Here is a 53,643-nt window from a genome sequence, read left to right as displayed (position 1 = left end):
TGACGGTGGTGGACAGCGGCACGCCCAGCAGCTCGGCCACGTCGGCGCAGGTGGCCTTGCCGGGCGTCGGCGTCTTGGTCAGCGGCTTCGAGGCGGCCGGACGCGGCCCGGCGGGCGCCAGTGCCTCGGCCTTCTCCATGTTGGCGGCGTAGTCGCTGTCGGGGCAGTAGACGATCGCGTCCTCGCCGGTGGCGGCGATCACCTGGAACTCCTCGGACAGATCGCCGCCGATGGCGCCGCTGTCGGCCGCCACCGCACGGTAGCGCAGGCCGAAGCGGTCGAAGGCGCGCCGGTACGCCTGGGCCATGACGTGGTAGCTGGCCTTGGCGGATTCGGCGTCGCGGTCGAAGCTGTAGGCGTCCTTCATGATGAACTCGCGCCCGCGCATCAGGCCGAAGCGCGGCCGCCGCTCGTCCCGGAACTTGGTCTGAATCTGGTAGAAGTTCCGCGGCAGCTGCTTGTAGCTGCGGATCTCCTGGCGCGCGATGTCGGTCACCACCTCCTCGCTGGTGGGCTGCACGACGAAATCACGCTCGTGCCGGTCCCGGATGCGCAGCAGCTCGGGGCCCATCTTCTCGAAGCGGCCGGTCTCCTGCCACAGCTCTGCCGGCTGCACCACCGGCATGGTCAGCTCGATCGCGCCGGCGCGGTTCATCTCCTCGCGCACGATGGCCTCGACCTTCCGGATCACCCGAAGGCCCATGGGCATGTAGGAGTAGATGCCGGCGCCCAGCTTCTTGATCATCCCGGCACGGGTCATGAGGCGGTGGCTGGCCACCTCGGCATCGGCCGGTGCTTCCTTGAGGGTGGAGACGAGGAATCGGGACGCTTTCATCGGTCGCGGTCGCAAATGCTGCAGTGGAAAAAGCAAGGGCCGCTGGCGCGGCCCCCTGAAGGCTCTGGAAGGGTCCGAACTGGTGCAGCCAGCATGCATCTATGCATAATCGAACCAGTTCAAGAATTGGGGTTTGATTATGCTTGACCGGGACGGCTTCAGGCCGAACGTCGGCATCATCCTGCTCAACCAGAAAAGCCAGGTCTTTTGGGGCAAGCGCATCCGCACCCATTCCTGGCAGTTTCCGCAAGGCGGGATCGATCGGGGCGAGACACCCGAACAGGCGATGTTCCGGGAGCTCCACGAGGAAGTGGGGCTGCTGCCCGAACACGTGCGCATCGTCGCGCGCACCCGCGACTGGCTGCGCTACACGGTGCCCGAGCGCTACATCCGCCGCGACGCCCGCGGCTTCTACAAGGGCAAGAAGCAGATCTGGTACCTGCTGCAGTTCGTCGGCCACGACTGGGACCTGAACCTGCGCGCGACCAGCCACCCCGAGTTCGATGCCTGGCGCTGGCACGACTACTGGGTGCCGCTGGACGTGGTGGTCGAGTTCAAGCGCGGCGTCTACGAGATGGCGCTGACCGAACTGGCCCGCTTCCTGCCGCGGCAGGACACACGCAACCGCTTCCTGCGCGGCGGCATGCGCGGCCGCCCGGCCGACCGTGCGCCGCGCACGCCGCCGGCCGCCGAACCCGGCTATGAACTTCCCCCGGGGGCGACCTTCGACCCCGATCCCAACTCCTCCGTCATCGAGCATGCCTCTCCGTCACCCGCGGCTGCGCCCGCAACGCCGTCCCCTCCCCTGGTCGTTCCTCCTGCGCGCTAGCGCCGCCCTGGCGCTGGCCGCGCTGGTGCCGGCCGGCGGCGCGTGGGCGGATGATGCGCGCGCGCGCATCGAGCGCGGCGAGAACCCGCACATGTCCAACTACGAAGCGCCGGAATGGAAGGAGGCGGAGGTCCCCCCGCCGCCGCAGTTCGAGGTCGGCCGGCTGATGGCCCTCGAGATGCCGCCCTACATGTCGCTGAAGTTCGGCGTCGACCCCAAGACCATCACGATCGCGCCCGACGGCGTGGTGCGCTATGTGGTGGTGGCCTACCGCGACGGCAGCGACACGGTCAACGCCTTCTACGAGGGGGTGCGCTGCTCCAGCGAGGAGTACAAGACCTACGCGCGCTACACCGGCAGCGGCTGGAGCACCGTGCCGGCGTCCGAGTGGAAGCGCATCGACGACCGCAACTCGATCTACACCGCCGAACTGGCGCGGCAGTCACTGTGCCAGGGCCATGCACCCCGTGGCTCGGTGAACGACATGCTGCGCGAGCTTCGGCGGCCGGAAACCCAAGGCTACTGACGCCACCGCAGGAAAGTCAGGCGCCGCGCACCATCAGCACGAGGTTGTCGCGGTGCACCATCTCCGGCTCGCCGGCGTAGCCGAGCAGCCGCTCGAACTCGCCGGAAGGCTTGCGGCACAGCAGGCGCGCCTCGGCGCTCGAATAGTTGGCCAGCCCACGCGCCAGCTCCACCCCCTGCGGGTCGCGCACCGCGATGACGTCGCCGCGCGAGAAGTCGCCTTCGACGCCCACCATCCCGATCGGCAGCAGGCTCTTGCCCTCGGAGCGCACCTTGGCCGCTGCGCCGGCGTCGACCGTGACCGCGCCGCGCAACTGCAGGTGGTCGGCCATCCAGCGCTTGCGCGCCTGGTGCTTGGCGGTCTGCGCGACCAGCAGGGTGCCGATCGCCTCGCCGCGCGCCAGGCGCAGCAGCGCATCGGGCTCGCGGCCCCAGGCGATCACGGTGGACGCGCCCGACCCCGCCGCCCGCTTGGCTGCCAGGATCTTGGTCAGCATGCCGCCGCGGCCGATGCTGGAGCCGGCGCCGCCGGCCATCGCCTCCAGCGCCGGATCGCCAGCCTGCCCGACGTGCACGAAGCTGGCGTCGGGATGGCTGCGCGGGTCGGCGGTGAACAGGCCCTTCTGGTCGGTGAGGATGACCAGCGCGTCGGCCTCCACCAGGTTGGCCACCAGCGCGCCCAGCGTGTCGTTGTCGCCGAACTTGATCTCGTCGTTGACCACCGTGTCGTTCTCGTTGATGACCGGCACGACGTTCAGGTCGAGCAGCGTGAGCAGCGTGGAGCGTGCATTGAGGTAGCGCTCGCGGTCGGCCAGGTCGCCATGCGTGAGCAGCACCTGCGCGCTGCCCAGGCCGTTCTCGCGCAGCTTGGTCTCGTACATCTGCGCCAGGCCCATCTGCCCGACGGCGGCGGCGGCCTGCAGTTCGTTGATCTCCTTGGGCCGGGCGGTCCAACCCAGGCGCTTCATGCCCTCGGCGACGGCACCGCTGGACACCATGACCACCTCGCGCCCCGCCTTGACCAGCCCCGCCAACTGGCGGCACCACTCCCCGATGGCGCGCTCGTCCAGGCCGCGGCCCTCGTTGGTCACCAGGCTGGAGCCCACCTTGACCACGATACGGCGGGCATCGCGCAGCACGGCGGAGGAGGAATCGTTGGACGTCATCTTCTCGGAAGGCGGAGTCAATCGGCCGGGCGGCTGAAGCGCGGATCGAGATCGGCCGGCGCGGTCGGCTGCTCGGCCTTCTGCTGCGTGCGCACCTGCTGGTAGGCCGCCTGCATCAGCGGCTCGCAGCCCTCGCGCGTCAGGGCCGAGATCTCGAACACCGGCCCCTTGAAACGCAGCCGCCTGACGAAGTCCTTGACCTTCGCCGCGCGCTCCTCCTCGGGGATCATGTCCAGTTTGTTGAGCACCAGCCAGCGCGGCTTGCGGTACAGCGCCTCGTCGTACTTCTTCAGCTCCGCGACGATCGCCTTCGCCTGCGCCACCGGATCCACGCCCTCGTCGAAGGGCGCCAGGTCCACCACGTGCAGCAGCAGCCGGGTGCGCTGCAGGTGGCGCAGGAAGAGGTGACCCAGGCCGGCCCCCTCGGAGGCGCCTTCGATCAGCCCCGGCAGGTCCGCCACCACGAAGCTCTGCTCCGGCCCGATGCGCACCACCCCGAGGTTCGGGTGCAGGGTGGTGAAGGGGTAGTCGGCAATGCGCGGCCGCGCATTGGAGACGGCGCTGATCAGCGTGGACTTGCCGGCATTGGGCATGCCCAGCAGGCCGACGTCGGCCAGCACTTTCAACTCCAGCTTCAGGCTCCTGCGCTCGCCGGGCCAGCCGGGCGTCTTCTGCCGCGGCGCCCGGTTGATGGAGGACTTGAAGCGCAGGTTGCCGAAACCGCCGTCGCCGCCCTTGGCCAGCGTCACGGTCTCGCCGGGCGCCAGCAGTTCGTGCAGCACCTCGCCCGTCTCGGCGTCGGTGACGATGGTGCCCACCGGCATGCGCAGCGTGACGTCGTCGCCCGCCGCGCCGAACATGTCGGAACCCATGCCGTGCTGCCCGCGCCTGGCCTCGTGGCGGCGCGCATAGCGAAAGTCGACGAGCGTGTTGAGGTTCGGGTCGGCCACCGCGAGCACGTGCCCGCCCCGGCCACCGTCGCCGCCGTCGGGCCCGCCGAACTCCTTGAACTTCTCATGCCGGAACGACACGCAGCCATTGCCCCCGTCGCCGGCGGCGACGTCGATGAAGGCTTCGTCGACGAACTTCATGATCGGTCCAGTTTAAGAATCAAACCCCAGAAACGGGAAAGCCCCGGCGAGCGGGGCTTTCGAAAGGGCTGTGAAAGTCCTTCCGTGATGCGTCAGACCGGGGTCACGCTCACGGTGTGCTTGTTCAGCGCGCCCTTGGTCGAGAACGAGATGCGGCCGTCGACCAGCGCGAACAGCGTATGGTCCTTGCCGACGCCGACGTTCGTGCCGGCATGCAGGCGGGTGCCGCGCTGGCGCACGATGATCGAACCGGCGCTCACGACCTGGCCGCCGTAGGCCTTCACGCCGAGCATCTTGGGCTTCGAGTCGCGCCCGTTGCGGGTGGAACCGCCACCTTTTTTCTGTGCCATGGTGTCTTGCTCCTTTTGGGATCAGCCGGCGATGGCGCCGATCTGCAGTTCGGTGAACTGCTGGCGATGGCCCTGGTGCTTCTGATAGTGCTTGCGACGGCGCAGCTTGAAGATGCGCACCTTGTCATGCTTGCCGTGCGACAGCACGGTGGCCGTCACGGTGGCGCCGGACACCAGGGGTGTGCCGACCCGGATGCCGCTGCCGTCGCCGACGGCCAGCACCTGATCGATCACGATTTCCTGGCCAACGTCCGCAGCAATCTGTTCTACCTTGATCTTTTCGCCGGTGGCAACGCGATACTGCTTGCCGCCGGTTTTTATGACCGCGTACATGGGAAATCCTCTCGGGGAAATGAAAACGCTCCGCGGCTCATTCCGCGAAGCCCTCCATGATAGCACGACCAGCCCCAAGGGGCCAGGCACGCCGGGCCAGGCCGGCATGCCTCCCTATAATTTCCCTTCGTCCGTCCCCATCCCCTACCGCCGGCACCGGCGCATACCTTTGTCCGACTCCCCCGCCCCGCCTGCAGACCGCTCCGTCCTGGACCTGATCGCCGACGACATGGCGGAAGTGGACAAGGTCATCGCAACGCGCCTGCAGACCGCCGTGCCGCTGGTCAGCCAGGTGTCGCGCTACATCATCGCCGCCGGAGGCAAGCGCCTGCGCCCGGCGCTCCTGCTGCTCATGAGCGGCGCGCTGGGCTACCGCGGGGCACAGCGATTCAATCTGGCCGCGGTGGTGGAGTTCATCCACACCGCCACCCTGCTGCACGACGACGTGGTGGACGAATCCACCCTGCGCCGCGGCCGGCCGACCGCCAACGAGTCCTTCGGCAACGCAGCCAGCGTGCTGGTGGGCGACTTCCTGTATTCCCGCGCCTTCCAGATGATGCTGGATGCCCGCGACATGCGGGTGATGGAGATCCTGGCCGACGCCACCAACGTGATCGCCGAGGGCGAGGTGCTGCAGCTCATGAACATGGGCGACGCCTCCCTGGACGAGCAGGCCTACCTGCACGTGATCCGCTCCAAGACCGCCAAGCTGTTCGAGGCGAGCACCCGGCTGGCCGCCGTGCTGGCCGGCGTGCCGCGAGAGGTCGAGGATGCCTGCGCGCTCTACGGCCAGGCGCTGGGCACGGCCTTCCAGGTCGTGGACGACGTCCTGGACTACGCCGGCGACGCCACGGAAACGGGCAAGAACCTGGGCGACGACCTGCGCGAAGGCAAGACCACCCTGCCCCTCATCTTCGCGATGCAGCGCGGCCGCCCCGAGCAAAGCGCGCTGGTGCGCAGCGCCATCGAGACGGGCGATGTAGACAAGTTGCCGCAACTGGTGGCCATCGTGCGCGAAACAGGCGCGCTGGAGGCCACGCGCCAGTCCGCCGCTACGGAAGCGCAGCGCGCGGTCGATGCGATTTCGGGGCTGCCCGCGAATTCGCACACAAAAGCTTTGCTACAATTAGCGGCTCAGTTGCTCGAGCGTCGCGCCTAAGTTACCCAACGAAAGCACGAGTCCGTCACATCTGGCAACCATCGGGGTGTAGCTTAGCCTGGTAGAGCGCTACGTTCGGGACGTAGAGGCCGGAGGTTCGAATCCTCTCACCCCGACCAATCGAGGCCATGTAATGCCAAATGCTGCGCACAACTGTTGCGGGCTGACAATTTACAGGGCCGGGTCGATCAGCGATGATCGTGATTCAATTTTCACGATTTCTTACATCTGCTGAATGGCCGCCGCCGATCCCATCGCCAAGGAAAGTGCTTCCGTTGCCCTGCCCGGGCTGGCGCGTGCGCTGATCTCGGCCGGCAAGCTCCAGGCCAAGGCGGCCGAGGAGATCTACCAGAAGTCGCGCACCACCCGCACCAGCTTCATCGCTGAACTCACGGGCACCGGTGCCGTGTCCGCCGCGGACCTGGCGCACACGCTGTCCAACGCCTTCGGCGCCCCGTTGCTGGACCTGGACGCCATCGACCCGCAGCGTCTGCCCAAGGACCTGCTGGACGCCAAGCTGTGCCAGTCCTACCGCGTCGTCGTGCTAGGCAAGCGCAACAACCGTCTGATCGTCGCCACGGCCGACCCCTCCGATCAGCAGGCAGTCGAAAAGATCAAGTTCGCGTCGCAGATGGGCGTGGACTGGGTCATCGCCGAATACGACAAGCTCTCGCGCATGGTCGAGGCAGCCGCAGCCAGCGCGGCCGAGGCCATCGACAGCATCGTGGGTGCGGAGTTCGAGTTCGACGACGTCTCCACCGAGAGCGCAGACACCTCCGACCAGTCCATCGCCGAAGTGGAAGACGCGCCGGTGGTGCGCTTCCTGCACAAGATGCTGCTCGACGCGATCAGCATGCGCGCCTCGGACATCCACTTCGAGCCCTACGAGCACAACTACCGCGTGCGTTTCCGGGTCGACGGCGAGTTGCGCGAGGTGGCCAGCCCGCCGGTGGTCATCAAGGACAAGCTCTCCTCGCGCATCAAGGTGATCTCCAAGCTGGACATCTCCGAGAAGCGCGTGCCCCAGGACGGGCGCATGAAGCTCAAGGTCGGCCCCGAGCGGGTGATCGACTTCCGCGTGAGCACCCTTCCCACGCTGTTCGGCGAAAAGATCGTGATCCGTATCCTCGATCCGAGCAGCGCCAAGCTCGGCATCGACGCGCTGGGCTACGACGCCGACGAGAAACAGCGCCTGATGGACGCGATCCAGCGCCCCTACGGCATGATCCTGGTGACAGGCCCCACCGGCTCGGGCAAGACGGTGTCGCTCTACACCTGCCTGAACCTGCTGAACAAGCCGGGCGTGAACATCGCCACGGCGGAAGACCCGTCGGAAATCAACCTGCCGGGCGTCAACCAGGTCAACGTCAACGAGAAGGCCGGCCTCACCTTCGCGGCGGCGCTGCGCGCCTTCCTGCGGCAGGATCCGGACATCATCATGGTGGGCGAAATCCGCGACCTGGAAACCGCCGACATCGCCATCAAGGCGGCCCAGACGGGTCACCTGGTGCTCTCGACCCTGCACACCAACGATGCGCCGACCACGCTCACGCGGATGCGCAACATGGGCATCGCGCCCTTCAACATCGCATCGAGCGTGATCCTGATCACCGCCCAGCGCCTGGCACGCCGCCTGTGCACGAATTGCAAGGCGCCGGCGCTGGACATTCCCAGGCAGGCGCTGCTGGATGCCGGCTTCCAGGAGTCCCAGCTCGACGGCACCTGGAAGCCCTACAAGCCCGTGGGCTGTTCGGCCTGCAGCGGCGGCTACAAGGGGCGCGTCGGCATCTACCAGGTCATGCCCATCAGCGAGGAGATCCAGAAGATCATCCTGCGCGACGGCAGCGCGATGGACATCGCTGCACAGGCGGAACGCGAGGGCGTACGGTCGCTGCGCCAGTCGGGCCTGCAGAAGGTGATGCAGGGCCTGACTTCCCTGGAAGAAGTGGTTGGCGTGACCAACGAATAAGACCCACAACGCCGCACCGGAGATTCGCATGGCCACGGCCGCCCAGACCAGGAACAACACGCGGGAAACCATCTATGAGTGGGAGGGCCGCGACCGCAACGGCAAGATCGTCCGCGGCGAAATGCGCGCCGCCGGCGAGAACCAGGTGCAGGCCTCGCTGCGGCGCCAGGGCATCCTGACCACCAAGGTCAAGAAGCGGCGCACGCGCTCGGGCAAGGCCATCAAGCCCAAGGACATCGCCATCTTCACCCGGCAGCTGGCCACGATGATGAAGGCCGGCGTGCCGCTGCTGCAGGCCTTCGACATCGTGGGCCGGGGCAACGCGAACCCCAACGTGACGCGGCTGCTCAACGACATCCGCACCGATGTGGAGACGGGCTCGTCGCTGTCGGCCGCGTTCCGCAAGTTCCCCAAGTACTTCGACAGCCTCTACTGCAACCTGGTGGAAGCAGGCGAGGCGGCCGGTATCCTGGAAGATTTGCTCGATCGCCTGGCCACCTACATGGAGAAGACGGAGGCGATCAAGTCCAAGATCAAGTCCGCGCTGATGTATCCGACGGCGGTGGTCGTGGTGGCCTTCGTGGTGGTGGCAATCATCATGATCTTCGTCATCCCGGCCTTCAAGCAGGTGTTCACCTCCTTCGGCGCCGATCTGCCCGCGCCCACGCTGTTCGTCATGGGCATGAGCGAGATCTTCGTGGCGTACTGGTGGCTGATCTTCGGCGTGCTGATCGGCGGCGGCTACTTCTTCATGCAAGCCTGGAAGCGCAACGAGAAGGTGCAGCGCTTCATGGACCGCCTGCTGCTGAGGCTGCCCATCTTCGGCGCGCTCATCGACAAGTCCTGCGTGGCGCGCTGGACGCGCACGCTCTCCACGATGTTCGCCGCCGGCGTGCCGCTGGTCGAGGCGCTGGACTCGGTGGGCGGCGCCTCCGGCAATACCGTCTACTCGGACGCCACGGAGAAGATCCAGCAGGAGGTGTCCACCGGCACCAGCCTGACGACGGCGATGACCAACGCGAACCTGTTCCCCTCGATGGTGCTGCAGATGACGGCCATCGGCGAGGAATCCGGCTCCATCGACCACATGCTGGGCAAGGCGGCCGACTTCTACGAGCAGGAGGTCGACGACATGGTCGCGGGCCTGTCCAGCCTGATGGAGCCCATCATCATCGTCATCCTGGGGGTTGTCATCGGCGGCATCGTGGTGTCGATGTACCTGCCGATCTTCAAGCTCGGCCAAGTGGTCTGATGCAGGAACTGCGTTGGATCGATGCCGCCGCCGGCGGCGTCCTGGGCCTGCTCATCGGGAGTTTCCTGAACGTGGTGATCCATCGCGTTCCGCTGATGATGTACCGGGGCTGGCTGACCGATGCCCTGGCCAACCTCTCCTCGTCGCAGGACACGCCCACGCTGTGGCAACTGGTGTTCGGCACCGGGTCCGCGCAGCCGAAGCCGCTGGTGCAGGCGGCCGACGACGGGCTGGCGCAGGTGGACAACCTGCCGCCGCTCGGACTGGCGCGCCCGGCCTCCCGTTGCGGGCACTGCGGCCATCGGATCCGCTGGTACGAGAACATCCCGCTGCTGAGCTACCTGGCGCTGCGCGGCCGCTGCAGTGGCTGCCGGACAGGCATCGGCTGGCGCTACCCCCTGGTCGAACTGGCGACCGGCCTGCTCTTCGCCCTGTGCGCCTGGCGCTTCGGACTGACGATCACGGGCGCACTGTGGGCCGCCTTCGCCGCCCTGCTGGTGTGCCAGTTCGCCATCGACCTGGACACCCAGCTGCTGCCGGATTCGCTCAACTACCCGTTGCTGTGGCTGGGCCTCATCGGCGCTGCCGCGGGATGGACGGGCGTACCGCTCTCATCCGCCCTGTGGGGCGCGGTGTTCGGCTACCTCGCCCTGTGGCTGGTGTTCCACGGCTATCGCCTCGTCACCGGCAAGGAAGGCATGGGCTACGGCGACTTCAAGCTGCTGGCCGCGCTCGGCGCCTGGCTAGGGGCGGACTTCCTCATCGCCATCGTGCTCGTCTCCTCGCTGGTCGGCGCCCTTCTGGGCGGCCTCCTGCTGCTGGCGGGCAGGCTGGCCCACAAGGACATCCCCATCTCCTTCGGCCCCTTCCTGGCCGGCGCCGGGCTGGTGTGCCTGATGATCGGCCCGGCCACGGTGCGCGAGTGGATGCCCTTCGCCTTTCCGCTCGGCGGGCTGCTGCGCTGAGCGGCACGGTATCGCCATGCGGCGCATCGGTCTGACCGGCGGCATCGGGAGCGGCAAGAGCACCGTCTCGATGCTTTGGCGCGAACTGGGCGTGACCGTGGTCGACACCGACGCGATCGCCCGCGCGCTCACCGCGGCGGGCGGCACCGCCCTGCCGGCCATCGCCCAGGCGTTCGGGCCCACGACGCTCGATGCGCAGGGCGCGCTGGACCGGGCGCGGATGCGCGAGATCGTCTTCGCCGACCCGGCCGCCAAGGGCCGCCTCGAAGCCATCCTCCATCCGCTGATCGGCCAGGAGTGCGAACGCCAGGCCGCCGCGGCGGCCGGCCCCGGCGTGGTGTTCGACGTGCCGCTGCTGGTGGAGTCGGGCCGCTGGCGGCGGCTGGTCGACCGGGTGGTGGTGGTCGATGCCAGCGAGGCCACCCAGCTGGAGCGTGTCATCGCCCGCTCGGGCTGGCAGCCCGAGATCGTGCAGGCGGTGATCGCGCAGCAGGCCGACCGCCGCGCGCGCCGCGCAGCCGCCGATGCCGTGCTCTTCAACGACGGCATCCCGCTGGAGGAACTCCGCGCCGACGTGCGGACTCTGCACCAGCGGTGGCTCGGCGAAGGCTTGCGATAATCGCCGGCTGCCCGCCCCTCCCCGCAGGGAGGCAGGCGCCACAAGAACGAAGACAGGCCGCGCCGGCTGCTGCGCGGCGCCTTTCGCTCCGTCGCACACGATGCTGTTCAATTCCTACGCGTTCATCTTCGCCTTCTTCCCGATCGTCCTTTTCGGGTTCTTCCTCGTGGGATGGCGCAGCACCCGCGCGGCCGCGGGCTTCCTGGCCCTGGCGTCGCTGTTCTTCTACGGCTGGTGGAGCATCGAGGCGATGCCGCTGCTGCTGGCATCGATCTGCATCAACTACTGGTTCGGCCTGCAGCTCACGCCGCAGCCGGGCCGCAGCGACGCGGGTCGCAAGCGCATGCTGGTGCTGGCGCTCACCGTGAACCTGGTGGTGCTGGGCATCTTCAAGTACGCCGACTTCTTCGTCGGCAACGTCAACGAGGGCCTGGCCGCCGCCGGCATCGCCCCGCTGCCGATGCCGCACCTGCTGCTGCCGATCGGCATCTCCTTCTACACCTTCACGCAGATCGCCTTCCTGGTCGACTGCTGGCAGGGCAAGGTGCGCGAGCGCAGCTTCGTGCACTACGTGCTCTTCGTCACCTACTTTCCCCACCTGATCGCGGGGCCGGTGCTGCACCACGCGCAGATGATGCCGCAGTTCGCCAACCAGGCGACTTACCGCATGAACGCGGACCACATCGCGCAGGGCCTGGCGATCTTCAGCTTCGGGCTGGCCAAGAAGCTGCTCGTCGCCGATCCTGTCGGCCAGTATGCGGACCTGGTCTTCCACGGCGCCCACCAGGGCGTCGCGCCGGGCCTGTTCACCGCCTGGTTCGGCGTGCTGGCCTACACGCTGCAGATCTACTTCGACTTCTCCGGCTATTCCGACATGGCCATCGGCCTGTCGCTGTGCTTCGGCATCCGGCTGCCGCTGAACTTCGACTCGCCCTACAAGTCCACCAGCATCATCGAGTTCTGGCGCCGCTGGCATATTTCTCTGTCGACCTTCCTGCGCGACTACCTCTACATCCCGCTGGGCGGCAACCGCAAGGGCCCGGCGCGGCGCCACATCAACCTGTTCCTGACCATGCTGCTGGGCGGCCTGTGGCACGGGGCGGCGTGGACCTTCGTCATCTGGGGCGCCCTGCACGGCGCCTTCCTGATCGTCAACCACTTCTGGAACGCCCTGCTCCGCCGCGACGCGAAGGCGCCGCGCAGCCGCATCGGCCGGGTGTTCGGCTGGCTGCTGACCTTCGTGTGCGTGATGGTCGCCTGGGTGGTCTTCCGCGCCGAGAGCACCGGCGCGGCGATGCGCATCTACGAAGGCATGCTGGGCCTCAACGGCGCGCCGCTCACGGCCTTCAAGGAGGCCTACGAGACGATGCCGATGCTGCGCAAGAACGAGTTCTACCAGACGATGATCGCGGGCCTGTTCATCTGCCTGGCACTCCCGCCCGCGATCTCGCTGGTGCGCTGGGTGCCCGAGGCGCAGGCGCTGCAGGGCCGGCCCGTGCTGTCGCGCCTGTTCACCATCGGCATGGCGATCCTGACGGTGACGCTCTTCGGCTTCAGCGTCTCCAAGCTGGGCAACTTCAGCCCCTTCCTCTACTTCCAGTTCTGAGCCGCCATGCCGTCCCGCAAGCGTCCTGCCGCCCTGTGGCTCACCACTTTCCTGCTCGGTTTCGCCGTCGTCTGCGGCCTGCTGCTCATCACCCTGTTCACGCCCCCGCCCTACGGTGACCTCACGCGCCTGGGCCGCGTCTCGGACACGCAGTTCGGCTGGCTCAGGCCGCCGCCGCAAGTGCCCGCCGAGCTGCTGCTGGGCAGCCCGATCGACCAGGCCGACGTCCTGGTCATCGGCGACAGCTTCTCGATGACGCATCGCTGGCAGTCGGTCCTGGCCAAGGGCGGCTACCGCGTCGCCACCACCTTCTGGGGACAGTACGGCGACGAACTGTGCGCCGACTTCGCGGACTGGCTGCAGCGCGGCGGCTTCCGCGGCAAGCTGGTGATCCTCGAGAGTGTCGAGCGGCTGACGGCCGACCGGGTCAAGAAGTCCGCCGAGTGCAAAACCACGCCCAACACGCTGGAAGCCAAGCGCGAGGTGTTCCTGGCGCCGCTGGAGCATCTGCCGACCTTCCAGTTCAACACCGGCGCGCCTCTGACGGCCGGCTGGGCGACCTACCGCAACACGCGCAAGGTGATGGAAACGCCGGGTGACGTACCCACCGACTACCGCACCATGGCGCGCGAAGTGAAGGACGGCTGCTCCTACTTCAGCAACCGCTCGTGCGGCAAGGTGCTGTTCTTCACCGAGGACGACGAGAACGGCCCCCTCACGCCGGCGCACGCGCAGCTGATGGAGGACTTCAACCGCGCCCATCCGAGCGTCCCGATCATGTGGATGATCATTCCCAACAAGACGACCGTCTACATCGACCCGGCCAATTCGGCGGACTTCGTGCAGGCCTTCGGCCAGAAGCGCCTGGGGCCGGACCTGTTCGCCTTCGCCCAGCGCGAGCGGGGCCGCATCATGGACTTCTACTTCCCCAACGACACGCACCTGTCGATGCACGGCCAACTGGCACTGGGCGAGTACATGCTGGGAGAAGTGCAAAAGCGTGTGCCAGCCCCTGGCACCAGGACCCCGTGAGGCTATGATGAACCGACAGGCCTCCTCCCGACCCGCGTGATCCTCTACGAGTACCCCTTCAACGAGCGCATCCGGACCTACCTGCGGCTCGAGCACCTGTTCCGCCGCCTGGGCGAACTGGTGGCGGGCGAGTCGGCCCTGTCGCACCACTATGCGCTGATGACGGTGTTCGAGGTGATGGACGTCGCCGCGCGCGCGGACCTGAAGGCCGACGTGCTGCGCGACCTGGACAAGCACAAGAACCTGCTGGCCAGCTACCGCGGCAATCCAGCCATCCAGCAGTCGGTGCTGGACGAGGTGATCGGCCAGCTGGAGCGCAATTTCGGCACCCTCAACACCGTGCCCGGCAAGGCCGGCCAGGCACTGACCGAGAACGAATGGCTGATGAGCGTGCGCAGCCGGGCCAGCATTCCGGCCGGCACCTGCGAGTTCGACCTGCCCGCCTACTACGCCTGGCAGCACCGCAGCGCCGCCGTCCGGCGCGCCGACCTGCACCGCTGGGCCGCCACGCTGGCGCCGCTGGCCGAGTCCGTCCACCTGCTGCTCAAGCTGCTGCGCGACACCGACACACCCACCCGTGTGGTCGCCGCCGGCGGCCAGTTCCAGCAGACGCTGCCGCAGGGCCGCAGCTTCCAGTTGCTGCGCCTGCGCATCGATCCGGCCCTGGGCCTGATCCCGGAGATCAGCGGCAACCGCCTCATGGTGTCGGTGCGGCTGATGCGCCAGGACGCCGACGACCGCCTGCACGCCAGCACCGACGACGCCACATTCGAACTCACGCTGTGCGCATGAACGCGCCGAAGCCGCCACGCGCGCCGGGCAAGCCGCCGGCGACAGCCCGCACCGTCACCTGCCCCGCCTGCGGGCAGGACAGTGTCTACGCACCATCCAACCCCTACCGCCCCTTCTGCAGCGCGCGCTGCAAGGGCATCGACCTGGGCGCCTGGGCCAGCGAGCAGTTCCGCATGCCGACCGACAGCCCGCCGGACGACGAGCCCTTCGGCGATCCGAAGGTGCATCAGTAGCGCGCCTGACGCTCCTCGGCCAGCCACTCCAGCACCGGCAGGGCGCCCGGCAGCACAGGCGACACCGTCAGCGGCAGCTGCTGCCAGGCCATCGCCTGGCCCTCGCGCATCTCGAACTCGCCCGTCCACTCTCGCACCTTGCACCAGTGCAGCCGCACCAGCGCATGCGGATAGTCGTGCTCGGTGACGCGCCAGACCTCGGTGCTGCCGATCGTCACGCCCAGCTCCTCCTGCAATTCGCGGCGCAGCGCCTGCTCGACCGTCTCGCCGGCCTCCAGCTTGCCGCCCGGAAATTCCCAGTAGCCCGCATAGGGCTTGCCCTCGGGCCGCGTGCTCAGCAGCAGCGCGCCATCGGGCGCGATGAGGATGCCCACTGCGACCTCGGTGTGCTTGCGCGTCATGCGGCACTGCCCCGGCCGGCGCGGTCGCGGGCGAACTGGTAGGCCACCCGGCCGCTGCGCGAACCGCGCTCCAGCGCCCAGACCAGCGCCTCGGGCCGTGCCGCCTCGATCGCCGCCGCGTCCAGGCCGAAGGAGGACAGCCACTGCGCCACGATGGCCAGGTACTCGGCCTGGGTGAAGGGATAGAAGCTCACCCACAGCCCGAATCGCTCGGACAGCGAGATCTTCTCCTCCACCACCTCGCCCGGATGGACCTCGCCGTCCTCCGTGTGCGTGTAGCTCAGGTTCTCCTTCATGTACTCGGGCAGCAGGTGGCGCCGGTTGCTGGTCGCGTAGATCAGCACGTTGGGCGTGGAGGCGGCCACCGAGCCGTCGAGGATGGACTTCAGCGCCTTGTAGCCCGGCTCGCCCTCGTCGAAGCTCAGGTCGTCGCTGAAGATGATGAACTTCTCCGGCCGGCCCGAGACCACCTCGACGATGTCGGGCAGGTCCGTCAGGTCGGCCTTATCCACCTCGATCAGGCGCAGGCCCTGCGGTGCGAAGGCGTGCAGGCAGGCGCGCACCAGCGAAGACTTGCCGGTGCCGCGCGCCCCGGTGAGCAGCACGTTGTTGGCCGGCTTGCCCTCGACGAACTGCCGCGTGTTGCGCTCGATCTTCTCCTTCTGGACGTCGATCTCCTTCAGCGCATCGAGCGACATCGCCGCCACGTGGCGCACCGGCTCCAGCGTGCCGTGCCCCGAACTGCGGCGGCGGTAGCGCCAGGCGATGGAGGCATCCCAGTCGGGCGGGGCCGCGAGCGGCTGGGGAAGGATGGATTCGATGCGGGTGATGAGCTGCTCGGCGCGCTCGATCAGTTTGTCGAACTTGTCGTTCATCGGGCTCAGGATCGGTAGTCGGCGTTGATCGAAACGTAGTCGTGGCTGAGGTCGCAGGTCCACACCGTGTCGGCCGCGTCGCCGCGCCCGAGGCCGATGCGCACGGTGATCTCGCTTTGCTTCATCACGCGCTGGCCGTCCTCTTCCTGGTAGCCGGGATGCCGGCCGCCGCGGGTGGCCACGTGCACGTCGTCCAGGTGCAGCTCGATGCCGGTCTGGTCCAGGTCCGCGATGCCGGCGTAGCCCACCGCCGCCAGGATGCGGCCCAGGTTCGGGTCGCTGGCATAGAAGGCCGTCTTGACCAGCGGCGAGTGCGCGACCGCATAGGCCACCTGCCGGCACTCGGCAGCGTCGCGCCCGCCTTCCACGCGGATGGTGATGAACTTGGTCGCCCCCTCGCCGTCGCGCACGATGGCCTGCGCCAGCAGGCGCGCCACCTCCTCCATCGCCGCCACCAGGGCGCGGCCGTCGGCGCTGGCGAGCGAATCGACCACCGCGTTGCCGGCCTTCTGCGTGGCGATGACGACGAAGGAATCGTTGGTGGAGGTGTCGCCGTCGATGGTGACGCGGTTGAAGGAGCCGTCGGCCAGTCGGCGCGCCAGCGGCGCCAGCAGTTCGGGCGCGATGCGCGCATCGGTGGCCAGGAAGCCGAGCATCGTCGCCATGTTGGGCCGGATCATGCCGGCGCCCTTGCTGATGCCGGTGATGGTGACGGTCGCGCCGCCCACCTGCACCTGCCGGCTGAAGGCCTTGGGCACGGTGTCGGTGGTCATGATGCCCTCGGCCGCGCGGGCCCAGTTCGCCTCGGCCGCGTCGGCCAGCGCGGCGGGCAGCGCCGCCTCGATGCGGTCGGTGGGCAGCGGCTCCATGATCACGCCGGTCGAGAAGGGCAGCACCTGCTCGGGTGCGATCTCCAGTCGGCGCGCCAGCGCGATGCAGGTGGAGCGCGCGCACACCAGCCCGTCGGCGCCGGTGCCGGCGTTGGCATTGCCGGTGTTGATCACCAGGGCGCGGATGCCGAAGTTCTGCGCCAGATGCTCCCGGCACACCTGCACCGGTGCCGCGCAGAAGCGGTTCTGCGTGAAGACGCCGGCCACGGCCGCGCCCTCGTCGAGCAGCATCACGGTCAGGTCCTTGCGGTTGGCCTTGCGCACGCCGGCCTCGGCCACGCCGATGCGCAGGCCGGCGACCGGATGCAGGGACTGGGGGTCGGGGGCGGCGAGATGGACGGGCATGGCGGACGGCGGCGGGAAGAAGGAAAGAGGCGGCGAGGCGCGATGCGCCTCGCGGGAAGAGCCCGGAATTCTAGGATGTCGCCCCTCGGCCCGCAGGCGCCGCGTCAGCCCGGCGGCGCGTCCTCGAAAGGCAGCCCCGCGTACTGCTCGGCCAGCGCCGCCTGCGCGTGCGGCGAGCTGCGCAGGTAGGCCAGTTCGTGCTCCTGCGCCCGCTGGTCGAACTCGCTCATGTCCGGGAAACGGTGCAGCAGGTTGGTCAGGTACCAGGACACGCGCACCGAACTCCACACGCGCCGCAGCGCCGTCTCGCTGTAGGCGTCGATCAGCGCGCTGCGGCCCTCGCGGTAGAACGCGGCCAGCGCGCGCGCCAGGTAGAAGACGTCCGACACCGCCAGGTTCAGGCCCTTGGCGCCGGTGGGCGGCACGATGTGCGCCGCATCGCCGGCGAGGAACAGCCGCCCGTGGCGCATCGGCTCCGCGACGAAGCTGCGCAGCGGCGCGATGCTCTTCTCGATCGACGGGCCGGTGACGATCGCGTCGGCCATCTCGCGCGGATAGCGGGCCTTCAGCTCCTCCCAGAAGCGCTCGTCGGGCCACTCCTCGAGGCGCGTTTCCAGCGGCACCTGCACGTAGTAGCGACTGAGCGTCGGGCTGCGCATGGACGCGAGCGCGAAGCCGCGGGGGTGGTTGGCGTACACGATGTCGGGCAGCGGCGGCGTTGGCGAGAGGATGCCCAGCCAGCCGAAGGGATAGACCTTCTCGTACTCCCGCAGCACGTCCCGAGGCATGGCGCGGCGCGCGGCGCCGTGGAAGCCGTCGCAACCGGCGATGTAGTCGCAGTCCAGGCGCATCGGTTCGCCGCCCCGGCGCCAGCGCACCTGCGGCCGCGGCGTGTCGATGCCGTGCAGCTCGACGTCCTCGGCCTCGTGGATCACCACCGTGCCGTGCCGGTCGGCCGCCGCGTAGAGGTCCTCCTGGAGCTGCGTCTGGCCGTAGGCGACGAAACGCTTGCCCAGGTGCCGGCGCACGTCGATGAAGAAGCCCTCGCGCCCGGCCCACACGATCTTCATGCCGTCGTGGGCATGGCCCTCGCGGTCCAGCCGTTCGGCCAGCCCATGCGTGCGCAGCACCTCGACCGTGCCCGGCTCCAGCACGCCGGCGCGGATGCGCGAGAGCACGTGCGCGCGGCTGTGCTTCTCGATCACCACGCACGCCACGCCCGACTGCCGCAGCAACTCCGCCAGCAGCATGCCGGCCGGGCCGGCGCCGACGATGGCCACCTGGGTCTTCATGCGAATCCTTTCCTCGAACCCTCGCGGGCAAAGCCGGGAGCTTAGGCATGCATGCGATCGGACGGAACCTCAGCCTCCCCTATCATGATCGCTCCATGCGATCACTCGACGAACCTGCCGCCCCGATGACGCTACAACAGCTGCGCGCCTTCCTCGCCGTGGCGGAGTCCGGCTCCTTCCGGCAGGCGGCGCGCGGGCTCGGGGTGTCGCAGGCCGGGCTCACCGGCAGCCTGCAGGCGCTGGAGGCGGCCCTGGGCGTGCGCCTGCTGGAGCGCTCCACGCGCGGCGCGCAGTTGACGGCAGCGGGCCGGCAGTTGCTGCCCCGCGCGCGACTGATCGCGCAGGAGACCGGGCGCATCCGCGACGAGGCGCTGCAATCGCGCGGCAGCACCGAAGGCGGCACGTTGCAGGTGGGTCTGGGCCCGACGCCCACCGCGGTGCTGCTGCAGCGCGTGGTGCCGGACTTCCATGCGCGCTTCCCCGGCGTGCGGCTGAAGCTGCTCAGCGGCTTCTACGAGCACCTGCAGCCGGCGCTGCAGCAAGGCGTGATCGAGCTGGCCGTCACGGCCCTGCCGGACGAGGGCGTGGGGCCGGGCCTGGAGGCACGCAGGCTGTTCAGGAGCGAGCTGGTGGTCATCGGGCGGCCCGGTCATCCGGCGGCCTCGGCGCGTTCGCTGCGCGAACTGGCGGCGTGCGAGTGGGTGCTGATCGGCTCACCCGGCGGACCCGGCGGCACGATCACCCGCTTCCACGCCGAGCAGGGGCTGCCGCCGCCGAAGATCGCCGCCGGCTGCGAGTCGTTCACGCAGGTGGCCGCGCTGGTGGGCGCGACCGACTGGCTGGCGCTGGTGCCTGCCGTCATGGTGCAGCGCGGGCTGCTGGGGAGCGGGATCGCGCCGCTGCGCCTGAAGGAGCGCGCGCCGCGCCTGCACAACGGCGTGGTGCGACGCACTGGCGCGCCGCTGACCCCGGCGGCCGCGGCCTTCGCCGCGATGTGCGAATCCTGCGCCCGGATCGCCGCGCCGCTGGCCGGCCTCGCCCGCGCGGGTTGACCGAACCCCGCCGCCGGCCGGCCTCAGGTCAGCTTGCCGTGGCAGTGCTTGTACTTCTTGCCGCTGCCGCAAGGGCAAGGATCGTTGCGGCCCACGCGGGCGAAGGCCGCAGCCCCGGCCGACAGGCCGCCGGCCGCCGCGCGCCGGGCGCTGGCTTCGTCCACGCGCACCTCGGCCTCGCCGGTCTCGGTGGGCGCGGTGTAGGTGATGTTGGAGATGCTCTCGCCGCGGCTTTCCATCGCGTCGGCCGCGTCCTCCAGCTGCTGGCTGGACTGCACGCGCACGGTCATCAACTGGCGCGTGACCTCGTTCTTCACCGAATCGAGCAGCTGGCCGAAAAGTTCGAAGGCCTCGCGCTTGTACTCCTGCTTCGGCTGCTTCTGCGCGTAGCCGCGCAGGTGGATGCCCTGGCGCAGGTAGTCCAGCGCCGCCAGGTGCTCGCGCCAGTGGGTGTCGATGCTCTGCAGCAGCACCATGCGCTCGAACTGGGTGAAGTTCTCCTGGCCGACCAGCGCCACCTTGGCGTCGTAGGCCTCGTCGGCCGCCTTCACCACGCGCTCGACCAAATCCTCGTCGGACATGGCGGCGGCGGCCTCCACTTCCTTGACCAGCGGCAGGTCGATGCCCCAGTCCTCCGCGAGCGTACGCTCCAGCGCAGGCAGGTCCCACTGTTCCTCCACCGACTCGGCCGGCACGTACTGGCGCACCAGATCGGTGAAGCAGCCCTCGCGCAGCGCGGCGATCTGCGCGCTCATGTCGGACGCGTCGAGGATGTCGTTGCGCTGCTGGTAGATCACCTTGCGCTGGTCGTTGGCTACGTCGTCGTACTCCAGCAGCTGCTTGCGGATGTCGAAGTTGCGCGCCTCCACCTTGCGCTGCGCGCTCTCGATGCTGCGGGTGACGATGCCGGCCTCGATGGCCTCGCCGTCGGGCATCTTCAGGCGGTCCATGATCGCCCGGACGCGGTCGCCCGCGAAGATGCGCATCAGCGGATCGTCCAGGCTCAGGTAGAAGCGTGAGGAGCCCGGGTCGCCCTGGCGGCCGGAGCGGCCGCGCAGCTGGTTGTCGATGCGGCGCGACTCGTGGCGCTCGGTGGCGATGATGCGCAGGCCGCCGAGCGAGGTCACCAGCTCGTGGTCCTGCTGCCACTGGGCGCGCAGCGCGGCGATCTCGGCCTCCTTCGAGGCGGTGTCGCGCCCCTCGCCAGTTTGGTCGGCTTCGATCGCCTCGATCACCTTCTCCACGTTGCCGCCCAGCACGATGTCGGTGCCGCGGCCCGCCATGTTGGTGGCGATGGTGATCATCTTCGGCCGGCCCGCCTGTGCCACGATCTCGGCCTCGCGCGCGTGCTGCTTGGCGTTGAGCACCTGGTGCGGCAGGCCGGCATTGGTCAGCAGGCCGTCGATGATCTCGGAGTTCTCGATCGAGGAGGTGCCCACCAGCACCGGCTGGCCGCGCTCGTAGCACTCGCGGATGTCGGCGATGGCCGCCTCGTACTTCTCGCGCGTGGTCTTGTAGACGCGGTCGAGCTGATCGTCGCGGCGGCTCGGCTTGTTGGGCGGGATGATCACCGTCTCCAGGCCGTAGATCTCCTGGAACTCGTAGGCCTCGGTGTCAGCCGTGCCCGTCATGCCGGCCAGCTTGGCGTACAGGCGGAAGTAGTTCTGGAAGGTGATCGAGGCCAGCGTCTGGTTCTCGGCCTGGATCTGCACGCCCTCCTTCGCCTCCACCGCCTGGTGCAGGCCGTCGCTCCAGCGGCGCCCGCTCATCAGGCGGCCGGTGAACTCGTCGACGATCACCACCTCGCCGTTCTGCACCACGTAGTGCTGGTCGCGGTGGTAGAGGTTGCGTGCACGCAGCGCGGCCATCAGGTGATGCATCAGCGCGATGTTGGCCGGGTCGTACAGCGAGGCGCCCTCGGGCAGCAGCTTGAACTCGGCCAGGATCTGCTCGGCCTTCTCGTGCCCGTCCTCGGTCAGGTAGACCTGGTGCGACTTCTCGTCCATCGTGAAGTCGCCCGGCGTGATGATGCCCTCGCCGGTGCGCGGGTCGGCCTCGCCCTCCTGTCGCGTGAGCAGCGGCGCGACCTTGTTCATTGCCAGGTACAGGTCGGTGTGGTCCTCGGCCTGGCCGCTGATGATCAGGGGCGTGCGCGCCTCGTCGATCAGGATCGAGTCCACCTCGTCGACGATGGCGTAGTTCAGGCCGCGCTGCACGCGGTCGACCGGCTCGTACACCATGTTGTCGCGCAGGTAGTCGAAGCCGTACTCGTTGTTGGTGCCGTAGGTGATGTCGGAACCGTAGGCGGCCTGCTTCTCCTCGCGCGGCATGTTGGGCAGGTTGATGCCCACCGTCAGGCCGAGAAAGTTGTACAGGCGCCCCATCCAGGTCGCGTCGCGGCTGGCCAGGTAGTCGTTCACCGTGACCACGTGCACGCCCTTGCCGGTGAGCGCATTCAGGTACACGGGCAGCGTGGCCGTGAGCGTCTTGCCCTCGCCGGTGCGCATCTCGGCGATCTTGCCGTGGTGCAGCGCCATGCCGCCCAGCAGCTGCACGTCGAAGTGGCGCATCTTCATGACGCGCTTGGAGCCCTCGCGCACCGTGGCGAAGGCCTCGACCAGCAGGTCGTCCAGCTGCTCGCCCTTGGCCAGCCGGTCCCGGAACTCCTGCGTCTTGGCACGCAGCGCCTCGTCGCTGAGCTGCTCGAAGGAAGGCTCGAGCGCATTGATCCGCTCGACCGCCTTGCGATACTGCTTGAGGAGACGGTCGTTTCGACTGCCGAACAGTCGGGTCAGGAGATTGGTGGCCATGAATGCTGGATCGGCGCGTGCGCCGCATCGAGCGGCACGGCAGGTCGAAAAGCCTAAGATAAGGTGAATGAGACGGGCCGCAGCGCCGCCGCCTTCGGTGTCGTCCGAAAGGCCACCGCATCGTCGGGCCGTTGCCGGCGGTGCAGCCGGCGAACCCGTCATTTTAGACACCGGCCTTCCATGGCATCCCGCCCCCTTTTTTCGCCCCGCCGCCCGCCTGCCCTGAGCCTGCACGAGGCCGCCGAATCGTCGCCGACGCTGTCCGGGCTGATGGCCCGCGTGCGCGAGGCCCAGGCCTGCCTGCAGGCCATCCGCCCGCTGCTGCCGGCCGGCCTGCGCGACGGCGTCCAGGCCGGGCCGATCGAGGACGCCCACTGGTGCCTGCTGGTGGACGGCAGCGCGACGGCCGCCAAGCTGCGGCAGATGACGCCGATGCTCCTCGCGCACCTGCGCAGCCAGGGCTTCGGCATCGACGCGCTGCGGATCAAGGTGCGCGGCCGCGCCTGAGCCGGGAGCGCAAAAAAGCCCGGGCGGTCATGGACGCGTCCGGGCCTGGATGTGTGGTGCCGCTTGTCGGAATCGAACTGACGACCTACCGCTTACAAGGCGGGTGCTCTACCAACTGAGCTAAAGCGGCGCGCGGCGGATTCTACCGGCCGGCCCTCACCTCATTTGACGCGCTTGAGCGCCGGCCACGGGGCGCCGCCGGTCGGCGGGCGCGGCGGCTCCTCGTCCCCGTCGGCGGGCGCGTCCTCAGGCTCCGAGACGGCCTCGTCCTCGGCCACCAGGTGCATCACCCGCGACTCCGCCTCCGCCGGCCGGCCGGGCTCCGCCGGAGCCGCCACGGCGGTCGGGAAGGCCATGCCCTGCCCGTTCTCGCGCGCATAGATCGCCACCACCCGTCCGACGGGCACGATGATGTCCCGCGCGGTGCCGGCGAAGCGGGCCTTGAACTCGATGAATTCGTTGCCCAGCTTCAGTGCGCTGGTCGCGTCGTAGCTGATGTTCAGCACGATCTCGCCGTTCTTGACGTACTCGCGCGGCACCTGGACCGATTCGTCGACCTGCACGGCGACGTAGGGGGTGAAGCCGTTGTCCGTGCACCATTCGTACAGCGCCCGGATCAGGTAGGGCCGCAGCGAGGACGTTTCGAGAGCGTTGATCATGATGGAGGCGGATGCCGCGACGACGCAGCGGAGCTTACTTGCGCATCACCTTCTCGGACGGCGTGAGGGCCTCGATGTAGGCGGGGCGCGAGAAGATGCGTTCGGCGTACTTCAGGAGCGGCGCCGCGTTCTTGCTCAGGTCGATGCCATAGTAGTCCAGGCGCCACAGCAGCGGCGCGATGGCCACGTCGAGCATCGAGAAGTTCTCGCCCAGCATGTACTTGTTCTTCAGGAACACCGGGGCCAGCTGCGTCAGGCGGTCGCGGATGTGCGAGCGGGCCTTCTCCAGCGCCTTCTCGTTGCCCTTGGTGCTGCGGTTCTCCAGCGTCGACACGTGGACGAACAGTTCCTTCTCGAAGTTCAGCAGGAACAGGCGCACGCGCGCGCGGTCCACCGGGTCGCCCGGCATCAGCTGCGGATGCGGGAAGCGCTCGTCGATGTACTCGTTGATGATGTTCGACTCGTACAGGATCAGGTCGCGCTCGACCAGGATCGGCACCTGGCCGTACGGGTTCATCACGCCGATGTCTTCCGGCTTGTTGTAGAGATCGACGTCGCGGATCTCGAAATCCATGCCCTTCTCGAACAGCACGAAGCGGCAACGGTGGGAGAAGGGGCAGGTGGTTCCGGAATACAGCACCATCATGGCGAAAGGCTCCTAAAAATCAAAAAGAGTGGGCCGCCAGGCAGCCCACTCCTACGAGAGACGCGCACGCCACGCGAGGCAGGCGTGCACACCCGGCGCTTCTTGCTACTTCACGTCCTTCCAGTACGCGGCATTGAGGCGCCAGACGAAGACCAGGCTCATCACCAGGAAGAGCAGCACCCAGACGCCCACGCGCACGCGGGTGTTCTGAGCCGGCTCGGCCATCCATTGCATGTAGTTCACCAGATCGCCGACAGCCTGATCGAACTGCAGCGGCGCCAGGGTGCCGGGCTTGACCTGCTCCCAGCCGCTGATGACATCGGTCTCGTGACCGTGCTGCTCGACCTTGGTGTAGACCGGCCGGCGCTCGCCCTGCAGCTCCCACAGCACGTTGGGCATGCCCACGCTCGGGAAGGCCAGGTTGTTCCAGCCGGTGGCCTTGCTTTCGTCGCGGTAGAAGGTGCGCAGGTAGGTGTAGAGGTAGTCGGCACCCGTGCCGCCGTGGCCGGCGAGCGCGCGCGCCGCCAGCGTCAGGTCGGGCGGGTTGGCGCCGAACCATTCCTTGGCCTGCTTCGGGTCGATGTTCGCCTTCATCGTCTCGCCGACCTTCTCGGTGGAGAACAGCAGGTTGTCCTTGATCTGCTGCTCCGTGAGGCCGATGTCGGTCAGGCGGTTGTACCGCATGAAGGCGGCCGAATGGCAGTTCAGGCAGTAGTTGACGAACAGCTTGGCGCCGTTCTGCAGCGAGGCCAGGTCATTGGTGCGCACCGGCGCCTTGTCCCAGGCGATGCCGCCCTCGGCAGCCTGCGCGCCGGCAACCACGCCCAGCGCCGCGATCAACGTGAGGATCAGTTTCTTCATTGTGGTGGGTCTCCGGATCAGTGCGCTGCGTAGGTCACGCGCTCGGGGACCGGTTTGAACTCGCCCAGCCGGCTCCACCAGGGCATCAGCAGGAAGAAGCCGAAGTAGAACAGCGTCCCGACCTGCGACACGCGCTCGCCGATCGGCGACGGCGGCTGCACGCCCAGGTAGGCCAGCACGACGAAGTTGATCACGAACAGGCCGTAGAGGTACTTGTGCCAGCCCGGACGGTAGCGGATCGACTTGACGGGGCTGGTGTCCAGCCAGGGCAGGAAGAACAGGATGATCACGGCGCCGCCCATCACGACCACGCCCCAGAACTTGGCGTCGATCGAGAGCATCAGCGCGCAGACCACCACCGCGGCGATGACGATGATGCCCTTGACGAGGCCGGCCAGGCGCGTCTTCCAGACGCCGAACACGGCGCCGGCCACCACGCAGGCGATCAGCGCATACATCATCTCGCTGGTGATGGCGCGCAGCATCGAATAGAAGGGCGTGAAGTACCACACCGGCGCGATGTGGTTGGGCGTCTTCAGCGGGTCGGCCGGGATGAAGTTGTTGTACTCCAGGAAGTAGCCGCCCATCTCGGGCGCGAAGAAGATCACCGCCGAGAACACGATCAGGAACAGCACAACGGCCAGCGCGTCGTGCACCGTGTAGTAGGGATGGAACGGGATGCCGTCCAGCGGCTTGCCGTTGGCGTCCTTGGTCGCCTTGATCTCGACGCCGTCGGGGTTGTTGGAGCCCACGTCGTGCAGCGCCAGCAGGTGCGCCACCACCAGGCCCAGCAGCACCAGCGGCACGGCGATGACGTGGAAGCTGAAGAAGCGGTTCAGCGTGGCGTCGCTCACCACGTAGTCGCCGCGGATCAAGAGCGCCAGGTCGGGGCCGACGAAGGGGATGGCGGAGAACAGGTTCACGATCACCTGCGCGCCCCAGTAGGACATCTGGCCCCAGGGCAGCAGGTAGCCCATGAAGGCCTCGGCCATCAGGCACAGGAAGATCGCGCAGCCGAAGATCCAGACCAGCTCGCGCGGCTTGCGATAGGAGCCGTACAGCAGGCCGCGGAACATGTGCAGGTACACCACCACGAAGAACGCCGAGGCGCCGGTGGAGTGCATGTAGCGGATCAGCCAGCCCCACGGCACGTCGCGCATGATGTACTCGACCGAGGCGAAGGCCAGGCTCGCGTCGGGCTTGTAGTGCATCACCAGGAAGATGCCGGTGACGATCTGGATCACCAGCACCAGCAGGGCCAGCGAGCCGAAGATGTACCAGAAGTTGAAGTTTTTCGGCGCGTAGTACTCCGACATGTGGACGCGGTAGGCGTCGAACATCGTCGGGAAGCGGTTGTTCAGCCAGTTGCCCAGCTTGGCGCCCGCCGAGGCGTTGGGGGAGATTTCCTTGAATTCGGCCATGTGCTCGCTCCCCTCAGGCTGCGCCGGTCCCGTCGTCGCCGATCAGGAGGCGCGTGTCCGAGAGGTACTTGTGCGGCGGCACGGGCAGGTTGTCGGGCGCGGGCTTGTTCTTGAACACGCGGCCGGCCAGGTCGAAGGTGGAGCCGTGGCAGGGGCACAGGAAGCCGCCCTTCCAGTCGTCGGGCAGCGAAGGCTGCGCGCCCGACTGGAACTTGTCGATCGGCGAGCAGCCCAGGTGGGTGCAGATGCCGACGACCACCAGCACCTCGGGCTTGATCGAGCGGTTCTCGTTCTGCGCGTACTTGGGCGTGAACTCGGTGGGGTTGCGTTGCGACTGGGGGTCGGCCAGCTGCGGGTCGAGTTTGGGCAGCTCGGCGATCTGCTCCGGCGAACGCTTGAGGATCCAGACCGGCTTGCCGCGCCATTCGACGGTGATCTTCTCGCCGACCTGCAGCGCGCCGATGTCCACCTCGACCGGCGCACCGGCCGCCTTGGCCTTCTCGGAAGGCTGGAAGGTGCTCACGAAGGGCACGGCCGTGGCGACGCCACCCACGGCACCGGCACAGCCGGATGCGATCAACCAAGTTCGCTTGCTGGAATCGATCCGTTGCGGGTCGACCGGGACGTCACTCATGGGGGTTCCTCTACTCGATCTACGCGGGCGCTGCCTCGGCTTCAAGGGGCCCTTGAAGGAGCCATTCGGCCGCACTCGCGTACTTGTCGTCGTGGCTTTGCGGGGTCAACCGAAGATTGTAGCGGAGCGATACAAGCGACTTCAACGCGATGCAGCCGGCGCGAAGGCCGCGCCTATACTTTCGCGCACCTCAACTTCACCGCAGGGCACGCGCCATGAGCTTCGCCTCGGAATTCCGCGAATTCGCCATGAAGGGCAACGTCGTCGACCTGGCCGTCGGCGTGATCATCGGGGGCGCCTTCGGCAAGATCGTCGACTCGCTTGTGGCCGACATCATCATGCCGCTGATCGGCCTGGTCTTCGGCAAGCTGGACTTCTCCAACCTCTACGTCGTGCTCGGCAGCGTCCCTGCGGGCGTCGCCGACAACCTGGCGGAACTCAAGAAGGCCGGCGTGCCGGTGCTGGCCTACGGCAACTTCATCACCATCGCGGTGAACTTCATCATCCTGGCCTTCGTGATCTTCGTGATGGTCAAGCAGATCAACCGCCTGCGCCGCACCGAGGAGCCGGCGCCCGCGCCCGCCGCGCCGCCCGAGGACATCGTGCTGCTGCGCGAAATCCGCGACAGCCTGAAGAAGTAGGCCTCAGCCCGCGCGCGAAGCCAGCGCGCGCGCCATGCGCACCGCCGCGAGCAGGCTCGCGGCATCGGCCACGCCCTGCCCCGCGATGTCGAAGGCGGTGCCGTGGTCGGGGCTGGTCCGCACGAAGGGCAGCCCCAGCGTCACGTTGACGCCCTGCTCCACGCCCAGGTACTTCACCGGGATCAGGCCCTGGTCGTGGTACATCGCCACCACCACGTCGAACGCACCCGGCGCCCCCCCCCGGCTGCGGGCGCGCATGAACACGGTGTCGGGCGGGTGGGGGCCGTCGGCCTCGATGCCCTCGGCCCGCGCCGCCGCGATGGCCGGCCCGATGATCTCGATCTCCTCCCTGCCGAAGAGCCCGCCCTCGCCCGCATGCGGGTTCAGGCCCGCCACGCCGATGCGCGGCGCGAAGCCCAGCATCGCCGCCAGCGCCTCGTGCGTGATGCGCAGCGTCTGCGTCAGGCCCTCGATGCTGAGCGCCTCGATCGCGTCGCGCAGCGGGACGTGGATGCTCGCCAGCACGGTGCGCAGCTCGTCGTTGGCGAGCATCATGCGCACCGGCACCTCGGCCGGCGCCTTGCCGAGGTGGCTGGCCGCCTCGGCCTGCAGCAACTCGGTGTGGCCCGGATAGGGGAAGCCCGCCGCGGCCAGCGCCTCCTTGTGCAGCGGCGCCGTGACCATCGCGGAGACCTCCCCCCGCAGCGCCGCACGCGCGGCCCAGACGACGGCCTCGCCCGCCACGCGGCCGGCCGCCGCGTCGATGCGCCCCATCGCGAGCGGGCCGGGCGGTGCCACCGCCTGCAGCACGGGGATGCAGCGCGGCGGCGCGTCCAGCGCCTCGGCGCCGGCATCGAGTTCGGCCACCGGCAGCGGCGGCGCGCCCTCCCTCGCCGCGAGCACGCTGGCGCGCCGCATGGTGCCGACGTCGCCGGCCACGAAGCAGCCTGCCATCAGCTCGGGCGCCTCGGCGAAGGCCCGCGCCAGGATCTCCGGGCCGATGCCGGCCGGATCGCCCTGCGTCAGCGCGATCGGGCCGGCTGGGGAATGCGAGGTGCTGCCGTTCACGCCGGGTTGTCGATGTCGATGAATTCGTGGCTCAGCCCCAACTGGGCCGCCACGTGCCCGGCGACGGCCGGGGCGCCGTAGCGCTCGGTCGCGTGGTGCCCGCAGGCCAGGAAGGCCACGCCCGCCTCGCGGGCATAGTGGGCCTGGGGCTCCGAGATCTCGCCGGTGAGGAAGGCGTCGGCGCCGGCCGCGATGGCCGCCTCGAAGTAGCCCTGCGCGCCGCCGGTGCACCACGCCACCCGCCGGACGGGGCCGCGGCCGGGATCCACCAGCGTCGCGGGCCGCCCAAGCACGGCCTCGACGTGGCGCGCCAACGCCGGCGCATCGGCGAAGCCGTCGCCCTCCGCCTCGGCCCGGCGCCCGATGAAGCCCAGTTCCTGCTCGCCGAATCGCCCCTCGGGCCCCGGCTCGGCCACCAGGCCCAGGCGCAGGCCGAGCTGGGCGTTGTTGCCCAGCTCCGGGTGCGCGTCCAGCGGCAGGTGGTAGGCGAAGAGGTTGATGTCGTGCGCCAGCAGCAGGGCCAGGCGCTGCTTCATCCAGCCGGTCACGCGGCCATCCTGCCCGCGCCAGAAGAGGCCGTGGTGCACGAAAACCGCGTCCGCCTGGGCCGCGATGGCCGCCTCGATCAGCGCCCGGCTGGCGGTGACGCCCGAGACGAGGCGCCGCACCGCGGTGCGGCCCTCCACCTGCAGGCCGTTGGGGCCGTAGTCCTTGAAGCGCCCCGGCGCCAGCAGCAGGTCGAAGGCGTGCAGCAGTTCGTGGCGGGTGGTGGTCATGCGGGCATTGTCGCCCTCCGGCAGGGGTCCGCGCACCCGCCTGCCCGCCGGGCTTGAGGGACAATGCCGGCCTCGGGCCGCGCACCGCGGCTCCTTCATTCCGGCCTCTTTTTCATGAAGCGCATCTGGCTGCTGTTCGCCCAAGCCGTGACCGTCCTGCTGGCGGCGTATTTCGTGGTCGCCACTCTCAAGCCCCAGTGGCTGCAGCACGGCAGCACCCGCTCGCTCGGCGGCGTGGTGTCGATCATCGAGGCGCCGACGGCCGGGCCCGGCTCGGCCCTGCCCGCGCCCGGCAGCCTGAGCGCCGCGGCCAAGAAGGCGGCGCCGGCGGTGGTGAGCATCAACACCAGCAAGGCCGCCAGCCGCCACCCGCGCAGCGACGACCCCTGGTTCCGCTTCTTCTTCGGCGACCAGGGCGATTCGCAGCCGCAGGTGGGCCTGGGCAGCGGCGTGATCGTCAGCGCCGACGGCTACATCCTCACCAACAACCACGTGGTCGAGGGCGCCGACGAGATCGAGGTCACGCTCAACGACGGACGCCACGCGCCGGGCAAGCTCATCGGCACCGACCCGGACACCGACCTGGCGGTCATCCGCATCACGCTGGACAAGCTGCCGGTGATCGTGCTGGGCAATTCCGACGTGCTGCAGGTGGGCGACCAGGTGCTGGCGATCGGCAACCCCTTCGGCGTCGGCCAGACGGTCACCAGCGGCATCGTCTCGGCCCTGGGCCGCAACCAGCTCGGCATCAACACCTTCGAGAACTTCATCCAGACCGACGCGGCGATCAACCCCGGCAACTCCGGCGGCGCGCTGATCGACGTCAACGGCAACCTGGAGGGCATCAACACCGCGATCTACTCGCGCTCGGGCGGCAGCATGGGCATCGGCTTCGCGATCCCCGTGTCCACGGCCAAGCAGGTGCTGGAAGGCATCGTCAAGGATGGCCAGGTCACGCGAGGCTGGATCGGCGTGGAGCCCAACGACCTCTCGCCCGAGCTGGCGGAGACCTTCGGCGTCAAGGCCACCGAGGGCGTGATCATCACCGGCGTGCTGCAGAACGGGCCGGCGGCGCGGGCGGGCCTGCGGCCGGGCGACGTGATCACCGCGGTGGGCGACAAGGACATCGGCAACGTGCAGGAACTGCTCACCGCCGTGGCCGGGCTGAAGCCCGGCAGCAGCGCCCTGTTCAAGCTGCAGCGCGGCGCCGACCGGATGGAGCTGGACGTGACGGCGGGCACCCGCCCGCGCACGCCGATCCGCCGCCTGCCGAACTGAGCGCCGGCCGGCGCCCCCGAACCCTGGAGGCTCAGGGCTGCGCCGAGTCCGTCTTCTGCTCGCCGGCGCCGTCTTCCTCCGGCACCTTGGTCACGCGCACGAAATACTGCGCCGCGAAGATGCCGACCTCGTAGAGCAGGCACATGGGGATCGCCAGCGCGAGCTGCGAGATCACGTCGGGCGGCGTGATCACCGCCGCCACCACGAAGGCCACCACGATGAAGTAGCCTCGGAAGGAGCGCAGCTTCTCGATGGTGATCATCTCGAAGCGCACCAGCAGCATCACCACGATGGGCACCTGGAAGGCCGCGCCGAAGGCCAGGTACAGCGACAGGATGGACTCGACGTAGGACGAGATGTCCGGCGTCGCCGCCACCGACTCGGGTGTGAAGTGCTGGATGAAGCCGAACACCCGCTCCAGCACGAAGAACTGCACGAAGGCGATGCCGGCATAGGCCAGGAAGCTGCCGAAGATGATCAGCGGCAGCGCGAAGCGCTTCTCGTGGCTGTACAAGCCCGGGGCGACGAACATCCAGATCTGGTACATCAGCCACGGCAACGCCAGCAGCACGGCCGCCATCATCAGCACCTTCAGCGGCACGAAGAAGGGTGAGAACACGCCCACGGCGATCAGCTTCGCGTCGGGCGGCATGTGGTGGCGGATGGGCACGGCGATCCAGTCGATCAGCCCGCTCGGGCCCGGCCAGACGGCCAGCAGCGCGGCGGCGATCGCCACGCCGTAGATGCAGTAGAGCAGCCGGTCGCGCAGCTCGGCCAGGTGGGCGACGAAGGGCTGCTCCGTGCCGGCCAGCTCGTCTTCTTTGTTCTTGGGATCGGAATCAGCCATCGGGGGAAGGGTCCGCGGGGCCGGACTCCGGCGCGAGGGGGAAGGAAGGGGGCGCCGCCGGCGCTAGTTGAACTTCTGCGGACGGTAGCGGGCCACGCGCGCGGCGCCCGACTGGGCCCGGGTGCGCACGCCGTTGCGCGTCTTGTACCAGTGGGGAACGGCGCCCTGCTTCAGGCGCCAGTTCTTGCGGGGATGCTTGTAGACGGGATAGACCGGCGCAGCCTCGATGGACTCCGGCGAGAGCGCATCGACTTCGGCGCCCGACAGGCTGCTCTCGACCTCGCGCGCGCCGCTGTGGATGCTCTGTTCCACGTCGCGGGCGGCGCCCTCGACGGTGTCCTTCATCTTGCGCAGCTCGTCCAGCTCCATCGAGCGGTTGACCTCGGCCTTGACGTCGTTGACGTAGCGCTGCGCCCGTCCCAGCAGCGTGCCCACCGTGCGGGCCACGCCCGGCAGCTTCTCCGGGCCGATGACGATCAGCGCCACGGCACCGATCAGCGCCATCTTGGAAATGCCGAGGTCGATCACGGGCGCCGGTGCAGTCGCAAGGCTCAGGACTTCTGGCGCGCTTCGACGTCGATGGTCGACTTGTCGGCGCCGGGGGTGGTGTTGGTCACCTGCTGCGCAGGGGCGGCGGGATCGGCCTGGCCGTCCTTCATGCCGTCCTTGAAGCCCTTGACGGCGCCGCCGAGGTCGGAGCCGATGTTCTTGAGCTTCTTGGTGCCGAACACCATGACGACGATCAGCAGCACGATCAGCCAGTGCCAGATGGAAAGGGAACCCATGGATTGCTCCTGAAGAATCTGTGAATTTTAGTCAATGGGGCGCCGGCGGTGCGCCGAAAGCCCGGATCACCCGCGGGCCCAGGGCCGCGGGCCGCCCATGACGTGGACATGGAGATGGTGCACCTCCTGCCCGCCCTCGCTGCCGGTGTTGACCACCACGCGGAAACCGCCCTCGGGGTACGGGTTGCAGCCCTGCTCCAGCGCCAGCTTCGGCGCCAGGGTCATGATGCGCCCCATGAGGCCGGCGTCCTCCGGGGTGAGCTGCGCCATCGACGGGATGTGGCGCCGGGGCACGACCATGAAATGCACCGGCGCCCAGGGCGCGATGTCGTGGAAGGCGAAGAGCTCCTCGTCCTCGTAGACCTTCTTCGACGGGATCTTTCCCTCGACGATCTTGCAGAAGATGCAGTTCGGGTCGTGCGACAAAGTTCGTTTCTCCGGTGAGTCGATCATCAATCCATCGCCCGGCCCGCGCTCATGCGGACCATGCCCTTGACGATGCGGTAGAGGAACCACAGCGAGATCAGGCTCCAGGCGATCCAGCCGGGCACCAGCAGCAGCAGCCACAGCCAGGAGGTCAGCAGGTACAGCACGCCGGCCCACAGCACGGAGCGGATGCGCCAGCTGAAGTGGGAGGCCTGCCAGGTGCCGGCCGCGTCGTCGCGCTTGACGAAGTCGATCAGCAGCGCCAGCAGCAGCAGGAGCACCGACACCTGCGCGCCCGGGATCACGGCCGCGATGGCCACGATCAGGTGCAGGATGTAGCTGACCCAGCCGATGGTCTTCAGCGACTCCTCTTCCTTGCTTTCCACGGTGACGATGTCGTTGGCCATGCACAGTCCTTTCGTCGTTCAGTCGCCGGCGGCCTCGCGGCCCTGCGCCTTGCGCAGCGCCTTCTCCTCGATGCCGCTGGTGCCCTCGCGGCGCGCCAGCTCGGCCGCCACGTCGCGCGGCGCCAGCCCGTAGTGGGCCAGCGCGATCATGCTGTGGAACCACAGGTCGGCCACTTCGTTCACTATTTTCTGCCGCTCGCCGCCGTGGTCGGCGTCCTTGGCGGCCATGACGACCTCGGTGGCCTCCTCGCCGATCTTCTTGAGGAAGGCGTCCGGGCCGCGGTGCAGCAGGCGCGCCACGTAGCTGGCCTCGGGGTCGCCGCCGCGCCCGGGCAGGCGGCTGTCGATCACGGCCGCCAGGCGGTCGAGCACATCGGTGGTGGATGCGGGTTCGCCCATCGCGGTCATTTGTAGATGCTCTCCGGATCCTTCAAGACCGGCTCGACCGTTTTCCACGCGCCATCCTCGTATTTCTGGAAGAAGCAGCTGTGACGGCCCGTGTGGCAGGCGATGCCGGGCTCGTGGCCCTGCTGGGTCACCTCCAGCAGCACCACGTCGTTGTCGCAGTCCAGGCGGATCTGGTGCACGGTCTGCACGTGGCCGGACTCCTCGCCCTTGAACCACAGCCGGCCGCGCGAGCGGCTGAAGTACACGGCGCGGCCCAGCTCGGCCGTCTTCGCCAGCGCCTCGCGGTTCATCCAGGCGAACATCAGCACGTCCTTGCTGCCGCGCTCCTGGGCGATCACCGGCACCAGGCCGGCCGCGTCCCATTTCACTTCGTCGAGCCAATCCATGCGGCGATTGTGGATCAATCGCCGCACCCGGCCGGGGGCACGGAATTTGCTGCGGACGGGCCATCACGATGACGACCACGTCCATGCCTTCCGGCCTCCGCTTCCTCATGGCCGCCCGCCGCTGCGAGATCGAGGAGCTCGCGCACCTGGGGCGCACCGTCGCGCTGGTGGGCTGCATCGGCGGGCTCGTCCACGCGCTGCAGAAGGAGCGCGGCCTGTCCAACATCTTCCTCGGCTCGGGCGGCACGCGCTTCGCGGCCGAACGCACCGCGCAGGTGGCCGAGGCGCAGGCGGCCGAGCAGGCGGTGCGCGCCGCCCTGGACCGGCTGACGCAGGAGCCCCAGCCGCCGGGCAGCGGCACGCGCCTGTTCAACCGCGTGGCCTGGGTGCTGCCGGGGCTGGACGCGCTGGCGCAACTGCGCGCACGCATCGGCGCGGGCGCCGTCTCGCCCGCGCAGGCCGCCGCGGCCTTCGCCAAGCTCATCGGCGGGCTGCTGGCGGTGGTCTTCGAGGCCGCCGACGGCGCCACGGACCCGCAGATCTCGCGCCAGCTGGTGGCGATGTTCAACTTCATGCAGGGCAAAGAGTTCGCCGGACAGGAGCGCGCCTTCGGCGCCGCCGCCTTCACCCGTGCACGCGCCGACGCCGAGCTGCGCCCGCCCTGGCTGCACCTGATCGAGTCGCAGGAGCGCTGCTTCGAGGTCTTCGCCGACTTCGCCGACGAAACGCTGCGCGCGCAGTGGCAGGCCGCGCACGGCGGCGCGGACACGGCGGAGCTGGAGCGCCTGCGCCGCATCGGCTGCGCGGCGCCGGGGCCCGACCTGGACCCCGAACTGGGCCCGGCCTGGTTCGCCTGCTGCACGCGCCGCATCGACGCCATGCGCGTGCTCGAGGCGCAGCTGGCGCAGGGCCTGCGCGTGCTGTGCGACCGCAAGATCGCCCAGGCGCACGCCGAACTGCAGCAATACGAGGCGCTGGCCGACGGCCCCGGGCCGGCGCCGCAGACGGGCTTCTTCGACGACGGCGACACCGGCGATGCGCCCGCGCCGGCCTCCTCGGCCTTCGGCCGCCAGCTCGAACGCTCGGTGCTGGACATGGTGCAGGCGCAGGCGCGCCGCCTGCAGGCCATGAGCGACGAGTTGGAGACCGTGCGCGCCGCCCTCAACGAGCGCAAGGTGGTCGAGCGCGCCAAGGGCCTGCTGATGGCGCACCGCCACCTGAGCGAGGAAGAGGCGCACAAGATGCTGCGCCAGACCGCCATGAACCAGAACCGCCGGCTGGTCGAGGTCGCCGAATCGGTGCTGACGATGGCCGAGTACCTGCCGGCGCGCTGAGCAGGGATGGTGCAGCGCACAAGATGCGTGCCTCGCCGCCTCGTCGTTGTGCCTCCGATGGCCCGATCCAAGGGAAATAGCCTGGCTTTTCCGCCCGAAGCGCCCCCAGGGCCGCTGGCACGGCGCTTGCGATAGACAGCCCAGACCGGTGAAGGCCGGGCCGGCGGCATCCAACGGAGGATGCGGCCGGCGAAATGGACAAAGGCGTCCTCTGCCCGCGTGGGTTCGTTCGCGACAGCGAGCGAATGCATGCGCGGCGAGGACGCCTTTTTCGTTTTTTGCCCCTTCGCCGCCCTGTCCTTTCTTCGACTGGAGTTGGCCCCATGACCCTTGCTGCAACCCCTGCAACGCCGCGGCTCGGCCGCCGCACCATGCTCAAGGCCGCTGCCGCCGGCGCGGTCGGCATCGACCCGGCCCTGCGCGCCGCCGTCTGGGCCGCCGGCTCCGACAAGCCCGAGAAGGAGGAGGTGAAGATCGGCTTCATCCCGCTGACGGACTGCGCCAGCGTGGTGATGGCCTCGGTGCTGGGCATCGACAGGAAATACGGCGTGAAGATCGAGCCCAGCAAGGAGGCGAGCTGGGCCGGCGTACGCGACAAGCTGGCGAACGGCGACCTGGACTTCGCCCACGTGCTCTACGGCATGGTGTACGGCATGCACCTGGGCACCGCGGGCCCGAAGAAGGACATGGCGGTGCTGATGACCCTCAACCGCAACGGCCAGGGCCTCACGCTGTCGAAGAAGCTGGCCGACAAGGGCGCCGTCGACCTGGCCAGCCTGGCGAAGCTGATGGCTGCCGAGAAGCGCGAATACACCTTCGCCCAGACCTTCCCCACCGGCACGCACGCCATGTGGCTCTACTACTGGCTGGCCTCGGGCGGCATCCACCCGCTCAAGGACGCCAAGAGCATCGTCGTGCCGCCGCCGCAGATGGTGGCCAACATGCGCGTGGGCAACATGGACGGTTTCTCGGTCGGCGAGCCCTGGAACCAGCGCGCCATCATGGACGGCATCGGCATCACCGCCGCCACCTCGCAGGACGTGTGGCCCGACCACCCCGAGAAAGTGCTCGGCGCCACCGGCGACTTCGTGAGGAAGCACCCCAACACGGCGCGCGCGGTGACGGCCGCCGTCCTCGAGGCGGGCAAGTGGATCGACGCCGGCCTGCAGAACAAGAACCGCATGGCCGAGACCATCGCCGACAAAGCCTACGTCAACACCAGCGTGGAGGCGATCAACCAGCGCATCCTGGGCCGCTATGTCAACGGCCTGGGCAGGAGCTGGGACGACCCGAACCATATGAAGTTCTACGCCGACGGCGCGGTGAACTTCCCCTACCTCTCGGACGGCATGTGGTTCCTCACCCAGCACAAGCGCTGGGGGCTGCTCAAGGAGCACCCCGACTACCTGAAGGTGGCCACCGAGATCAACCGCATCGACATCTACAGGCAGGCCGCCGCCGCCACCGGCACCGCCGTGCCGGCCAGCCCGCTGCGTACCAGCAGGCTGATCGACGGCGTGGTGTGGGACGGCAAGGACCCGAAGAAGTACGCCGACGCCTTCAAGGTGCAGATGGGCTGAAGCGCCCTTCCCCTCGACATCCACCGGAGCCTCCCATGGTCAGTGCCGTCTTCCACCTGCCGCTCGATGCGCAGCCGCCCGCCCCCGCGTCCTCGGCGCCGCCGCAGCGCGCCGCGGCGAACGAACCCCTGCACCCGCCGGTGCCCGCCGCCGCTGCCGCGCCCGCCGCGAAGGTGCCGCGCGACATGCGCTGGCTGTGGCTGCGCGTGCTGCCGCCGCTGCTGGGCTTCGGCCTGCTAGCGCTGGTGTGGGAGCTGGTCGCCGCGCGCAGCGGCGACGGCTTCCCCGGCCCCGGCGAGACCTGGCAGCAGGCGCTGCAGGTGTTTGCCGACCCGTTCTACCGCAACGGCCCCAACGACCAGGGCGTGGGCTGGAACGTGCTCTCGTCGCTGCAGCGCGTGGCGCTGGGCTTCGGCCTGGCGGCGCTGGTGGGCATCCCGGCGGGCTTCGCCATCGGGCGCTTCACCTTCCTGGCGCGCATGTTCAACCCGATCATCAGCCTGCTGCGCCCGGTCTCGCCGCTGGCCTGGCTGCCGATCGGCCTCCTGGTGTTCAAGGGCGCCAACCCGGCCGCCATCTGGACCATCTTCATCTGCTCGATCTGGCCCATGGTCATCAACACCGCGGTGGGCGTGCAGCGCGTGCCGCAGGACTACCTGAACGTGGCGCGCGTGCTCGACCTCTCCGAGTGGAAGGTCGTCACGAAGATCCTCTTCCCCGCCGTGCTGCCCTACATGCTGACCGGCGTGCGCCTGGCGGTGGGCACCGCCTGGCTGGTGATCGTGGCGGCCGAGATGCTGACCGGCGGCGTCGGCATCGGCTTCTGGGTGTGGGACGAGTGGAACAACCTCAACGTCAAGAACATCCTCATCGCGATCTTCGTCATCGGCATCGTCGGCCTCGTGCTGGAGTACGCCCTCGTCAAGCTCGCCACCGCCTTCACCTTCGAGGAGGTCCGCTCGTGAACGACGAACGCAAGTACATCCAGATCCAGGGCGTCGGGCAGGAATTCAAGGCGCCCAAGGCGCCGGGCGGCCGCTTCGTCGCGCTGCAGGGCATCGACCTGGCCGTCGCCAAGGGCGAGTTCGTCACCCTGATCGGCCACTCCGGCTGCGGCAAGAGCACGCTGCTGAACCTCATCGCCGGCCTGGCCCGGCCCACGCAGGGCGTGCTGCTGGCCGACAACAGGGAGATCGCCGGCCCCGGCCCGGAACGCGCCGTGGTGTTCCAGAACCACTCGCTGCTGCCCTGGCTGAGCTGCTTCGAGAACGTCCACCTGGGCGTGGAGCGTGTCTTCGGCGGCCGGGAAGGCCGGGCGCGGCTGAAGGAGCGCACCGACGAGGCGCTGGCGCTGGTGGGCCTGGCACATGCCGCGCACAAGCGCCCGGGCGAGGTCTCGGGCGGCATGAAGCAGCGCGTGGGCATCGCCCGCGCCCTGGCCATGCAGCCCAAGGTGCTGCTGATGGACGAACCCTTCGGCGCGCTGGATGCGCTGACCCGCGCCCGGCTGCAGGACGAGCTGCTGGCCATCGTGCAGAAGACGAAGAGCACGGTGGTCATGGTCACGCACGACGTGGACGAGGCGGTGCTGCTGTCGGACCGGATCGTGATGATGACCAACGGCCCGGCGGCCACCATCGGCGAGGTGCTGCGCGTGGACCTGCCGCGCCCGCGCGACCGGGTGGCGCTGGCGGAGGACCCGGCCTACCTGCACTGCCGCAAGGCGGTGATCGACTTCCTCTACACGCGCCAGGCGCATGTGGAGAAGCAGGCGGCATGAAGCTCGTCGTCGTCGGCAACGGCATGGCCGGCATGCGCACGGTGGAGGAGTTGCTGCGCCTCGCGCCGGGCCTGTACGACATCACCGTCTTCGGCGCCGAGCCGCACCCCAACTACAACCGCATCATGCTGTCGCCGGTGCTGGCGGGCGAGCAGACGATCGACGACATCGTGCTCCACCCGTGGGACTGGTACGAGCGCCACGGCATCGCGCTGCACGCGGGCTGCCGGGTGACGCAGGTGGACCGGGTGCGCCGCCGGGTGCGCGCCGTGGACGCCGACGGGCGGCAGGTGGAGGCCGGCTACGACCGGCTGCTGCTGGCCACCGGCTCCACCCCCTTCATGCTGCCCGTGCCGGGCCGCGAGCTGCAGGGCGTGATCGGCTACCGCGACATCGCCGACACCCAGGCCATGATCGAGGCCGCGCGCCGGCATCGCCATGCGGTAGTGATCGGCGGCGGCGTGCTGGGCCTGGAGGCCGCCAGCGGGCTCGCCCGGCGCGGCATGCAGGTCACGGTGGTGCACGTCAACGCCTGGCCGATGGACCGGCAGCTCGATGCCGAGGCCGGCGCGCTGCTGCGCGAGGCGCTGCAGGCGCGCGGCATCGCCTTCCGCCTCGGCGCGCGCACCGAGGCGCTGCCGGGCGACGGCAGCGGCCGGGTGCGGGCCGTGCGCTTCGCGGACGGCAGCGAGATCCCGGCCGACCTGGTGGTGATGGCCGTCGGCATCCGCCCCAGCGTCACGCTGGCGCAGCAGATGCGGCTGCACTGCGAGCGCGGCATCGTGGTCAACGACACGCTGCAGACCGTGACCGACCCGCGCGTGTACGCCGTGGGCGAATGCGCGCAGCACCGCGGCATCGCCTACGGGCTGGTGGCGCCGCTGTTCGAGCAGGGCCGGGTCGCGGCCAACCACCTGGCGCAGATGGGCATCGGCCGCTACCCGGGCTCGCTCGTGCCGACGCGGCTGAAAGTCACCGGCATCGACCTGTTCTCGGCCGGCGACTTCATGGGCGGCGGAGAGACCGAGGAGATCGTGCTCAGCGACCCGGCCGGCGGCGTCTACCGCAAGCTGGTGCTGCGCGGCGACCGGCTGGTGGGCGCCTGCCTGTACGGCGACACCGCCGACGGCGGCTGGTACCTGGACCTGCTGCGCGAAGGCCGCAGCGTGGCGGACATCCGCGACCAGCTCATGTTCGGCGAACCGGCGGCGGCGCATGGCTGAAACGCGATCCACCTGCCCTTACTGCGGCGTGGGGTGTGGCGTGGTGATCGAGACCGACGCCGGGCAGATCACCGGCGTGCGCGGCGACCCGGACCATCCGGCCAACTTCGGCCGGCTGTGCACCAAGGGCTCAACGCTGCACCTGACGGCCGCGGCCGAGGTGACGCACCAGGCGCGGCTGCTGCTGCCCATGCGGCGCGCGGCGCGCGGCCAGGCGCCGCAGCCGGTGGGCTGGGACGCGGCGTTGGACCAGGCGGCCGATGCGTTCGCGCGGGTGATCGGCGAGCACGGCCCCGACGCGGTGGGCTTCTACCTGTCGGGCCAGTTGCTGACGGAGGACTACTACGTCTTCAACAAGCTGGCCAAGGGCCTGGTCGGCACCCACAACCTCGACACCAACTCGCGCCTGTGCATGAGCAGCGCGGTGGCCGGCTACAAGAAGACGCTGGGCGCCGACGCGCCGCCGGCCTGCTATGACGACCTGAACCACGCGCAGTGCCTGTTCATCGCCGGCAGCAACACGGCCTGGGCGCATCCCATCCTGTTCCGCCGCATCGAGGACGCGAAGCGCGCCAACCCGGCGCTGAAGATCGTCGTCGCCGACCCGCGCCGCACCGACACCTGCGAGATCGCCGACCTGCACCTGGCGCTGCAGCCGGGCAGCGACGTGATGCTGCTGCACGGCATGCTGCACCTGATGCTGCGCGAGGGCTGGACGCAGCCCGGCTACATCGCGGCGCACACCACCGGCTTCGAGGCGCTGGCCGCCGCCGTGCGCGAATGCACGCTCGAGCGGGTGGCTCGGGTGTGCGGCATCGCACCGGCCGACCTGCTGCTGGCGGCGCGCTGGTTCGCCACCTCCCCCGCCACGCTCAGCCTCTACTGCATGGGCCTGAACCAGTCCTCGCACGGCACCGACAAGAACGCGGCCCTGATCGGCCTGCACCTGGCCACCGCGCAGATCGGCCGCCCGGGCGCCGGCCCCTTCTCGCTCACCGGCCAGCCCAACGCGATGGGCGGGCGCGAGGTGGGCGGGCTGGCCAACCTGCTGCCGGGCCACCGCGAACTGGCCGACCCGGCCCACCGCGCCGAGGTGGCGGCCTTCTGGGGCGTGCCCGGCCTCTCCGCCGTGCCCGGCAAGAGTGCCATCGAGATGTTCCGCGCCGCCGCCGAAGGCGAGATCAAGGCGCTGTGGATCGCCTGCACCAACCCGGCGCAGTCCATGCCCGACCAGGCCACCGTGCGCCGCGCGCTGGAGCGCGCCGAGCTGGTGGTGGTGCAGGAAGCCTTCGCCACCACCGCCACCTGCGCCTTCGCCGACCTGCTGCTGCCGGCCACGACCTGGGGCGAGAAGGAAGGCACCGTGACCAACAGCGAGCGCCGCATCTCGCGCGTGCGCGCCGCCGTCGCGCCGGCCGGCCAGGCGCGGCACGACTGGGCCATCGGCGTGGACTTCGCCCGCCGCCTGGCGCGGCGGCTGGACCGCGGCGAGGCGCTGTTCCCCTACGAGCGGCCCGAAGAGGTGTGGAACGAGCACCGCGCGTCCACGCGCGGGCGCGACCTGGACATCACCGGCCTGAGCTACGCCCTGCTCGACGCCGCGCCCCGCCAGTGGCCCCTGCCGGAGGGCGCCGCCGAAGGCCGCGCACGCCTGTACGAAGACGGCGTGTTCGCCACGCCCGACGGCCGCGCCCGCTTCGCCGCCGCGCCCTGGCAGCCGGTGGCCGAGCCGCGCGACGCGCGCTTTCCCTTCTCGCTGAACACCGGCCGCCTGCGCGACCAGTGGCACGGCATGAGCCGCACCGGCACGCTCGGACGCCTGTTCGGCCACGTGCCCGAACCGGTGCTGCACATGCATCCTCAGGACATGACGCGCGCCGGCCTGGCCGAGGGCGAGCTGGCGGAAGTCGCCTCGCGCCACGGCAGCCTGCGCCTGCCGGTGGCGGCCAGCACGGACCTGGGGCCGTCGCAGGTCTTCATTCCCATGCACTGGGGGCCGGAATTCGTCGGCGGCCGGCGCGCGGACGGCACCGCCATCGCCGGCGTGAACGCCCTGACCACGCCGGCGCACTGCCCGGTGTCGAAGCAGCCGGAACTCAAGCACGCCGCCGTGCAGGTGGTGCGCGCCGCGCTGCCCTGGTCGCTGGTGGCGATGGCCTGGGTGCCGGGCGAGCGCGCGCTGGCCGTGCGCGGCGCCCTGCGCGCGCTGGTGGAGGACCTGCCCTTCTTCAGCTGCGTGCCCTTCGGCGACGGCACCGCCGGCGTGCTGCTGCGCGCCGCCGGCGCCGCCGCGCCGCCCGATGCGCTGCTGGCGCGCATCGAAGCCCTGCTGGGGCTGGAAGACGCCGGCACCCTGCGCTACATCGATGCGCGCCGCGGCCAGCGCCGCGCCGTGCGGCTGGTGCGGCATGGGGACACGGCCCACGTCGCCGGCGTGCTGCTGTCCGGCGACACGCGGGCCGAGGGCTGGCTGCGCACCCTGCTGCAGGACCAGCTGCCGGCGCAGGACTTCGGCCGCCGGCTGCTGTCCTTCCAGGCCACGGCGCCCGCCGGCGTGGCGGCGCGCGGCAAGGTGGTGTGCAACTGCTTCGGCGTGGGCGAACGCGCGATCGGCGAGGCGCTCGCCGCCTGCGGCGGCAGCGACGAGGAGCGGCTGGCGCAGCTGCAGGGCACGCTCCGGTGCGGCACCCACTGCGGCTCCTGCCTGCCGGAGCTCAAGCGCATGGTGCGCGCCGCGCCGGCGGCACAGGCGGCCTGAATGCCCGGATGCCCTTGCTGCCCGTCCAGGCATAAGCAATGCGCCGATCCGGCATAAGGCCTGCGGGACAATCCGGCCTCCCATGGGCAGCATCGCGCACTACATCAAGGACATCGGCCGCGGCGCGCGCGGCGCACGGCCGCTCGAACGCGCGCAGGCGGCCGACCTGTTCGGCCAGGTGCTCGACGGCGCGGTGACCGACCTGGAGGTCGGCGCCTTCTGCCTGGCCATGCGCGTGAAGGGCGAGACCACGCAGGAGATGGCGGGCTTCCTGGACGCCACGCACGAGCGCCTGAACCGGCTGCCCGCCAGCGACCGCGCGGTGGTGGTGCTGCCCAGCTACAACGGCGCGCGCCGGCTGCCCGTGCTCACGCCGCTGCTGGCGCTGCTGCTGGCGCGCGAGGGGCTGCCGGTGCTGGTGCACGGCAGCGCCACCGAGTCCAGCCGCGTGCTGGCGGCCGACGTGCTCGCCGCGCTGGACGTGCCCGCGCAGCCGTCGGTGCAGCGCATCGCGTGCGGCCAGGTCGCGGTGCTGGAGACGGCCCAGCTCCATCCCGGCCTGAAACGCCTGCTGGACGTGCGCCGCGTGGTGGGCCTGCGCAACGCGGGGCACAGCGTGGTCAAGCTCATGCAGCCGGTGGACGGCCCCGCGGTGGTGGTCGGCAGCTACACGCACCCGGCCTTCGGCACCGTGATGACCGAGCTGTTCCAGTTGCTCGGCATGACGGCGATGCTCTCGCGCGGCCTCGAAGGCGAGGTGGTGTGCGACCCGCGCCGCACGCCGCAGATCGACGGCTTCGTGCGCGGCGAACACGCGCTTCTGCAGGCCCAGCAGCCCGGCACCGCCGGTGAGGTGCCCGGCCTGCCGCAGGACATCGGCGTCGAAGCCGCGGCCGACTACACCCGCCGCGTACTGGCAGGAAACTTGCCTGTGCCCGAGCCCATCGCCGCCCAGGTGCGGCACGTCGTGCAACTCGCATCCCACGCATGAATCCGAACCCCATGAACACCGGAAGCTGCACCCTGGTCGGCGCCGGCCCCGGCGACCCCGATCTGCTGACCCTCAAGGCCGTCAAGGCGATCCAGGCCGCCACGGTGCTGCTGGTGGACGACCTGGTGAACGAGGACATCCTGCAATGGGCGCGGCCCGACGCGCGCATCGTCCGCGTCGGCAAGCGCGGCGGCTGCCGCAGCACGCCGCAGGCCTTCATCGAGAAGCTGATGATCGCCGCCGTGCAGGAGGGCCACGCGGTGGTGCGCCTGAAGGGCGGCGACCCGTTCATCTTCGGCCGCGGCGGCGAGGAGGTGGAGCACCTGCGCGAGGCTGGCATCGAGTGCGCCGTGGTCAACGGCATCACCGCCGGGCTGGCTGCCGTCACCTCGCTGGGCGTGCCGCTCACCCACCGCGACCATGCGCAGGGCGTGGTGTTCGTCACCGGCCATGCGCGCACCGGCGCGGCGGCGCAGCACGACCCGACGGACTGGCGCCAGCTGGCCGCCACCGCGCGCGACGCGCGGCTGACGCTGGTGGTCTACATGGGCGTGGCCGGCGCCGCGCACATCCAGCAGCAGCTGCTGGACGGCGGCCTGCCGGGCGACACGCCCGTCGCGGTGGTGCAGCACGCCAGCCTGCCGCAGCAGCGGCACGTCTGCACCACGCTGGCCGATCTGTCGGCCGCACTCTCCGGCTCGGGCCTGGGCAGCCCCTCCGTCATCGTGGTGGGGGACGTGCTGCGCGGCATGGCCGCCGTGGCGGCGACGCGGCACTTCGGGACCTGACCTCCCGGCCAACCGGCCTGTCGGCTATCGAGCCGGCCTCCGAGGATCGCGCTGCGGAAGCGTCAGCGCGCGTCCCAGCTCCCGCGCGAAAGACGCCATCTCCGCCTCGGCCGCACGGCTGCGGGCCAGGAAGCGGGCGAAGCCATGCGGCATGCCCGGCGCGCAGCGGTGCGTGACCGGCACACCCGACGCGGACAATGCGCCGGCCAGGGCCTGCGCTTCGTCACGCACCGGGTCACACTGGGCGCTGAGGATGTGGGTGCGCGGCAGGCCGCGCCAGTCGTGCACGCGCAGCAGGTCGAAATACGGTTGGACGTTGCCGCGCCCCTGCTCGCCTCCGAGCCATTCCCAGTACTGCAACAGGTGCTCGCGGCTGAGCCCCGGCGAATTCGCATGCTCTCGGTGGCTGGGAAGATCCGCCCTCGGCGACACGGCCGGATAGAGAAGGCCCAGCCACGCCAGCGCCCTCCCCGCCTGAACGGCCTTCAGCGCGGTGGCGCATGCCAGATGGGCGCCCGCACTGTCGCCCAGCAACGCCACCGGGCGACCGTTCGCCAGTTCCCGATGGACCCATTGCAGGGCGAACTCGCTGTCTTCCAGCGCAGCCGGATGGGCGTTCTCCGGGCAGAGCCGATAGTCCACGGCCACCAGTTCCAGGCGCGCGGCCGAGGCCAGCCAGGCGCACAGCCCGTCGTGCGATGCCAGGCTTCCGGCGCTCCAGCCGCCGCCATGAAGGTAGAGCGCCAGCGGCGCCGCCTCCCTGTGCACGTCCTTCGCCAGGTAGCGGCGCACCCGGACCGGCGAGGCATGCGCGCGCGGCAGCAGCAGATCCTCGCGCGCCACCCGTGGCGCCCGGGGCGCACCCGCCAGGTCGGCCAGGCGCTCATAGCGCCGCCGACGGCGTTCGACGTCCATGTCCGGCGGCCCGAGCTGCATGCTGGCGAACCGGAGGAATTCGTCGAGTTCGGCGTCGAGGGCGCCATCGGCGTGCATGCCGCCCTCTGCGGCGGGTTGGCCGGAGGTGGCGCTCATTCCGGCGTGATGCGTCGTTCCCTGATGGTCGAGCTCCACTTGCGGAAATCGCCGGCGACGATCTCGCCGAATTTCTCGCGGCTGCTTCCCACGGAGCTCACCCCGATGCGACCGAACTCCCCGGAGACCTCAGGCAGGCGCATCACCTTGCCGATTTCCGCGCTCAGCCTGTCGAGGACGGCGGCAGGCGTACGCGATGGAGCGAAGAAGCCGAACCAGTTCATCACCTCGAAGCCGGGCACGCCCTGCTCGGCCACGGTCGGCACGTCGGGCAGCGCCGCACTGCGCGCCGGCGACGTGACGGCCAGCGGCCTGGCGCGGCCGTCCTTGATCAGCGGTATCGCGGAGGAAGGATTGTCGAAGATGCCCGTGATCTGGCCGCCGAGAAAGTCGCTGACCCAACTGGAGCCGCCCCGGTAGGGCACGTGCTGGCTCTGCATGCCGGCCATGGAGACGAGCAGCTCGTGCGCCATGTGCGGCATGGTCCCGATGCCGCCGGAAGCGACGAAGTACTTCTGCGGCTCCTTCCGGGTCATGGCGATGAACTCGCGCATGTCCCTGGCCGGGAAGTCCGGGCGCACCAGAAAGACCAGCGGGTTGGCGATCGCCTGCGATACCGGTGTGAGCTCCTTCATCGGATCGAAGCCGAGCTTCTCGAACAGCGGCCCCATGACGGTGATGATCGGGCCGGTGTAGAGCACGGTGTACCCGTCGGGCTCGGCCCGGGCGACCAGGTCGGTGCCGATCTGCGTGTTGGCGCCGGACTTGTTCTCGACGAAGAACTGCTGGCCGAGCCGGTCGCCCAGATGGCGGCAGACCACACGTGCGGAACTGTCGGAGATGTTGCCCGGCGCATACGGCACGACCACGCGCACCGGCCTGGCGGGCCAGCCCTGCGCCATGTCGCCCTGGGCCCAGGCGCGGGTGAGCGGCGCGCCCCATGCAGCCGCTGCCGCCGCGGCGCCGAGCATCCGGCGGCGGGGCAGCGACACGGGGGGCGTCGCAGGATCGGGTTTCCGGGGCATGGCGCAGTCTCCTGTCGTTGGAATGGCGCCGAGTGTTCTTGCGCGTGGCGCCGGCGTCCAATGAATAATCGGGCGTCGGCATTCCTGATGGGAATACCCAAAGCCGCCGTCCCCGCAGGACGCGGCAGTCCGTTCCGCCAGCTCAGGCCCGCAATGCGTCCGCCACGGCTGCCTGCTCGCCCAGCCATGCGGTCAATGCCTCCAAGCCCGCATGGCGCGGCTGCGCCTTGGGTGTCAGCAGGTAGAAGCCGTGCCGCGCGGTCACCATGGCGCCGATGCGCACAAGCTGGCCGCCGGCGAGTTCGCCCTGAACGAGGAAGGGCGGCACCATCGCCAGGCCGCGGCCGGCCACGGCCGCAGGGATGAGCACCGAGTACTGCTCGCAATCGATGCGTTCGGCATGCGTGCCTTCCAGGCCCAGCGCGCGCAGCGACTCGTCCCACAGCGTGGGCCGCAGCACATGGCTGAGCAGCGGCAGCGCCTCGATCAGCCGGCGGTTGATGCGGCGCACGTCGATGCCCCGGGCACGCAGGAACTCACGCCGGGCGGACGCCATGGCAAAGCAGAAATGCCTGCCCACCAGGTAGCGCGAGCGCCACCCCTGGAAGCGTCCCGTGCCCGCGCGGATCTCGGCGTAGGCCTGTGCAGCCTGCCCCTGCGCATCGGGCAGGCGTGCCACCAGCTGCACACGCACACCGGGATGGCGTGCCTCGAAGTCGTCGAGCAGCGGAATGAGCCAGCGCTGCGCCACCGCCGGCGCCACGCCCAGGCGCACGCTCTGGGCCGTGGCCGTGCTGGCGGACATGCGCGCCTCGGCATCGTCCAGCATCTGCAGCGCGCGCTGCACCGAGCGCAGGTAGGGGCGCGCCGCCGTGGTGATCAGCATGCCCTGCCCCGACCGTTCGAACAGCCTGGCACCAAGCATCTCCTCGAGCGCCTGGACGTGCTTCGTGACAGCGCTCTGCGTCAAGTGCGCCTGCAGCGCCGCGGCTGAAACACTGCCCGTGCGGGCCACCAGCACGAAGACCCGCAGGGTTTGCAGCGAGTGGCGTACGCGCTTCATGCGGCCAGTCTACTTCGCTGCATGTGGCCGGCCCGCCTGCCTAGAATTCCCGGCTGTTGACAGCGGACGTCTGGACGGGGGAATCGGAATGCTGGAACTCGACAAACTCAACGAACTCGCCGAGAGCCACGGCGAACTGCAGCGCGGCAGGGGCATGGTCACGGGCGTGATCGCGCTGTCGCTGGCCGTGCTGTGCTTCCTGGGCGTGCTCGCCTTCCACTTCCCGCAGTACCTCACCACGCCCGAGCTGCGCAAGAGCTACGACGTGGACGTGATGCGCTGGGTGCTGCTCTCCGCCATGGTCGTCTCGGGCGGCCTGGCGCTGGTGAACATCATCTTCAACCGCACGCGCTGGCTGTCGTCCTTCGCCTTCCTGCTGGTGGCCGCGGCCGCGCTGCTGGGCGGGCACAAGGTCGACGTGGACCCGAACTTCCCCGACGGCACGCCCTACATCGGGCTGGACTGGTTCATCCTCGACCTGCTGGGCTCCTCGCTGATCTTCATCTTCATCGAGAAGCTGTTCGCCCACCGCAAGGACCAGCCGATCTTCCGCGCCGAGTGGCAGACGGACTTCCACCACTTCGTGGTCAACCACATGATCGTGGGCTTCGTGCTGCTGGCGACCAACCTGCTGGTGCACAAGCTCTTCGGCTGGGCGGCCAACGATGGGCTGCGCGGCTGGATCGCGGGCCTGCCCTTCTGGGCCGGCGTGCTGCTGATCATCCTGGTGGCCGACCTGGTGCAGTACTGGACGCACCGCGCCTACCACGAGGTGCCGCTCCTGTGGCGCCTGCACGCGGTGCACCACAGCGTCAAGAGCATGGACTGGCTGGCCGGCTCGCGCCAGCACATCCTGGAACTGCTGATCACCCGCACGCTGGTGCTCGCGCCGATCTACGTGCTGGGCTTCTCCAAGGAGGTGATCGACGCCTACATCGTCATCGTCGGCTTCCAGGCGGTGTTCAACCACTGCAACGTCAGCGTGCGCCTGGGGCCGCTGCGCTACATCATCGTCACGCCCAACTTCCACCACTGGCACCACAGCCAGGACGACGAGGCGATCGACAAGAACTACGCGGCGCACTACGCCTTCCTCGACTACCTGTTCGGCACCGCCGTCAAGAGCACGCGGCTGTGGCCCGAGCGCTACGGCGTGGTGGGCGACTACGTGCCCAACGGCTTCCTCAAGCAACTGAAGTTCCCCTTTGTCTGGAAGGGCTGACCCGGCGCCGGCCGCCCGCTTCGACGCCGTCGTCATCGGCGCCGGCGCCGCCGGCCTCTTCTGCGCGGCGCTCGCCGGCCGGCGCGGGCTGAAGGTGCTGCTGATCGACCACGCCGAGCGCGTGGCCGAGAAGATCCGCATCTCGGGCGGCGGGCGCTGCAACTTCACCAACCGCGAGCTGGACCCGCGCGCACCGCAGCGCCACTTCCTGGGCGAGAACCCGCACTTCTGCCGCTCGGCGCTGGCGCGCTACACGCCGCAGGACTTCATCGCGCTGGTGGAGCGCCACGGCATCGCCTGGCACGAGAAGCACAAGGGGCAGCTCTTCTGCGACGGGCCTTCGCAGCAGATCGTCGACATGCTGCTGGCCGAATGCGCGGCCGGCGGCGTCGCGCACTGGCAGCCCTGCGCCGTGCAGGCCGTGCAGGCCGCGGACGGCGGCAGCTACCGGATCGAGACGGCGCGCGGCACGGTGCAGGCGCCGCAGGTGGTCGTCGCCACCGGCGGGCTGTCGATCCCGCAGATCGGCGCCAGCGACTTCGGGCACCGCCTTGCACGGCAGTTCGGCCTGAAGCTCGTTCCGCCCCGGCCCGCGCTGGTGCCGCTGACCTTCGGCGGCGGGGCCTGGGCACCCTACGCGCAACTGGCCGGGCTGGCGCTGCCGGTCGAGATCGGCACCGGCAGCAGGAAGGCGCGAGCTGCGTTCCACGAAGATCTTCTCTTCACCCACCGCGGCCTCTCCGGCCCGGCCGTGCTGCAGATCTCCAGCTACTGGCAGCCGGGCACGCCGCTGACGATCGACTTCGCGCCCGGCGTGGACATGGCCGCCGCGCTGGCCGAGGCCAAGCGCGATTCGCGCAAGCAGGTCGCCAACGAACTGGCGGCCCACATGCCCGCGCGGCTGGCCGAGGCCTGGGCCGCGCAGGACCCGGCCCTGCAGCGCCCCGTCAACGAGGCGCCCGATAAGGCCCTGGCCCGGCTGGCCGAGCGCATCGGCCGCTGGGAGATCACGCCCGAGGGCACCGAGGGCTACAGGAAGGCCGAGGTCACCGCCGGCGGCGTCGACACGCGCGAGCTGTCGTCCCAGACGATGGAGGCCGCCCGGCAGCCGGGCCTGTTCTTCATCGGCGAGGTGGTGGACGTGACCGGCTGGCTGGGCGGCTACAACTTCCAGTGGGCCTGGGCCAGCGCGCACGCCTGCGCCGGGGCGCTGGCCGCCGGCTGAGTCACAGCACCGAGAACTGGCGCCGGTAGGCCGAGGGCGAGATGCCGAAGGCCTCGCGGAAGCCCTGCCGCAGCGAGACCGCCGAGCCGAAGCCGGCATCGGCCGCCACCGCCTCGACCGGCCGGTCACTGGACTCCAGCAGGCGCTGCGCCAGCGCCAGGCGCTGGCCCTGCAGCCACTGGCCGACGGTGGTGCCGGTGGCCTGGCGGAAGCGCCGGGTGAAAGTGCGGCGGCTCATCAGCGCCCGGTGGGCCAGGCCGTCCAGCGTGTGCGGCTGGTGCAGGTGCCCGCCCAGCCATTCGAGCAACGGCCCCAGGCGGTCGCGCTCGACGGGGGCCCGCACCGGCTGCTCGATGTACTGCGCCTGGCCGCCCTGGCGGTGCGGCGCCACCACCATGCGGCGCGCGGCGCGGTTGGCCGCCTCCGCGCCGTGGCGCACGCGCAGCAGGTGCAGGCAGCAGTCGATGCCGGCCACGGTGCCGGCGGAGGTGAGCAGGTCGCCGTCGTCCACGTACAGCACGTCCGGCTGCAGCCGCACCTTCGGGAAGCGCTCGGCAAAGGCCGGCGCCGCGTACCAGTGGGTGGTGGCGGGCCGGCCGTCGAGCAGCCCGGCCTCGGCCAGCAGGAAGGCGCCCAGGCACAGGCCGACGACGACCGCGCCGCGGCGGTGGGCGGCCTGCAGGTCGCGCACCAGCGCAGGCGGCGCCGACGGCCCCGCATCGTCGTGCCAGGAGGGGACGACCACGATGTCGGCGCCGCGCATCGCCTCCAGCCCGTACGGCACCTCGACGGTGAAGCCGGCGCTGGTGCGCAGCGGGCCGGGCTCGGCCGCGCACACGCGCACCCGGAAGCGCGGGCCGCCGGCGACCGTGCGCTCCTCGCCGAACACCAGGCAGGGCACCGAGAGGTGGAAGGGGCTGATGCCGTCGAAGGCGAGCACGGCGATGGTGTCGGTCTTCGTGCGGGACATGGCCCGATTCTATCGATCAATGTCTTCAGGGCCACTGTCGGCACCGCGGCGCGGAGCCAAGAATGCAGCCCATCGCCACACCTCCCAGGAGCCACACCATGCCTTCCCATCCGCCCCGCCGCGCCCTGGTCGTCATCGACGTGCAGAACGAGTACTTCGAGGGCGGCGGCCTGCCCATCGAGCACCCGCCCATCGGCGGCACGCTGCCCAATGTGACGCGCGCGATGGACGCCGCCCGCGCCGCCGGCGTGCCGGTGGTGGTCGTGCAGCACCACGCGCCGCCCGGCGCGCCGCTGTTCCAGGCCGGTTCGCCGGCCGGCCAGCTCCACCCCGACATCGCCGGACGGCCGCGCGACCACCTGATCACGAAATCCTTCCCCAGCGTCTTCACCGGCACGGACTTCGGGGCCTGGCTGCAGGCGCGGGAGATCGACACGCTCACCGTGGCGGGCTACATGACGCACAACTGCGACGCCTCCACCGTGTTCGAGGCCATGCACCGCGGGCTGGCTGTGGAGTTCCTGGCCGACGCCAGCGGCGCCCTGCCCTATGCCAACGCGGCCGGACGGGCCAGCGCCGAGGAGATCCACCGCGTCTTCTGCGTCGTCTTCCACAGCAACTTCGCCGCCGTGGCCGCCACCGCCGACTGGATCGAGGCACTGCGCACCGGGCAACCGCTGCCGCGCGACAACGTCCTGGCCTCCAACCAGCGCGGGCGCCAGGCGGCCTGAGCGGCGTGGCCGGTGAGGGCTCGACCGGCCGGCAAAGGCGGGCTATAATCGACGGCTAACTTTTCGGGCCTCCCCTCAACGGCCCCGCCTTTTCCAGATTGAGGATCCCGGCCAGGGGATCGATCTCCCCCGGGCCACATTCGACAGACTTTCACCTGATGACCACCATCCGCGTTAAAGAAAACGAGCCCTTCGACGTGGCCCTGCGCCGCTTCAAGCGCACCATCGAGAAGCTGGGCCTGCTCACCGACCTGCGTGCCCGCGAGTTCTACGAGAAGCCCACGGCCGAGCGCAAGCGCAAGAAGGCTGCCGCGGTCAAGCGCCACTACAAGCGCGTTCGCAGCATGCAGCTTCCCAAGAAGCTGTACTGAGTCGAGCACCGCACGCGCTGGCCCAGCCAGCGTACCGAGCCGCGCCAGGAACACCTGCCGCGGCTTTTTTGTTTTGTTTGCCGAGAGGACGAGCACCATGAGCCTGAAGGAACGCATCAACGAGGACATGAAGAGCGCGATGCGCGCCAAGGACGCCGAGCGCCTGGCCACCATCCGCCTGCTGATGGCCGCCATGAAGCAGAAGGAAGTGGACGAGCGCATCGAGCTGGACGACGCGGCCGTCGTGGCCGTGCTCGACAAGATGGTCAAGCAGCGCAAGGACTCGATCGCCGCCTTCACCCAGGCCGGCCGCACCGAGCTGGCCGACAAGGAGGCCGCCGAGATCACCGTGCTGCAGGCCTACCTGCCGCAGCGCCTGAGCGCCGACGAAGTGGCCGCTGAAGTGAAAGCCATCGTGGCCGAGCTGGGCGCCTCGGGCCCCGGCGACATGGGCAAGGTGATGGGCGCGGTCAAGCAGCGGCTGGCCGGCAAGGCCGAGATGGGCCAGGTGAGCGCGGCCGTCAAGGCGGCCCTGGCGGCGAATGCCTGATGCCCGCCGTGGCGCACCGATCGGCAAGGCCTGCGCCTGCCTGGTCGATGCGCGCGGGCGGCTGCTGGTCTTCGACCACCCGGGCGACGGCGGCATGCAGCTCGTCAAGGGCACCATCGAGCCCGGCGAGGCGCCCGAGGCGGCGGTGCGGCGCGAGCTGCTGGAGGAGTCCGGCCTCGCCTTCGACGGCCCGCTGGCGCCGCTGGGCACGCTGGAGCGCTTCTGCAGCGCCGGCACCGAAGGCAGCCGCCGCAGCCACGACCAGCGCTGGCACCTGTTCCTGATGCGCTGGACCGGCGCGCCGCTGCCGGAGACCTTCACCCACGTCGCCCACGGCAGCCCGGAGGAAGACGGGCTGGTGTTCGCCTTCCGCTGGCTCGCACCGGGCGATCCGCTGGACGGCTTCGCCCTGCCCTACCGCCGGGCGATCGAGCGCGTGCGGGCCGCGCTGGGCGCTGCTGGCTGAGGCAACGGCACGGCCTTGTATCTTTAAGCCTCGGACCGGCTCGGGTAGCCCGAGCGGCCTCTGGGATGCGTGAAGCCCGTGACTGAGCACTGGGCGCCTGAGCCGGACCGTCCTTTCTTGCAGCCCGAACGGTTGTAGGAACTTGAAGTTCGCATAGACAAGGATGGGAGTGAGAGGACGTGTCCGACTGTGTTTTTATCGGTATCGATGTCTCCAGCCAGACGCTGGAGGTCGCCAGCAGCGACCAGGCCAAGACCTGGCAGCTCGCCAATGACGTCAGCGGCATCGAGCAACTCGTCCACCAGGCCATGGCCCTGGCGCCGGCCCTGGTGGTGTTGGAGGCCACTGGCGGCTACGAGTTCG

Annotated in this window: 56 protein-coding genes, 2 tRNA genes and 2 pseudogenes (1 of these 60 only partly in view); 31 read left to right on the top strand and 29 right to left on the bottom strand. The window is 69.7% G+C overall.

The features are described 5' to 3' along the window. Positions 1 to 835, bottom strand: partial view of a proline--tRNA ligase gene (locus Q392_RS15750; protein WP_038209676.1) — the start only. Its footprint begins 911 nt before the window's first position; the window shows 835 of its 1,746 coding nt (coding positions 1-835); the start codon lies at positions 833 to 835; the stop codon falls past the left edge of the window. A 139-nt stretch (positions 836 to 974) separates the two neighbouring features. Between Q392_RS15750 and Q392_RS15745 the strand changes: the two genes are divergently transcribed. Together Q392_RS15745 and Q392_RS15740 are read left to right on the top strand one after the other, a co-directional pair. Further along, positions 975 to 1,664, top strand: coding sequence for an RNA pyrophosphohydrolase (locus Q392_RS15745; protein WP_038209673.1), 690 nt, complete (start codon positions 975 to 977; stop codon positions 1,662 to 1,664). Then, positions 1,594 to 2,190 carry a CNP1-like family protein gene (locus Q392_RS15740; protein WP_245610731.1) on the top strand — a complete coding sequence of 199 codons (597 nt, stop codon included), beginning with the start codon at positions 1,594 to 1,596 and terminating at the stop codon, positions 2,188 to 2,190. Before Q392_RS15745 ends, Q392_RS15740 begins: the two co-directional genes overlap by 71 nt. Positions 2,191 to 2,206: 16 nt before the next feature. Here the strand turns inward: Q392_RS15740 and proB are convergent, their stop codons facing one another. From proB to rplU, 4 genes are all read right to left on the bottom strand, one after another. Beyond that, positions 2,207 to 3,355 carry a glutamate 5-kinase gene (proB, locus tag Q392_RS15735; protein WP_038209670.1) on the bottom strand — a complete coding sequence of 383 codons (1,149 nt, stop codon included), beginning with the start codon at positions 3,353 to 3,355 and terminating at the stop codon, positions 2,207 to 2,209. A gap of 17 nt (positions 3,356 to 3,372) precedes the next feature. Further along, positions 3,373 to 4,446, bottom strand: a complete 1,074-nt coding sequence (gene cgtA / locus Q392_RS15730; protein ID WP_038209667.1) for an Obg family GTPase CgtA — start codon at positions 4,444 to 4,446, stop codon at positions 3,373 to 3,375. 92 nt (positions 4,447 to 4,538) lie between these two features. Further along, complete coding sequence (rpmA, locus tag Q392_RS15725; RefSeq protein WP_038209663.1) at positions 4,539 to 4,796, bottom strand: 50S ribosomal protein L27; 258 nt, start codon at positions 4,794 to 4,796, stop codon at positions 4,539 to 4,541. A 21-nt stretch (positions 4,797 to 4,817) separates the two neighbouring features. Beyond that, entirely contained in the window at positions 4,818 to 5,129 is a 312-nt protein-coding gene (rplU, locus tag Q392_RS15720) for a 50S ribosomal protein L21 (RefSeq protein WP_038209660.1), read from the bottom strand. Between the two features lie 229 nt (positions 5,130 to 5,358). Between rplU and Q392_RS15715 the strand changes: the two genes are divergently transcribed. The 10 genes from Q392_RS15715 to Q392_RS15670 all read left to right on the top strand — a co-directional run bounded on the left by Q392_RS15715 (position 5,359) and on the right by Q392_RS15670 (position 14,756). Beyond that, positions 5,359 to 6,288 carry a polyprenyl synthetase family protein gene (locus tag Q392_RS15715; RefSeq protein ID WP_051953549.1) on the top strand — a complete coding sequence of 310 codons (930 nt, stop codon included), beginning with the start codon at positions 5,359 to 5,361 and terminating at the stop codon, positions 6,286 to 6,288. 42 nt (positions 6,289 to 6,330) lie between these two features. Further along, positions 6,331 to 6,407, top strand: a tRNA-Pro gene (locus Q392_RS15710). A 116-nt stretch (positions 6,408 to 6,523) separates the two neighbouring features. Then, positions 6,524 to 8,257 (top strand): type IV-A pilus assembly ATPase PilB, encoded by a 1,734-nt coding sequence (pilB, locus tag Q392_RS15705; protein WP_038209655.1) that lies wholly within the window; start codon positions 6,524 to 6,526, stop codon positions 8,255 to 8,257. A gap of 28 nt (positions 8,258 to 8,285) precedes the next feature. Beyond that, on the top strand, positions 8,286 to 9,509 hold the full coding sequence (locus tag Q392_RS15700; protein WP_038209651.1) for a type II secretion system F family protein: 1,224 nt from the start codon (positions 8,286 to 8,288) through the stop codon (positions 9,507 to 9,509). Then, positions 9,509 to 10,474, top strand: coding sequence for a prepilin peptidase (locus Q392_RS15695; RefSeq protein ID WP_211260243.1), 966 nt, complete (start codon positions 9,509 to 9,511; stop codon positions 10,472 to 10,474). The genes Q392_RS15700 and Q392_RS15695 overlap by 1 nt, the downstream gene beginning before the upstream one ends. Before the next feature lie 16 nt (positions 10,475 to 10,490). Beyond that, a complete protein-coding gene (gene coaE, locus Q392_RS15690; protein WP_038209646.1) occupies positions 10,491 to 11,093 on the top strand; it encodes a dephospho-CoA kinase in 603 nt (200 codons plus the stop codon). A 100-nt stretch (positions 11,094 to 11,193) separates the two neighbouring features. Beyond that, complete coding sequence (locus Q392_RS15685) at positions 11,194 to 12,699, top strand: MBOAT family O-acyltransferase (protein ID WP_038209645.1); 1,506 nt, start codon at positions 11,194 to 11,196, stop codon at positions 12,697 to 12,699. A 6-nt stretch (positions 12,700 to 12,705) separates the two neighbouring features. Further along, entirely contained in the window at positions 12,706 to 13,731 is a 1,026-nt protein-coding gene (locus Q392_RS15680; RefSeq protein WP_038209642.1) for a hypothetical protein, read from the top strand. Between the two features lie 36 nt (positions 13,732 to 13,767). Continuing rightward, positions 13,768 to 14,523 (top strand): cell division protein ZapD, encoded by a 756-nt coding sequence (gene zapD, locus Q392_RS15675; RefSeq protein WP_038209640.1) that lies wholly within the window; start codon positions 13,768 to 13,770, stop codon positions 14,521 to 14,523. Then, positions 14,520 to 14,756 (top strand): DNA gyrase inhibitor YacG, encoded by a 237-nt coding sequence (locus Q392_RS15670; protein ID WP_038209638.1) that lies wholly within the window; start codon positions 14,520 to 14,522, stop codon positions 14,754 to 14,756. The genes zapD and Q392_RS15670 overlap by 4 nt, the downstream gene beginning before the upstream one ends. Here the strand turns inward: Q392_RS15670 and Q392_RS15665 are convergent. The 4 genes from Q392_RS15665 to pobA all read right to left on the bottom strand — a co-directional run bounded on the left by Q392_RS15665 (position 14,750) and on the right by pobA (position 18,559). After that, a complete protein-coding gene (locus Q392_RS15665; protein WP_038209635.1) occupies positions 14,750 to 15,157 on the bottom strand; it encodes an NUDIX domain-containing protein in 408 nt (135 codons plus the stop codon). The two genes, Q392_RS15670 and Q392_RS15665, sit on opposite strands and share 7 nt — an antisense overlap. Next, positions 15,154 to 16,032, bottom strand: coding sequence for an ATP-binding protein (locus Q392_RS15660; RefSeq protein WP_038209634.1), 879 nt, complete (start codon positions 16,030 to 16,032; stop codon positions 15,154 to 15,156). The genes Q392_RS15665 and Q392_RS15660 overlap by 4 nt, the downstream gene beginning before the upstream one ends. 5 nt (positions 16,033 to 16,037) lie before the next feature. Beyond that, a complete protein-coding gene (gene argJ, locus Q392_RS15655) occupies positions 16,038 to 17,267 on the bottom strand; it encodes a bifunctional glutamate N-acetyltransferase/amino-acid acetyltransferase ArgJ (protein WP_038209631.1) in 1,230 nt (409 codons plus the stop codon). A gap of 104 nt (positions 17,268 to 17,371) precedes the next feature. Continuing rightward, positions 17,372 to 18,559, bottom strand: a complete 1,188-nt coding sequence (gene pobA, locus Q392_RS15650) for a 4-hydroxybenzoate 3-monooxygenase (RefSeq protein WP_038209630.1) — start codon at positions 18,557 to 18,559, stop codon at positions 17,372 to 17,374. 95 nt (positions 18,560 to 18,654) lie between these two features. On the opposite strand from pobA, the gene Q392_RS15645 reads away from it, so the two are divergent. After that, positions 18,655 to 19,611, top strand: a complete 957-nt coding sequence (locus Q392_RS15645) for a LysR family transcriptional regulator (RefSeq protein ID WP_245610730.1) — start codon at positions 18,655 to 18,657, stop codon at positions 19,609 to 19,611. Between the two features lie 23 nt (positions 19,612 to 19,634). Here the strand turns inward: Q392_RS15645 and secA are convergent, their stop codons facing one another. Then, a complete protein-coding gene (gene secA, locus Q392_RS15640) occupies positions 19,635 to 22,421 on the bottom strand; it encodes a preprotein translocase subunit SecA (RefSeq protein WP_038209616.1) in 2,787 nt (928 codons plus the stop codon). A gap of 180 nt (positions 22,422 to 22,601) precedes the next feature. Here secA and Q392_RS15635 point away from each other — a divergent pair, with 180 nt between their 5' ends. After that, positions 22,602 to 22,928 (top strand): DciA family protein, encoded by a 327-nt coding sequence (locus Q392_RS15635; RefSeq protein WP_038209602.1) that lies wholly within the window; start codon positions 22,602 to 22,604, stop codon positions 22,926 to 22,928. A 54-nt stretch (positions 22,929 to 22,982) separates the two neighbouring features. Here the strand turns inward: Q392_RS15635 and Q392_RS15630 are convergent. The 6 genes from Q392_RS15630 to petA all read right to left on the bottom strand — a co-directional run bounded on the left by Q392_RS15630 (position 22,983) and on the right by petA (position 27,149). Beyond that, positions 22,983 to 23,058: transfer RNA gene (locus tag Q392_RS15630), tRNA-Thr, on the bottom strand. Between the two features lie 31 nt (positions 23,059 to 23,089). Continuing rightward, positions 23,090 to 23,587 (bottom strand): ClpXP protease specificity-enhancing factor, encoded by a 498-nt coding sequence (locus tag Q392_RS15625; RefSeq protein WP_038209599.1) that lies wholly within the window; start codon positions 23,585 to 23,587, stop codon positions 23,090 to 23,092. 34 nt (positions 23,588 to 23,621) lie between these two features. Then, a complete protein-coding gene (locus Q392_RS15620; protein ID WP_038209595.1) occupies positions 23,622 to 24,233 on the bottom strand; it encodes a glutathione S-transferase N-terminal domain-containing protein in 612 nt (203 codons plus the stop codon). 105 nt (positions 24,234 to 24,338) lie between these two features. After that, positions 24,339 to 25,094: a cytochrome c1 gene (locus tag Q392_RS15615; RefSeq protein WP_038209592.1), complete on the bottom strand. Its 756-nt coding sequence runs from the start codon at positions 25,092 to 25,094 to the stop codon at positions 24,339 to 24,341. A gap of 17 nt (positions 25,095 to 25,111) precedes the next feature. After that, the gene (locus tag Q392_RS15610; protein ID WP_038209589.1) at positions 25,112 to 26,515 is read right to left on the bottom strand and encodes a cytochrome b N-terminal domain-containing protein; all 1,404 of its coding nucleotides are present in this window, start codon (positions 26,513 to 26,515) and stop codon (positions 25,112 to 25,114) included. A 13-nt stretch (positions 26,516 to 26,528) separates the two neighbouring features. Then, the gene (petA, locus tag Q392_RS15605) at positions 26,529 to 27,149 is read right to left on the bottom strand and encodes a ubiquinol-cytochrome c reductase iron-sulfur subunit (protein ID WP_038209586.1); all 621 of its coding nucleotides are present in this window, start codon (positions 27,147 to 27,149) and stop codon (positions 26,529 to 26,531) included. 215 nt (positions 27,150 to 27,364) lie between these two features. On the opposite strand from petA, the gene mscL reads away from it, so the two are divergent. Next, positions 27,365 to 27,790 carry a large conductance mechanosensitive channel protein MscL gene (gene mscL / locus Q392_RS15600; protein ID WP_038209584.1) on the top strand — a complete coding sequence of 142 codons (426 nt, stop codon included), beginning with the start codon at positions 27,365 to 27,367 and terminating at the stop codon, positions 27,788 to 27,790. A gap of 3 nt (positions 27,791 to 27,793) precedes the next feature. On the opposite strand, the gene pdxA is transcribed toward mscL, so the two are convergent. After that, complete coding sequence (gene pdxA, locus Q392_RS15595) at positions 27,794 to 28,858, bottom strand: 4-hydroxythreonine-4-phosphate dehydrogenase PdxA (RefSeq protein WP_051953538.1); 1,065 nt, start codon at positions 28,856 to 28,858, stop codon at positions 27,794 to 27,796. Then, a complete protein-coding gene (locus tag Q392_RS15590) occupies positions 28,855 to 29,634 on the bottom strand; it encodes a Nif3-like dinuclear metal center hexameric protein (RefSeq protein ID WP_051953537.1) in 780 nt (259 codons plus the stop codon). Before Q392_RS15590 ends, pdxA begins: the two co-directional genes overlap by 4 nt. 114 nt (positions 29,635 to 29,748) lie before the next feature. Here Q392_RS15590 and Q392_RS15585 point away from each other — a divergent pair, with 114 nt between their 5' ends. After that, complete coding sequence (locus tag Q392_RS15585; protein ID WP_038209774.1) at positions 29,749 to 30,912, top strand: trypsin-like peptidase domain-containing protein; 1,164 nt, start codon at positions 29,749 to 29,751, stop codon at positions 30,910 to 30,912. 31 nt (positions 30,913 to 30,943) lie between these two features. Here the strand turns inward: Q392_RS15585 and tatC are convergent, their stop codons facing one another. The 7 genes from tatC to hisI all read right to left on the bottom strand — a co-directional run bounded on the left by tatC (position 30,944) and on the right by hisI (position 34,171). Next, the gene (tatC, locus tag Q392_RS15580) at positions 30,944 to 31,759 is read right to left on the bottom strand and encodes a twin-arginine translocase subunit TatC (RefSeq protein ID WP_038209583.1); all 816 of its coding nucleotides are present in this window, start codon (positions 31,757 to 31,759) and stop codon (positions 30,944 to 30,946) included. A gap of 63 nt (positions 31,760 to 31,822) precedes the next feature. After that, positions 31,823 to 32,287, bottom strand: a complete 465-nt coding sequence (gene tatB / locus Q392_RS15575) for a Sec-independent protein translocase protein TatB (RefSeq protein ID WP_038209582.1) — start codon at positions 32,285 to 32,287, stop codon at positions 31,823 to 31,825. A 23-nt stretch (positions 32,288 to 32,310) separates the two neighbouring features. Beyond that, positions 32,311 to 32,544 (bottom strand): Sec-independent protein translocase subunit TatA, encoded by a 234-nt coding sequence (gene tatA / locus Q392_RS15570; RefSeq protein WP_038209581.1) that lies wholly within the window; start codon positions 32,542 to 32,544, stop codon positions 32,311 to 32,313. A gap of 66 nt (positions 32,545 to 32,610) precedes the next feature. Next, complete coding sequence (locus tag Q392_RS15565; protein ID WP_038209579.1) at positions 32,611 to 32,970, bottom strand: histidine triad nucleotide-binding protein; 360 nt, start codon at positions 32,968 to 32,970, stop codon at positions 32,611 to 32,613. 26 nt (positions 32,971 to 32,996) lie between these two features. Then, complete coding sequence (locus tag Q392_RS15560; RefSeq protein ID WP_038209577.1) at positions 32,997 to 33,377, bottom strand: DUF4870 family protein; 381 nt, start codon at positions 33,375 to 33,377, stop codon at positions 32,997 to 32,999. Between the two features lie 18 nt (positions 33,378 to 33,395). Further along, the gene (locus Q392_RS15555; protein ID WP_038209771.1) at positions 33,396 to 33,776 is read right to left on the bottom strand and encodes a phosphoribosyl-ATP diphosphatase; all 381 of its coding nucleotides are present in this window, start codon (positions 33,774 to 33,776) and stop codon (positions 33,396 to 33,398) included. A 5-nt stretch (positions 33,777 to 33,781) separates the two neighbouring features. Then, the gene (hisI, locus tag Q392_RS15550) at positions 33,782 to 34,171 is read right to left on the bottom strand and encodes a phosphoribosyl-AMP cyclohydrolase (RefSeq protein ID WP_038209575.1); all 390 of its coding nucleotides are present in this window, start codon (positions 34,169 to 34,171) and stop codon (positions 33,782 to 33,784) included. A gap of 83 nt (positions 34,172 to 34,254) precedes the next feature. Between hisI and Q392_RS15545 the strand changes: the two genes are divergently transcribed. The 8 genes and pseudogenes from Q392_RS15545 (at position 34,255) to cobA (ending at position 44,625) form a co-directional block, all read left to right on the top strand. Further along, on the top strand, positions 34,255 to 35,505 hold the full coding sequence (locus tag Q392_RS15545; protein ID WP_038209768.1) for a nitrate regulatory protein: 1,251 nt from the start codon (positions 34,255 to 34,257) through the stop codon (positions 35,503 to 35,505). 323 nt (positions 35,506 to 35,828) lie between these two features. Next, the gene (locus tag Q392_RS15540; protein WP_038209573.1) at positions 35,829 to 37,085 is read left to right on the top strand and encodes a CmpA/NrtA family ABC transporter substrate-binding protein; all 1,257 of its coding nucleotides are present in this window, start codon (positions 35,829 to 35,831) and stop codon (positions 37,083 to 37,085) included. A 35-nt stretch (positions 37,086 to 37,120) separates the two neighbouring features. Beyond that, complete coding sequence (gene ntrB, locus Q392_RS15535; RefSeq protein ID WP_038209571.1) at positions 37,121 to 38,050, top strand: nitrate ABC transporter permease; 930 nt, start codon at positions 37,121 to 37,123, stop codon at positions 38,048 to 38,050. Further along, positions 38,047 to 38,865, top strand: a complete 819-nt coding sequence (locus Q392_RS15530) for an ABC transporter ATP-binding protein (protein ID WP_038209563.1) — start codon at positions 38,047 to 38,049, stop codon at positions 38,863 to 38,865. The genes ntrB and Q392_RS15530 overlap by 4 nt, the downstream gene beginning before the upstream one ends. Further along, positions 38,862 to 40,067 (top strand): annotated as a pseudogene (locus Q392_RS15525) (NAD(P)/FAD-dependent oxidoreductase); the annotation flags it as partial. The gene Q392_RS15530 and the pseudogene Q392_RS15525, both read left to right, overlap by 4 nt. 13 nt (positions 40,068 to 40,080) lie before the next feature. After that, entirely contained in the window at positions 40,081 to 42,846 is a 2,766-nt protein-coding gene (locus tag Q392_RS15520) for a nitrate reductase (RefSeq protein ID WP_038209560.1), read from the top strand. An 82-nt stretch (positions 42,847 to 42,928) separates the two neighbouring features. Beyond that, entirely contained in the window at positions 42,929 to 43,837 is a 909-nt protein-coding gene (gene ybiB, locus Q392_RS15515; protein ID WP_038209557.1) for a DNA-binding protein YbiB, read from the top strand. Positions 43,838 to 43,848: 11 nt separating this feature from the next. Beyond that, on the top strand, positions 43,849 to 44,625 hold the full coding sequence (gene cobA / locus Q392_RS15510; protein WP_245610729.1) for a uroporphyrinogen-III C-methyltransferase: 777 nt from the start codon (positions 43,849 to 43,851) through the stop codon (positions 44,623 to 44,625). A 24-nt stretch (positions 44,626 to 44,649) separates the two neighbouring features. On the opposite strand, the gene Q392_RS31340 is transcribed toward cobA, so the two are convergent. The 3 genes from Q392_RS31340 to Q392_RS15495 all read right to left on the bottom strand — a co-directional run bounded on the left by Q392_RS31340 (position 44,650) and on the right by Q392_RS15495 (position 47,745). Continuing rightward, positions 44,650 to 45,657: an alpha/beta hydrolase gene (locus tag Q392_RS31340; RefSeq protein ID WP_084217089.1), complete on the bottom strand. Its 1,008-nt coding sequence runs from the start codon at positions 45,655 to 45,657 to the stop codon at positions 44,650 to 44,652. Next, entirely contained in the window at positions 45,654 to 46,682 is a 1,029-nt protein-coding gene (locus Q392_RS15500; protein WP_157008017.1) for a Bug family tripartite tricarboxylate transporter substrate binding protein, read from the bottom strand. Before Q392_RS15500 ends, Q392_RS31340 begins: the two co-directional genes overlap by 4 nt. A 142-nt stretch (positions 46,683 to 46,824) precedes the next feature. Further along, positions 46,825 to 47,745: a LysR family transcriptional regulator gene (locus Q392_RS15495; protein ID WP_038209550.1), complete on the bottom strand. Its 921-nt coding sequence runs from the start codon at positions 47,743 to 47,745 to the stop codon at positions 46,825 to 46,827. Positions 47,746 to 47,833: 88 nt separating this feature from the next. Between Q392_RS15495 and Q392_RS15490 the strand changes: the two genes are divergently transcribed. Both Q392_RS15490 and Q392_RS15485 read left to right on the top strand, forming a co-directional pair. Further along, entirely contained in the window at positions 47,834 to 48,967 is a 1,134-nt protein-coding gene (locus Q392_RS15490; RefSeq protein ID WP_038209547.1) for a sterol desaturase family protein, read from the top strand. Beyond that, the gene (locus Q392_RS15485; protein WP_051953530.1) at positions 48,951 to 50,192 is read left to right on the top strand and encodes a BaiN/RdsA family NAD(P)/FAD-dependent oxidoreductase; all 1,242 of its coding nucleotides are present in this window, start codon (positions 48,951 to 48,953) and stop codon (positions 50,190 to 50,192) included. The genes Q392_RS15490 and Q392_RS15485 overlap by 17 nt, the downstream gene beginning before the upstream one ends. A gap of 1 nt (position 50,193) precedes the next feature. Here Q392_RS15485 and Q392_RS15480 read toward each other — a convergent pair whose 3' ends face one another. Then, positions 50,194 to 51,162, bottom strand: a complete 969-nt coding sequence (locus tag Q392_RS15480) for a GlxA family transcriptional regulator (protein ID WP_038209544.1) — start codon at positions 51,160 to 51,162, stop codon at positions 50,194 to 50,196. A gap of 98 nt (positions 51,163 to 51,260) precedes the next feature. On the opposite strand from Q392_RS15480, the gene Q392_RS15475 reads away from it, so the two are divergent. The 5 genes and pseudogenes from Q392_RS15475 to Q392_RS15455 all read left to right on the top strand — a co-directional run. Then, positions 51,261 to 51,893: a cysteine hydrolase family protein gene (locus tag Q392_RS15475; RefSeq protein ID WP_038209541.1), complete on the top strand. Its 633-nt coding sequence runs from the start codon at positions 51,261 to 51,263 to the stop codon at positions 51,891 to 51,893. A gap of 158 nt (positions 51,894 to 52,051) precedes the next feature. Continuing rightward, positions 52,052 to 52,264 carry a 30S ribosomal protein S21 gene (rpsU, locus tag Q392_RS15470; RefSeq protein ID WP_007833691.1) on the top strand — a complete coding sequence of 71 codons (213 nt, stop codon included), beginning with the start codon at positions 52,052 to 52,054 and terminating at the stop codon, positions 52,262 to 52,264. 97 nt (positions 52,265 to 52,361) lie between these two features. After that, positions 52,362 to 52,814: a GatB/YqeY domain-containing protein gene (locus tag Q392_RS15465; RefSeq protein ID WP_038209534.1), complete on the top strand. Its 453-nt coding sequence runs from the start codon at positions 52,362 to 52,364 to the stop codon at positions 52,812 to 52,814. Further along, on the top strand, positions 52,807 to 53,280 hold the full coding sequence (locus Q392_RS15460; RefSeq protein ID WP_038209533.1) for an NUDIX domain-containing protein: 474 nt from the start codon (positions 52,807 to 52,809) through the stop codon (positions 53,278 to 53,280). Before Q392_RS15465 ends, Q392_RS15460 begins: the two co-directional genes overlap by 8 nt. A 179-nt stretch (positions 53,281 to 53,459) precedes the next feature. After that, positions 53,460 to 53,643 (top strand): annotated as a pseudogene (locus Q392_RS15455) (IS110 family transposase); the annotation flags it as partial.

This window comes from Xenophilus azovorans DSM 13620 (genome assembly GCF_000745855.1).
GTDB classification, from domain to species: Bacteria; Pseudomonadota; Gammaproteobacteria; order Burkholderiales; family Burkholderiaceae_C; genus Xenophilus; species Xenophilus azovorans.
The sequence above is the reverse complement of the archived record's forward strand: the minus strand, read 5'-3'. Positions and strand labels throughout refer to the sequence as shown.

What these genes read in the sequence shown, in the direction of transcription:
- Q392_RS15620 (WP_038209595.1), bottom strand. Translation starts at nt 24,233, where the DNA reads ATGATGGTGCTGTATTCCGGAACCACCTGCCCCTTCTCCCACCGTTGC.
- Q392_RS15490 (WP_038209547.1), top strand. Translation starts at nt 47,834, where the DNA reads ATGCTGGAACTCGACAAACTCAACGAACTCGCCGAGAGCCACGGCGAA.
- ntrB (WP_038209571.1), top strand. Translation starts at nt 37,121, where the DNA reads ATGGTCAGTGCCGTCTTCCACCTGCCGCTCGATGCGCAGCCGCCCGCC.
- ybiB (WP_038209557.1), top strand. Translation starts at nt 42,929, where the DNA reads ATGGGCAGCATCGCGCACTACATCAAGGACATCGGCCGCGGCGCGCGC.
- Q392_RS15615 (WP_038209592.1), bottom strand. Translation starts at nt 25,094, where the DNA reads ATGAAGAAACTGATCCTCACGTTGATCGCGGCGCTGGGCGTGGTTGCC.
- petA (WP_038209586.1), bottom strand. Translation starts at nt 27,149, where the DNA reads ATGAGTGACGTCCCGGTCGACCCGCAACGGATCGATTCCAGCAAGCGA.
- Q392_RS15545 (WP_038209768.1), top strand. Translation starts at nt 34,255, where the DNA reads ATGCCTTCCGGCCTCCGCTTCCTCATGGCCGCCCGCCGCTGCGAGATC.
- Q392_RS15740 (WP_245610731.1), top strand. Translation starts at nt 1,594, where the DNA reads ATGCCTCTCCGTCACCCGCGGCTGCGCCCGCAACGCCGTCCCCTCCCC.
- proB (WP_038209670.1), bottom strand. Translation starts at nt 3,355, where the DNA reads ATGACGTCCAACGATTCCTCCTCCGCCGTGCTGCGCGATGCCCGCCGT.
- Q392_RS15715 (WP_051953549.1), top strand. Translation starts at nt 5,359, where the DNA reads ATGGCGGAAGTGGACAAGGTCATCGCAACGCGCCTGCAGACCGCCGTG.
- Q392_RS15585 (WP_038209774.1), top strand. Translation starts at nt 29,749, where the DNA reads ATGAAGCGCATCTGGCTGCTGTTCGCCCAAGCCGTGACCGTCCTGCTG.
- Q392_RS15590 (WP_051953537.1), bottom strand. Translation starts at nt 29,634, where the DNA reads ATGACCACCACCCGCCACGAACTGCTGCACGCCTTCGACCTGCTGCTG.
- Q392_RS15610 (WP_038209589.1), bottom strand. Translation starts at nt 26,515, where the DNA reads ATGGCCGAATTCAAGGAAATCTCCCCCAACGCCTCGGCGGGCGCCAAG.
- argJ (WP_038209631.1), bottom strand. Translation starts at nt 17,267, where the DNA reads ATGCCCGTCCATCTCGCCGCCCCCGACCCCCAGTCCCTGCATCCGGTC.
- rpmA (WP_038209663.1), bottom strand. Translation starts at nt 4,796, where the DNA reads ATGGCACAGAAAAAAGGTGGCGGTTCCACCCGCAACGGGCGCGACTCG.
- tatA (WP_038209581.1), bottom strand. Translation starts at nt 32,544, where the DNA reads ATGGGTTCCCTTTCCATCTGGCACTGGCTGATCGTGCTGCTGATCGTC.
- Q392_RS15460 (WP_038209533.1), top strand. Translation starts at nt 52,807, where the DNA reads ATGCCTGATGCCCGCCGTGGCGCACCGATCGGCAAGGCCTGCGCCTGC.
- Q392_RS15540 (WP_038209573.1), top strand. Translation starts at nt 35,829, where the DNA reads ATGACCCTTGCTGCAACCCCTGCAACGCCGCGGCTCGGCCGCCGCACC.
- Q392_RS15680 (WP_038209642.1), top strand. Translation starts at nt 12,706, where the DNA reads ATGCCGTCCCGCAAGCGTCCTGCCGCCCTGTGGCTCACCACTTTCCTG.
- tatC (WP_038209583.1), bottom strand. Translation starts at nt 31,759, where the DNA reads ATGGCTGATTCCGATCCCAAGAACAAAGAAGACGAGCTGGCCGGCACG.
- Q392_RS15495 (WP_038209550.1), bottom strand. Translation starts at nt 47,745, where the DNA reads ATGAAGCGCGTACGCCACTCGCTGCAAACCCTGCGGGTCTTCGTGCTG.
- Q392_RS15480 (WP_038209544.1), bottom strand. Translation starts at nt 51,162, where the DNA reads ATGTCCCGCACGAAGACCGACACCATCGCCGTGCTCGCCTTCGACGGC.
- Q392_RS15520 (WP_038209560.1), top strand. Translation starts at nt 40,081, where the DNA reads ATGGCTGAAACGCGATCCACCTGCCCTTACTGCGGCGTGGGGTGTGGC.
- Q392_RS15700 (WP_038209651.1), top strand. Translation starts at nt 8,286, where the DNA reads ATGGCCACGGCCGCCCAGACCAGGAACAACACGCGGGAAACCATCTAT.
- Q392_RS15660 (WP_038209634.1), bottom strand. Translation starts at nt 16,032, where the DNA reads ATGAACGACAAGTTCGACAAACTGATCGAGCGCGCCGAGCAGCTCATC.
- Q392_RS15475 (WP_038209541.1), top strand. Translation starts at nt 51,261, where the DNA reads ATGCCTTCCCATCCGCCCCGCCGCGCCCTGGTCGTCATCGACGTGCAG.
- pobA (WP_038209630.1), bottom strand. Translation starts at nt 18,559, where the DNA reads ATGAAGACCCAGGTGGCCATCGTCGGCGCCGGCCCGGCCGGCATGCTG.
- secA (WP_038209616.1), bottom strand. Translation starts at nt 22,421, where the DNA reads ATGGCCACCAATCTCCTGACCCGACTGTTCGGCAGTCGAAACGACCGT.
- cgtA (WP_038209667.1), bottom strand. Translation starts at nt 4,446, where the DNA reads ATGAAGTTCGTCGACGAAGCCTTCATCGACGTCGCCGCCGGCGACGGG.
- Q392_RS15695 (WP_211260243.1), top strand. Translation starts at nt 9,509, where the DNA reads ATGCAGGAACTGCGTTGGATCGATGCCGCCGCCGGCGGCGTCCTGGGC.
- Q392_RS15465 (WP_038209534.1), top strand. Translation starts at nt 52,362, where the DNA reads ATGAGCCTGAAGGAACGCATCAACGAGGACATGAAGAGCGCGATGCGC.
- Q392_RS15645 (WP_245610730.1), top strand. Translation starts at nt 18,655, where the DNA reads ATGCGATCACTCGACGAACCTGCCGCCCCGATGACGCTACAACAGCTG.
- Q392_RS15685 (WP_038209645.1), top strand. Translation starts at nt 11,194, where the DNA reads ATGCTGTTCAATTCCTACGCGTTCATCTTCGCCTTCTTCCCGATCGTC.
- Q392_RS15745 (WP_038209673.1), top strand. Translation starts at nt 975, where the DNA reads ATGCTTGACCGGGACGGCTTCAGGCCGAACGTCGGCATCATCCTGCTC.
- Q392_RS15625 (WP_038209599.1), bottom strand. Translation starts at nt 23,587, where the DNA reads ATGATCAACGCTCTCGAAACGTCCTCGCTGCGGCCCTACCTGATCCGG.
- Q392_RS15560 (WP_038209577.1), bottom strand. Translation starts at nt 33,377, where the DNA reads ATGGCCAACGACATCGTCACCGTGGAAAGCAAGGAAGAGGAGTCGCTG.
- Q392_RS31340 (WP_084217089.1), bottom strand. Translation starts at nt 45,657, where the DNA reads ATGAGCGCCACCTCCGGCCAACCCGCCGCAGAGGGCGGCATGCACGCC.
- Q392_RS15635 (WP_038209602.1), top strand. Translation starts at nt 22,602, where the DNA reads ATGGCATCCCGCCCCCTTTTTTCGCCCCGCCGCCCGCCTGCCCTGAGC.
- Q392_RS15500 (WP_157008017.1), bottom strand. Translation starts at nt 46,682, where the DNA reads ATGCCCCGGAAACCCGATCCTGCGACGCCCCCCGTGTCGCTGCCCCGC.
- pilB (WP_038209655.1), top strand. Translation starts at nt 6,524, where the DNA reads ATGGCCGCCGCCGATCCCATCGCCAAGGAAAGTGCTTCCGTTGCCCTG.
- Q392_RS15555 (WP_038209771.1), bottom strand. Translation starts at nt 33,776, where the DNA reads ATGGGCGAACCCGCATCCACCACCGATGTGCTCGACCGCCTGGCGGCC.
- Q392_RS15665 (WP_038209635.1), bottom strand. Translation starts at nt 15,157, where the DNA reads ATGACGCGCAAGCACACCGAGGTCGCAGTGGGCATCCTCATCGCGCCC.
- rpsU (WP_007833691.1), top strand. Translation starts at nt 52,052, where the DNA reads ATGACCACCATCCGCGTTAAAGAAAACGAGCCCTTCGACGTGGCCCTG.
- cobA (WP_245610729.1), top strand. Translation starts at nt 43,849, where the DNA reads ATGAACACCGGAAGCTGCACCCTGGTCGGCGCCGGCCCCGGCGACCCC.
- rplU (WP_038209660.1), bottom strand. Translation starts at nt 5,129, where the DNA reads ATGTACGCGGTCATAAAAACCGGCGGCAAGCAGTATCGCGTTGCCACC.
- coaE (WP_038209646.1), top strand. Translation starts at nt 10,491, where the DNA reads ATGCGGCGCATCGGTCTGACCGGCGGCATCGGGAGCGGCAAGAGCACC.
- hisI (WP_038209575.1), bottom strand. Translation starts at nt 34,171, where the DNA reads ATGGATTGGCTCGACGAAGTGAAATGGGACGCGGCCGGCCTGGTGCCG.
- mscL (WP_038209584.1), top strand. Translation starts at nt 27,365, where the DNA reads ATGAGCTTCGCCTCGGAATTCCGCGAATTCGCCATGAAGGGCAACGTC.
- Q392_RS15670 (WP_038209638.1), top strand. Translation starts at nt 14,520, where the DNA reads ATGAACGCGCCGAAGCCGCCACGCGCGCCGGGCAAGCCGCCGGCGACA.